The organism is Streptomyces sp. KMM 9044, from assembly GCF_024701375.2.
Lineage (GTDB): Bacteria > Actinomycetota > Actinomycetes > Streptomycetales > Streptomycetaceae > Streptomyces.
Map to the genome: position 1 here is coordinate 2,070,332 of NZ_CP113910.1, position 57,671 is coordinate 2,128,002.

The window sequence follows — 57,671 nt, forward strand, 5'->3', positions numbered from 1 at the left end:
CTGGGCCTCGAGGATCCGCTCGACCTCGCCCGCGCCCTTCTGGATGACCCCGTTCAGGGCACCCCCGCCGACCGCGCTGCTCTCTCCGGCCATGAGCCCGATGACGAGAGGCTTCGCGGCGTCGATCGTGGTGGTCGAGATGGCGTCCGCGATGTACGAGATCGCCGGGCCGGCATGCGTGTCGTCTTTGAGGATGTTCTCCAGCGTCTTCCTGAAGTCAGTGATCTGGTGGTTGATGAACTGTCTCAGGAATTCGCTGTCGAGGACCGTGACGGCCACGTCATCACCCTTCCGTCACCGGCAGTCGTCAGCGGCTTCCGATGCGGATGTCGCCCCACCGCTGCGACAGGTTCTGCTCCGTGTAGCGGTAGTTGGAGGAGATGTCGGTGAGCAGGCCGGAGTGGTTGGCCAGCAGGTTCTTGATGTTCTCGACAGCGTTGTCCCACTTCGCCTGGACCTCGCTGTACACGTCCCGGTCGTCACCGATCCAGCTGTTCCTGAGCTCGGTTAGCTCCATCTCGAGGTTGGCCAGGATGCTCATGATCGCCTGCGACTGGCCGACCATGTCGTCCGCCGCGCCTTCGGCGTGGTTGTAGTCGACGTAGATGTAACCGTCGGAGAAGTCCATCGGAATTCCTCGATTCGCCGCGGGAACCGCGGGTTACGGAAGATGTGCGCGGCACGGCCTGTGGGCGGGACCGTGACGCCGGGCAGTGACGGCCGTGGGCGTGTGCGGGGCGTTGCCGCGGGGTGGTGGAGCGGCGCGGGCAGGCGCCGCCGGACGCACGCGCCGACGCCCGCGGCGGGACGGCCGGCCGCGTCGGCCGCGTCGGCCGGGGACGTCAGTTGCTGTGGGTGTTGGTGCCGTTGAGCTCGTCGAACACGGCCGTGGAGCGCGAGTACTCCTGGTCGATGATGTCGCTCGACGAGCCCTGCACCAGGCCGTGCTCCGTGAGGGTGGAGTTGAGCTCGTCGACCATCCGGTCGAGGTTGATCAGGATGGTGTCGACGTGGCTGTCCCACTGCTCGAGGAGCGACTTGTACTTGCCGCCGTCCGCACCGCCGTAATGGGCGGCGAGGGTGTGCGAGGTCGACTGGACGTCCTGCTGACAGCGCTGGACACCGGTGAAGGCCTGTTCCAGCGCCATGATCCCGTTGCGGGTCGCCTGCTCTTCGGACTGCTGCATGGCCATGAGAGAACTCCCTTTCGGTGAATTTCACCGACCTGTGGATCCCATGTCACCCCGCGGGCAGACAGGGTGCCCCTGCACACACCAGGCGGTTCGCCGGGTCATGGGAGTGGCCAAATGCTATGCGCGCCGCAAGTTGTTTGGCAATTGCCGTCAGGACGTCCAGGGGACCCCCATATCCCTGTTTCCGGCGCTCTATTGAGCACGGATGGAGAATTCGCGGCGCTCACCTGAGCGGCGGCGCGACGCCGGCCGGACAGATCGGGCATCACCTCCTTCCGTACGGCACCGCCGGTCGCCCGCATTAACGCGAGGTGACCGTCGCGAATCCAAGATTTCCCCTGCAGGATGATTTACCCCGGGCCGGACCGCTCCCGCTGGTCCCCGCTCGTCCCCTCCGCGCGCGGGCAGCGCAGCGTCACCCGGGCCTCGCCCGAGGAGGCCGCCTCGGGGGTGAGGTCGGGGCCGCTGGGCAGCATGGCCAGCATCGGGGACGGCATGGTCCGCTCCTCGACGCCCTCGTAGCCCAGCGCCCTGACGCCCTCCTGGGAGAGCAGCCGGTACTTCACACCCGTGTCCGTCACCAGGTACGTGGTGTCGCCCAGGGCGCTGCCGCTCGCACTCAACGCCCTTACCAGCGCGCCCTTCCCGGCCCGTACCGCGATGGAGTCGACCTTCAGGCAGGCCGGTACGACCTCGGCGGCGGGCGGCTGGACGGGCTCGGGCAGCGCGTTCTCGGGCAGCACGGACGCGCCGACCCGGACGCCGCCGTCCGCGGAGTCGACGGCCGCGCAGGCGGCGGAGCCGGCGCCGACCACGACCGCCTTCGGCGGGGTCTCGGGCAGCTTCGCCGCGTTCACCGCGGCGCTCGCGGAGCCCGGGGCGAGATGCCCGGCCAGTGCGTCCGCCCCGAGTGTCGCCACGGTCGCGGCGCCGCCGTACGCCTTCTCCCGGGTCAGCGGGTCGCCCAGCAGGAGGGTCGCGCCGGTGGCGGTGAGCGGCACCAGGCCCTCCTTGGCGAGCAGGTGGTAGCGGGGGGCCGAGCCGGGCACTTCGACCCGGAACAGCTGCCCCACCCTGGTGGCGCGCCCGGCCAGTTCGGGCCCCTCCTCGCCCCGGCCCGGTACGTCGGCCGGGGACAGGTCGGGCCCCTGCGGGAAGGAGTCGAGGAAGGCGGCGGAGACGGGGCGCGGGGCGACACTTCCGTAGCCGAGGGCCTCGGCCGCGTTCGCCCGCTCGTCCAGCCGGAGCCGGCTGCCCTGCCACAGCAGGTAGGCGGAGTCGTCCGGTCCGGTGACCAGCAGGCCGTCCCGCTCGCCCAGTTGCCGTGCGCCGGGGGCGTTGTGCGGTGTGTCGGTGCCCAGGGCGAGGGTCGTGGTGGCCGTCACGACACCGGTCGACCTCGGGCGGACCCCCGAGCAGACCAGCCACGGCGTACGGTCCAGGTCGCCGGTGGACGGCAGTGCCTCGGGACCGTCGGGTATGCCGATGGGGGTGCCGTGCGGTGTGCCGGCCAGCGAGGACGTGCCGACCGTGGTGACGCCGAGGTCGCCGCCGGCGATCAGGCGGGCCGACGCGTAGTTGCGGACCGGGCGCAGCCGCCCGTCGAGGTACAGGTAGCGCGCGCCGGTCTGCTTGTCGACGACCAGGTTCTCGCCGGAGCGCCAGGAGTTGTTGCCGCCGGGCTGGATGAGGCCGAAGACGAAGGCGCCGGCGCACACCAGCACGGCGATGACCACGCCGATCGCGGCGCCGCGGTTGGTCCGGCCCAGGGGGCTCTCCGGGTCGTCGGGCTCGGCCCGCAGCATGGCCGATGCCAGCCTCCCCATGACGAAGAGGTGCGCCTGTACCTGGTCCCGTTTGCTGTGCATGCTCGCCGTTCTCCCGGGTTCAGCCGTTGATGCCGCGGAGCAGGCCGTAGACGCCCATGGACCAGAGCGTCAGCGGCAGGATGCTGATGGCGGCAAGTGAGTGCAGCAGTTCGGCCGCGCGCCCCCAGTAAGGGACGAGCCGCCGGCCGGGGACGGTCCACGAGGCGATGGCGAGGACGGCCGCGAGGCCCATCAGGCCGGCCGTGAGGGTCAGCCGGTCCGTCGGGCCGAGGGAGCGGGCGAAGACGGCCAGCAGCAGGACCACGCCCCAGGCGCCGGCGGTGGTCAGCGCGAGACGCTGCCAGACGTTGCCGAGCCCCCTGCTGTGCAGCAGCAACAGGAGCGAGAGGGCGACCACGGTGAGGATCTCGGCGAGGCCGGGGTCGGCGGCGAGCGCCACCAGGCAGGGCAGGCAGACGAGGCCGACGGCGCCGTAGAAGGCGGTCATCCAGTCGTCGGCCAGCATGGACCGCGCCTCGACGTCGGAGGCGGGGTACGGGTCGATGCCCTGCTGCAGTTGCTGGACGTTGGTGGGCAGCGGTGACATCCGCATGCCGGAGAGCCGGAACGACAGCGAGGGGACGAACCCGCCGAACAGGACGACCACGACGGCGACCACCCCGGCAGCCTGGTCCGGCGCCAGGTTCAGGGTGATCAGGGTGGCGCCGAGCGCTCCGGCCGCGGCGACGCAGGCCACGCCGATGAACAGCGCCGGGTGCACGCCGACCGCCGCGAGGGCGAGCACCGCTCCCGCGCCGCCGGCCGCCGACGCCGCCAGCAGGCGTGCGCCCAGGACGGCTTCGCCGTCGGCTCCGCCCAGGTCGCCGCCGGGCAGCAGCCAGCCGGCCAGGGCGAAGTAGGGACCGACCATGAGGCCGAGCGCCGAACCGGCTCCGGCGTCGCCGACGGCCCGGGTCGCGGAGCCGGCGCCGGCGAGCAGCAGCAGTCCGGCGGCGCCGGCGGCGACGGCCCGGATCCAGCCCTCGGTTCCCGGCAGGGCGAGCAGCACCATGCCGAGGGTGAGGGCGGCCACGGCCAGGCCGCGCAGGAGCCGCCGGCCGGCCTCGGGGCTCCAGCCGTGCGGGCGTTGCTGCATGGTGCCCGAGATGCCGTCGACCAGGTCATCGAGGTGCACTTCGGGCAACGCCTCGGTGCGGGGGCGGAGACAAAGCTCCTCACCGTCCCGCAGACCGAGGGAGTCCAAGGTACTCTCTGGGTCGAGCGGTGGGCCGCCGAGGCGTTGCAGTACCCAACCGCCGTGCTCCAGGCCTGCTTCCTCCAGGTCGTCCCCTCCGTAACCGATCACTGTGGGCAGCAGATCGGCGACGGGGACGTCGGAGGGCACGGCCAGGTCGACGGTCCTGGCCGGAGCACGTACGGTGACGCGGCACAGGCTTGCCGCCTGGATGTCAGTCATGGGCAGTGTCCGTCATGGGTTCGGGTTCACGCTTTCTGGCGGGCCACGGGTTGCGCGGTGGCTGGAAGGTGGCAGCGGCACACCGGTCGGTCGCTCGATCGCGACAGGACGTCGGACGGGGCACGCGCCGACGAGTTTGACGGCAGGCCGGGCCTTTTCGCAACACCGGTCAAGAATTCAGCGTCCAGGAACCCTGCGGTAATTTTCCCGCAGTCATGGCGCGGGACTGTGACGCATTGCGCTCCGACGTTTCGTCTCTCCCGCGCCCCGTCGGACTTCGTGGCGGACTTCGCGGCGGACTCCGAGGTGGACTTCACGGAGGGCTTTTTCCGGCGGGCGCGTGCGGGCGGACACCGGACAATCCCGTGCTGTTACCGCGGAATTGTTCCGAGATCATTGAGGAGGCCATTCGTTGAGCGTGATCCTGTTCCGCAGGCCGGCGCGCCGCAGAGGACCGGAATTGCCTTCGGGGGAGCTGAGTCTCCAGGAACCGCCGACCCTTCCGGAAGTCGTGCCGGACAGTTCCGCGGTATGGACATACTTGCCGATGGCACTGATGTCGGTCTCCATGATGCTGATGTTCATGCGGCCCGGCATGAGCCGGTCCAGCGGCGGATTCATCTACATCGCGCTCGGCGTGATGGTGATCGCGTCCGCCGGCATGATGCTCGGTCAGGTCATGCGGCGCAACGGCGAGCGCAAGCAGCGGATGAAGGGCGAGCGCCGCGACTACCTGCGCTATCTGCGCCAGACCCGGCGCAAGGTGCGGGCGTCCGTCGTCGACCAGCAGCGTGCCCTGGCCTGGCGCCACCCCGAGCCCGACGCGCTGTCGTCGCTGGTGCGCAGCACCCGGCTGTGGGAACGGCGGGCGTCCGACGAGGACTTCGCGGAGGTCCGGATGGGCGTCGGCGACCAGCGCCTCGCGATGAAGCTGACGCCGCTGTCGACGAAGCCCGTGGAGGACCTGGAGCCGCTGTCCGCGCACGCGCTGCGCAGCTTCACCCGCGCCTACTCGACGGTGCGGGACCAGCCCGTCGCGATCTACCTGCGGGCCTGGTCGAAGGTGCTGCTGCGGGGCGAGGAGGAGCACGTGCGGGCTCTGGCGCGTTCCCTGCTCGCGCAGTTGGCGGTGTTCCACTCCCCCGACGACCTGTGGATCGTGCTGGGTGTCTCGGACGAGCGGCGCTCCGGGTGGGAGTGGGCGAAGTGGCTCCCGCACAGCCTGCACCGGCACGAGGAGGACGGCGCCGGGCCGACCCGCATGATCGCCTCCGCGTTCAACGAGCTGGAGGGCCTGCTCGGCGCCGAGTTCCACGAGCGGCCCGGCGCCGACCCGGACGCGGTGCCGGGGCGTGAGGAGCCGTACACGGTGATCGTGGTCGACGGGTGCACGGTGCCCGCGGGCCACCGGTTCGACGGGCACGGGTTCCGCAACGCGGTGGTGCTCGACCTGTCCGGGGCCCTGGCCTGGAAGCCCGGACGGACCACGCTGCGGCTCGAGGTGGAGGAGAACGGCGTCGCGCTGGTGCGCACCGACCGGGACCGCAAGGAGCAGTCGACGGTGCTCGGCAGGCCCGACCGGCTGGGGCCGGTCGGGGCGCGTGCGCTGGCCCGGCTGCTCGCGCCGTACCGGATGAGCATGGGCGGCGACGACGCGAAGCCGTTCTCCGGCGACGTCGAGCTGACCTCGCTGCTGAACATCCCCGATCTGCACCGGCACGAGCCGGCCACGCTGTGGGAGCGGTACACGGGCAGTGCCCGGCTGCGGGTGCCGATCGCGGTCAGCGGTGAGGGCCGGCCGGTGGAGCTGGACATCAAGGAGTCCGCGCAGGGCGGTACGGGTCCGCACGGCATGCTCATCGGCGCCACCGGTTCCGGCAAGAGCGAGCTGCTGCGCACCCTCGTGCTGTCGCTGGCGCTGACGAACTCGTCCGAGACGCTGAACTTCGTCCTCGTCGACTTCAAGGGCGGTGCCACCTTCCTCGGCCTGGACGAGCTTCCGCACACCTCCGCGGTCATCACCAACCTCGCGGACGAGGTGTCGCTGGTCGCCCGGATGCAGGACGCCCTGCACGGCGAGCTGATCCGCCGCCAGGAGCTGCTGAGGGCGGCCGGCAACTACACCTCCGCCCTGGAGTACGAGAAGGCGCGCCAGTCCGGGGTGCCGTTGCAGCCGCTGCCGAGCCTGTTCGTGGTGGTCGACGAGTTCAGCGAGCTGCTGTCCGCCCACCGTGACTTCATGGAACTGTTCGTGATGATCGGCCGCCTCGGGCGCAGCCTCGGGGTGCACCTGCTGCTGGCGTCGCAGCGGCTGGACGAGGGCCGTATGCACCAGTTGGAGAGCCATCTGTCCTACCGGATCGGTCTGCGGACCTTCTCCGCGATGGAGAGCCGGGGTGTGCTGGGGGTGCCGGACGCGTACGAGCTGCCCGCGCAGCCGGGTGCCGGTTTCCTCAAGAGCGGTGTCGACGCGCTGACCCGGTTCCGTGCCGCGTACGTCTCCGGCCCGTACCGGCGGCGGCGTGCCCTCGTGCAGGCGCAGGTGGCCCGTCAGGTGGTGCCGTGGACGGCTCAGTGGGTGGTGCCGCGCGCGCCCGCCGACCCGGATCCCGCGGGTGGGCCCGGCGAGGAGGAAGAGGCGGAGGGTCCCGAGGGGGAGGGCGGTGACGCGGGGAGCGGCGAGACGCTGCTGTCGGTGGCGCTGGACCGGCTGCGCGGTTCGGGGCCGCCCGCCCATCAGGTGTGGCTGCCGCCGCTGGACGCGCCGGCCACCCTGGACCAGGTCCTGCCTCCGCTGGCGCCTGACGCGCGCCACGGCCTGACGACGGCCGACTGGCCGCTGCGGGGCCGGCTCACCGTGCCGGTGGGTGTGGTGGACCGGCCGTTCGACCAGCTGCGCGATCTGCTGACCGTGGACCTGTCGGCGGCCGGCGGTCATGTGGCCATCGCCGGTGGCCCGCAGAGTGGCAAGAGCACCCTGCTGCGGACGCTCATCACCGGGCTGGCGCTCACCCACACTCCGCGCGAAGTGCAGTTCTACTGCCTGGACTTCGGCGGCGGCACGCTCGCGGCGCTGGACGGGCTGCCGCACATGAGCGGGGTGGCCGCGCGCGTGGACACCGAGCGGGTGGGCCGGACGATCTCCGAGGTGAGCACGCTGCTCGGCAGGCGGGAGCGGTTCTTCCTGGAGCACGGCATCGACTCCATGCCCACGTACCGCAAGCGGCGGGCGGCGGGTGAGTTCCCGGACGAGCCCCACGGGGACGTCTTCCTGGTCATCGACGGCTGGTCGACCGTGCGCCAGGACTTCGACCGGCACCTTCCCACCTTCAACGCGCTGGCCGCCCGCGGGCTCAACTACGGCGTCCACCTGCTGATCACCACCGCCCGCTGGGTCGAGCTGTCGTCCTCGGTGCGCGACCAGACCGGTACGCGGCTGGAGCTGCGGATGGGTGACCCGATGGACTCGCAGATCGACTCCCGCAAGGCGGCGACGATTCCGCGCAGCCCGGGACGGGGCCTGACCTCCGACAAGCTGCACTACCTGTCGGCGCTGCCGCGCGTCGACGGGGTCGAGGACGCCGACGACCTCGCCGACGGGGTCGCGGGCCTGGTCTCGGCGATCAGCGAGAACTGGCCGGGGCCGACCGCGCCCCGGGTACGGATGCTGCCGGCCTCGCTGCCCGTCGAGGAGCTGCCCGAGCCACAGGGCGCTCAGGGCCTGCGCATCGCCATCGGCCTGGACGAGAACGAACTCGCGCCGGTGTGGCACGACTTCACCGAGAACCCGCACATGATCGTGGTGGGTGACAGCGAGTCCGGCAAGACGAACCTGCTGCGGGTGATCGCCCGGGGCATCACCGAGCGGTACACCCCCTCCGAGGCCCGCATCATGACGGTGGACTACCGGCGGGAGCTGGTGGAGAGCGTCCCGGAGCCCTACCGGCTCGGCCACGCGGTCTCCACGGACATGCTGAAGGACCTCGTGGACGGGGCGGCCAGGGCGGTACGGCAGCGGGTGCCCGGCGAGGACATCGCGCCGTCGCGGATGCGGCTGTGCGACTGGTGGCAGGGGCCGCGGCTGTTCGTCCTGGTCGACGACTACGACATGGTCGGCAGCGGACCCATGTCGCAGCCGTTCGCCCCGCTGCTGGACCATCTCGCGCTCGGCCACGAGGTCGGCCTGCACCTGATCGTGGCGCGCTCCTCCGCGGGCGCCGGGCGCGGCCTCAACGAGTCGCTGCTGCGCCGGCTGCAGGAGGTCAACACGCCCGGCCTGCTGATGTCCTGCCCGCCCAGCGAGGGCTACCTCTTCGGCAGTGTGAAGGGCCGCGAACTGATTCCCGGCCGCGCGGTGCGCATAGCCCGCCGCAAGACCGTCCAGATCCAGACCGCCCTGGTGGAGAACCCCAGCTGATGCTCCCTTCCCACCCCGCGCTCCACCCCGCGCTCCACCCCACCGCCGGCCGGGCCCCGGCCCGGCCGGCGGCCGGGCACGCGGGGCACGCGGGGCACGCCGGGCACGCCGGGCACGCCGGGCACGCCGGGCACGCGGGGCGCGGGAGCGGAACGGGCGGGGCCGTACCGGCTCCGGCGACAAGCCCGTGTGTCGTGGTCCGCACGGCCTGCGGCCGTCCGGCCCCGCAGGCGGACTCGCCGCTCCGGGGCCGCCGAAGGCATCGGGGCGCACACCGCCCCGGCACCGTCACGGCGCGGCCGGGCACCCCGGCCCGGCCGCCCGCCGGGCTCCCGGCCCTCCCGCCCCGGGCCGAGGCCCTGAGCGGGACGGAGGCCGCCGGGACACCGGCCGAGGACACCCACACCCGCGCCGCCGGGCGGCCGTACCCGGGGAGGGGGCCCCTCCGACTTTCGCGGCACCGGTCGCGTTTCCCCGCGCACCGGCCCTTCCCGTACCCGGCCACCGCCCGGCCGGGTGTCGCCGGGCCGGCGGCCTGCGTCGAGGCCGGGGGCGGGGCGGGGAGCACCGGGGCGGCGGTGGCGAGCCACCACGTCATCAGCCGTGCTGTCCCCGGGCTGCCGTCGTGCCCGGGGACGGGTTCGCGGCTCCGGGTGTGCCGGATGCGCCGGATGCGCCGGATGCGCCGGATGCGCCGGATGCGCTTCGACGTCCGCCCGCCCGCCCCGGCCGTCGTCCCTTCGGGCCCCGGCTCCCGGCCCGCTGTCGAAAGCGGTGCCGGGTGCGGGCTACCGGCCCGTGGGGGTGTTCCGGGTGCGGGGGCCCGGCGGGGTCCAGTTGCGGGCCCGGCCCCGGGGGACGACCGCGGCGGCGGCTGCGAGGAGGAGGACGAGCGCAAGGCCCGCCGCGGCGATGGTCAGGGAGCGCCGGTGGGGGGTCGGGTCGGCCGGGGCGGGCATGTGGGCCGGGACCGGCGCGGCCGGGGACGCCGTGTTCTGGTCCGGGACGACGGTCAGGGCGGCGTACGGGTCGAGCCGGGGTGTGTCCGACGGGTAGGCGGCGGCGAGGAGCTGCCGGGAGACCTCGTGTGCGGTCAGCTCGGGCCGGTAGGCGCGGACGAGGGCGGCGGCACCCGCGGTGCCCGCCGCGGCCAGCGAGGCGCCGGAGCCGATGTAGTGGCCCGTGCCTTCGGGCCCGACGCTGACCATGCCGCTGCCGGGTGCGGCCAGGTCGGGTTCGTGGGCGGGCGGGGCGTTCTTCTGCCGTACGCCGCCCGCCCCGAAGTCCACGACGGCCAGCACGTCCGGCACGGCGGCCGGCCAGTACGGCCCCTCGGGCATCTCCCCGTCGGGTCCGCGTTCCTCGCGGGTCACGGCGTCCGGGGCGGCGGGGGCGACGACCAGGGCGTCGCGCCGGGTGGCGTGGGCGACGGCCTCGGTCAGCTCGGCCCGTCCGGTGCGCAGCGCCTGGCCGACGTAGATGACCTTCGCGCCGCGGTCCGCGGCCTCGCGGATGCCGAGCGCGGCACGTTCCACCGAGGGGACACCGCGGTCGTCGGTGCCCTGCAGGGCGAGGATCCGGGCCTCGGGGGCGACGCCGGTGATGCCGCTGCCCGTCCGGGGCGCGGCGGCGATGAGGCCGGCGGCGAAGGTGCCGTGGCCCACGCAGTCCTCGCCGGCGCCGTCGACGGCCGTCACCCGCCCGGACAGGCCGGGGACGCCGGGGGCGACGCCGGTGTCGACCACCGCGACGGTCACCCCGCCGCCGCGGGTGATCCGCTGGGCCCGCGGCAGCCCGAGTGCGGTCTGCGACCACGCCGCCATGGTGGCCGTCTCGCCCGACTCCCCGGTGCAGGGATTGCCCTCGCCGAGCCGGACGGGCAGCGGGGGCAGCAGGGTGGTCCCCGGATCGTCGCCGGAGGTCGCCGACGGGGCTCCGGACGCGTGGGGCGCGGCCGGTGCGGCGAGGGCGGTCCCCCAGGTGACCGGCAGGACGACGGCGACGGCGACGGCCGGCGCGAGACGCGCACACCGGTATTTCATGACATTCCACATGAAGCGCATGATATGCACATGACATGCTTGGGCGCACGCCGCGTCCACGGCCTGATCCACCGGACAGGCCCCGGGCACGGCGAGTCGAAGTCGCGGCAACACAAGGAGGTTCGAGGCGCGTGGCACGGCACATACTCACGGTCGACCCGGAGCGGTCGGACGGCTACCGGACGATCGGTGAGGCACTGGCCCAGGCGCGCACCGGGGCGGTGATCCGGGTGCGTCCCGGCCGCTACGCCGAGAACCTCGTCATCCGCAACCGGGTGACGATCGTCGGCGAGGGCGAGCCCGCCACGGTGGAACTCTGCCCACGGAGCGGCACCGCCGTCAGCCTCATGGCCGACGCCGTGATGCTCAGCGGTCTCACGATCCGGGGCCGCGACAAGGAGGCGGCGGTCGTCGACGTGCCGGCAGGCCAGGCCGCCCTCGACGGCTGCACGGTGACCGGCGCGGGCTGGACGGCGCTGCTGGTGCGCGGCAAGGGCTCGCTGGCCGCCCGCGGCTGCCGGATCGGCAACCCGGGCGGCGCGGGGCTCGTCGACTCCTCGGAGAACGAAAGCATCGTCGAGGACTGTGTGTTCGAGAACTTCGGCACGTCCGCGGTGGTCATCGGCGAGACGGCCTCGCCTCTGGTGCGCGACTGCCGCATCCGGGGCGCGCGGGCCAACGGCGTCCTCGCCAGTGGTGAGGCCAGGGGCACCGTGGAGGGCTGCGACATCTCCGGCACCGACAAGCCGGCCATCGCTCTGGAGGGTCACAGCTCGACCCGGGTGCTGCGGTGCACCGTCCACCACACCTCGGTGGGCCTGCTGGTGTCGAGCATGTCCCGGCCGGAGATCGAGGAGACGACCTTCGAATCCATCGCGCAGAGCGCCGTCGTCGTCTCCGGCGGTGCCGACCCGCTGCTGGCCCGGTGCGTCACCCGGCGCACCAAGAACAGCGGACTGCTCGTGCTGGACCGCTCGCGCGGCACCATGGAGGGCTGCGCGTTCCACAGTTCCACGGAGGCCGCGATCCGTGTCGTCGAGGGCAGTGCCCCACTGCTGCGGGACACCGTGGTGAGCGACTGCGCCGACACCGGCGGGGCGGTACTCCTCGCGGACGACTCCACGGCCGAGTTCGACCGTCTGGAGGTGCGGGACGCGGCGGGCGTCGGCATCGCGGTGCGTTCCGCCGCCAACCCCCTGCTGCGCCGGGCCCGGGTGGTCGGGGCGGGCGGCCACGGCATCGAGATCACCGACGACGGCCGCGGCCGGCTGGAGCACTGCGAGGTCGAGTCCGCGGGCGGCTGCGGCCTGAGCATCGACGACGACGCCGACCCCGAGGTCAGCGACACCGTGCTGACCTCCGCCGCCCGCTCGGGTGTCGTCGTCGGCGAGCGCGGCCGGGGCCTCCTGCGGGACTGCGAGGTCAACGACAGCGCCGACGCGGGCATCACCGTGCGGGACGGCGCGGAGATCACCCTGGAGCGGGTCAGGGTGAGCGGTGCGAAGGCCCACGGCATCCAGGTGGCGCACGGCGGCCGGGCGGCGCTCATCGGCTGCGAGGTCGTCGGCAGCACGGGCGACGGCGTACGGATCGACAGCGCCGAGCCGGTGGACGTCACCCGGTGCGTGGTGCGCGACAACCGCGGCGCGGGCCTGCGCCAGAGCCGTGCGAGCGAGCGGCTCTCGGTCGACCTGCTGACCAGCGCGGACAACGGTCTCGCGGACAGTTGGGGCGAGAGCGCCGATCTGGGCGGCGGGGACGGCGGCACGGGCGGCTCCGGCAGGGAGTCGGGGCCGCAGAGTCCGCTGGCCGAACTGGAGGCGCTCATCGGACTGGACAACGTCAAGCACCAGGTGAACACGCTGGTCAACCTGAACCAGCTCGCGGAGCGCCGCCGCCGGCTCGGCATGCCGGTGCCGTCGATGAGCCGGCATCTGATCTTCGCCGGGCCGCCCGGCACCGGCAAGACCACCGTCGCCCGCCTCTACGGCGGCATCCTGGCGGACCTCGGCGTACTGCGCAGCGGGCACCTGGTGGAGGTCGCCCGCGCCGACCTCGTCGCCCAGATCATCGGCGGTACGGCCATCAAGACCACCGAGGCGTTCACCAGCGCGCTGGGCGGCGTGCTGTTCATCGACGAGGCCTACACCCTCACCCCGGAGGGCTCCTCCCACGACTTCGGCCGTGAAGCCGTCGACACCCTGCTGAAACTGATGGAGGACCACCGCGACGACGTGGTCGTGGTGGCGGCCGGATACTCCGAACAGATGGAGTCGTTCCTGTCCGCCAACCCGGGTCTCGCCTCCCGCTTCACCCGCACCATCGAGTTCGACAACTACGCGGTGGACGAGCTGGTGACCATCACCGAGTCCATGTGCGCCCAGCACCGGTTCGAGCTCGGACCGCTGACCCGTCAGGCCCTGTCCGTACGCTTCGAGGCGATGACGCGCGACGCCTCCTTCGGCAACGGCCGTGCGGCCCGCGGGGTGTTCGAGGACATGGTGGACCGGCAGGCGTTCCGCCTCGCGGCGATGGCGGACCCGGCCGAGAACGACCTGACGCTGCTGCTGCCGCAGGACGTCGGGGACGAGGAGGCGGCGACCGTCGGAGGCGACGGCGGCACGGGACGGACCGGGGACGACGCGGTCGACCCGATGGCCGAACTCGACGCCATGGTGGGCCTCGGCGCCGTGAAACGGGAGGTCACCGACCTGGTGAGCCTGCTGTCCAACGCCCGGCAGAGGATCGCGGCGGGGCTGCCCGCCCCCCGGATCAGCAACCACCTGGTCTTCAGCGGGCCGCCCGGCACCGGCAAGACCACCGTCGCCCGCCTCTACGCCAGGCTCCTGCACTCGCTGGGGGTGCTCCCCCGCGCCTCCCTGGTGGAGGTGGCGCGGGCGGACCTGGTGGGCCAGTACGTCGGCCACACCGCGGCCCGCACCAAGGAGGTCTTCACGGGCGCGCTGGGCGGCGTGCTGTTCATCGACGAGGCCTACACCCTCACCCCCGAGGGGTCCTCCCACGACTTCGGCCGCGAAGCCGTCGACACCCTGCTGAAACTGATGGAGGACCACCGCGACGAGATCGTGGTCGTGGTCGCCGGATACACCGAGGAGATGGAGCGCTTCCTCGCCTCGAACCCCGGTCTGACCTCGCGGTTCTCCAAGTACGTGCAGTTCGAGGACTACAGCACGGACGAGCTGGTCACCATCGTGTCCCGGCACGCGGCCTCCTCCGGGTACGAGTGCGCCGACGACACCCTCGCGGCGCTGCGCGCCCATGTGGACGCCATCCCGCGCGACCGGTCCTTCGGCAACGCCCGGCTCGCCCGGCAACTGCTGGAGTCCATGATGACCAGCCAGGCCCGCAGACTGGGCGGGCTCCGGTCGCCGAGCCTCGCCGACCTCACCACGCTGCTGCCCGAGGACCTGCCGCCCGCGCGGCGGCAGCAGGCCGCCCTGTGAGGCCGCGCCCGGCCGCGCGGTGAGGTGAGGGCGAACGCCCGCCGGAGGAACACACCGGCGGGCGTTCGCCCGTCTGTCGGACCCCTCACATCCCGCTCACACGGTGAACCGGACGACTTCCAGCCAGAGGTGCGGCTCCGTCGACCCGCCAAAGACCCACGGGTCGACCGTGTCGCACGCCAGGCCGCCCCAGCCGTGCCCGCCGACGCGGTGGTTCTGGCAGACGTGGCCCTCACCGACGTCGATGGTGAAGCCGCTGATGTTCGGCGCGCTCTGCCCGGAGCTTCCCAGGACCAGGTCGACGCCGTTGGCCGCGCTCTCCCACTTGGTCGTCCATCCGTCCTTCTGGATGAACTCGTTGGCGGACAGGCCCTTGGTCCCCGACACCGCGATGTTCAGGGCCGTGATGCCCTTGCCCTGGACACCCGCGACGGCTCCGTCGCACCGCGGGGTCTGCCAGCCGATGTCCTTGGCATAGGCCCGGTAGCAGATGTGCCGGCCCGGGTTCGCCGCGGCGAGACGCTGGACGGCGGCCCCGGCGGTGTTCCCCGGGAGCTTGGGCGGCGGGTTCTCCTCGGCCTCCGCCGTCTCCGCCTTCTCCGCCGTCTCCGCCTTCTCCGCCGTCTCCTTCTTCTCGACCGGCTCACGGGGCGGCGCCGACGTCAGCACCGGTACGGGTGCCTTGACGACGGGGGCCGGTTTGGCCGCGGGCTTCTCGGTCGACGGCTCCGGCGAGGGTTCGGCCGGGGCGTACGCGCCCTTCGGCACGTCCAGGGGCTCCTCGTCGAGCAGGGTGTCGGAACCTGCGGCCACCTCCACGCTGTCCTTCTTCGTCTTGCCGTCGTCCGTGGCCCAGATCAGCAGCGGCACGGCGAGCAGGACGGCGCCGGCGATACCGGCGGCGGCGAGCAGCGGTTTCTTCGGCTTGCCGGAGGGCGGTTCGCCCGCCCCGCCCGCGGCAGCCGCACCGGCTGCGCCCGCCGCGCCACCGGCTGCCGCCATGCCGCGAGCCGAACCCTCGGCCTCCGGGGCCGCCTGCGCGCGCGCCTGCGGCTGCGCGGCGAGCGCGGCGGCCGTGCCGGCGGTGGCCGTCGTGACCGCGGTCGTCGCGGTGGTGGTGGAGGTGGAGGAGGTGGAGGTGGGGTCGGCCGTCGTGGTCGGTTCCGCGGCCGTGGTGCCCGTGGTGCCCACTGCGGCGGACTGCGCGGGTGCCGCCTCGCTCTTGTTGCTCTCGTCGCCTTCGTTTCCCTCATGGGCGCCCGTACCGCTCGCCGGGGCGGCGGACGGCCGTACGGCGGGCGCCAGCATCGCGCCCGGGTCGGCCGCGGCCGGGCCCAGGGACACCGCCCGGCGGACGGACGAAGCGCCCGTGGCATGGGGTTCTCGCTCCGGCCCGTCCGGGGACGACCGGTTCTGGCTGCTTGTCATCATTCTCCTTGGACTGTGTACGTGATCGGTGGTGATCCCTGTCCGTGGGCCGACCGGGTGGAGTGGTTCCCCACGCGTCACCCGTCGCCCGTCGCTACCCGTCCTGGCCCACGGGCCCGGTGCAGCGTTCCGGCCAGCCCCGGCCCTCACCGACGCGGTCCTCCCTGGAGAGCGTCTCCTCGAGGTGCGCGAGCGCCTTCAGGTCCAGTCCGCTCAGTTCCTCCGACCCGTCCATGTAGGCGGTCGCGTTCCCGGGGAGCTCACGGAGCAGCACCACCGAGGGGCCTGCGGGCACGGTCCGTACCCCCAGCACCCGGAAACCGGTCCCCGGCACGAAGACGATCTCTTCGTTCGTCCGCGCGGATCCGGTGGGCCGGTCGGTCAGTTGCCGTACCTTGCGGCCTGTGACGGACCAGATCGCGTACCGTACGGCGGCCCCGGCGGGAAGCGCCGGGGTTCCGGCCAGCGTGCTGACCGGGCCGGGGTCCTGCAGCAGCGTGCCGACCCCGGGCTCGGGCCCGGCGGGGTCCCCGCCGCGCAGTGCCACTCCGCGGTAGGAGGGCAGCCGCCGCAGGGCGGATGCCAGGCATCCGGCGTAGGGCAGCAGGCGGCCCTCGCCGGAGTGCAGGTCCCGGATCAGCTCGCGATGGTGCAACGGCCCCTCCTCGGTGGTGAGGTAGGCGTGCGCCGCGACGAGGTCGATCCGCGCGGCCTCCAGCTCGTGGCCGCGCAGCGCGGGCATCCGGGTGAGCAGCCGGGAGACCGCGGCGGCGTGCGCTTCCCAGACCCCCGCCGCGAACTCCCGGAACGCGGCCCGCTCGGCGGCCCCGCTGACATGCCCGGGGACGAAGGGGAGGTGCGCGGTACGCGCTTGGCGGGGCGGGGGCTTCGGGGCGGCCGGGGCCGGCGCGGCAACCGGCATCGGGGCGGCCTGCGGGGGCGGGGTGCCCGGGATCCCGGTCCCGGGACCGGCTCCGGTCCCGGACGCCGGCGCGGCGGGGCCCGGCGACACCTCGGGAGCCGGCGCCGAAGCGGACGACGGCCGTGTCTCGGCCTGCGGCGCCCTGCGACCGGTTCCGGCGCCGCGCGACGCCTCGCCCGTGCCCGTTTCCGTGGCCGTGCCCTCGGCGTCGGTCCCCGGGGGTACGGCCCGGCTGCCGCCGGCCTGGGGCTCCGACGCCGCACGGGCCGTCCCACCGGAGGGAACAGCCGGCTCTCCCTCAGGCACCCGCCCCCCGGCCAGAACCTCGCCGTCCCCACCGGACCCCCTGCCCGGCACCGCACCGGCCACGGACGCCGCACACCCACCCGGCCCCACCCCGGCCCCGCCACCATCACGACCCCCACCCTCACCGGCACGTGAACCACCGGAGGGAACAGCCGGCTCTCCCTCAGGCACCCGCCCCCCGGCCAGAACCTCGCCGTCCCCACCGGACCCCTGCCCGGCACCGCACCGGCCACGGACGCCGCACACCCACCCGGCCCCACCCCGGCCCCGCCACCATCACGACCCCCACCCTCACCGGCACGTGAACCACCGGAGGGAACAGCCGGCTTGCTGTCGTTCCGTGTCGTTCCTTTCCCGGTGCCGCCGTTCGGGGCGGTTTCCGGCGTCGTCCGTCCAGGGGTGCCACCGGAACGCCCCGTGTCCTCACCCAACCGTGACCCTCCGTACGAGTGGGACGACTTGGCGGTGGAGCCGGGTGCGGGGCGGCCGAGCGGCCTGCCGCTCGCCGGAGCAACGGCCTGAGCGGCGGCCGCTCCGGCCGTTGCCACTTGGCCGGACGCCGGCCCGGTCCCGGGCCGGCGTCCGGCCTGCGAGGGTGCCGGCAAGGAGGTGAGCCGGAGGTTCGGCGGGGGCACCGCCGACGCGGCGGAGGCATGTTCCCCGGGCACGCCGGCCGGGGCCGTGCCGGGTCGGCGGGCCGCGGTACCGACGCCCGCGCGGCGTGCGGCGGTGACGTAGCGGATGCCCGGCACGCCGTGTTCGGCGGCCAGCCGGCGCAGTTCGCCGTCACCGCCCACGAGCCGGCCGCGCACCAGCAGGGTGGCCCGTGCCCGGGTGTCGGCGCCGAGGCCGCGCAGCAGCCGGGACAGCGCGGACAGCAGGGAGCCGTCCAACGGCTGGCCGGGCATGCCCAGTTCGATGGCGCACACCTCCGGGTCCACGGCCGGGCCCACCGGTCCGGGACGCGGGCCGTCCGGTGCCCACAGGGCGAGTCCGGCCCGGGTGACGGTGGCCTGCCAGCGGTCCGTCAGCCGTACGGTCCCCGGTTCGGTGCCACCGAGGATCCAGTCGGGCATGTGGGTGGCCACCGGCCGGGGAGCGGGCGTACGGCCCTCGGCGTCGGTGGGTCCGCAGACCACGGCGGACACGAACGGCTGCCAGCTCGGCCGGCCGTCCCGTCCCACCAGGGTCGGCCGGGGGCCCGTTCCGGGCGGTGCGTGGTCGGCGATCAGCGGCAGGCCGGTGAGCACCTCGATCTCGGCGCCCAGCAGGTCGGCAACGGACTGGCCGAGCCGCAGCAGGTCGCGTCGGCCGCCCGGCGCGAGCCGGACACGGGAGCGCTGGGCCACGGGCAGGGTCGCGAGCACGGCGGCCACCTCGTCGGCCGCGACGTCCTCCGCCTGCGGGGCACCGACCAGGACCGTGGGACGTTCGAAGTCGACGGGCACCGCGAAGCACAGGTCGTCGGGGGCCGGGCCGGGGGCCTCGGCCGGGCGGATCACCACGCCCGCCGGTATCCGGTCCACCACGCAGCCGCCGGTGGTGCGCACGGGCACCCGGCCCAGCGCCTCCTGCCATGCGGGAGCGGGGGCACGCGGGCCCAGTTTGCGGGGTGCCTCGCCGGGCGCGAACCGCCACCATCCGGGTCCGGGGCGGGCGGTGCCGTGGACGAAGAGCACGCCGCCGGGGGTGACCAGTACGGTCCCGTCCGGGGCGATGACCTCCAGTTCCCAGGCGTCGGCGATCCGGCGGGCGACGCTGGGCCGCTCGGGCCGGTCGTCCCCGGCGCCGGGCATGACGAGCCGGACCCGGTCGGTGCCCTGCGAACGAAGGGTGTCCAGCAGAACGCCGAGCCGCGCCCAGTGCTCGGCACCGGCGGGTCCGCCTCCGGCGGCGGAGCCGACGATCACCGTGACGACGTCCTCCTCCGTGCCGACGGCGCCCGCCACTTCGAGCAGGGTGTCCAGCGGGAAGGAGTCGTCGTCGACCGAGCGGACCAGCAGGACGCCGTCGACGTCCTCGACGGGCGGGGCACCGACGGCCCTCCGGTCTCCGGCGCCGCCGTGCGGCTCGGCGGCGGGGCGCCGGGTTCCGCGCCCCGCACCGGACCTGCCGCCGCGGCGCGGGACGACGGACGGCCAGCGGCTCACGCGTCCGTCCCCCGTACCGGGTGAACGGCCTCGGTCAGCACCCGCGCGGGCCGCTGCCGCGCACCGTTGTGCCGCTCTCCGGACGGCCCGCGCACGTCCGCTCCGTCCTCCGTGCCCGATCGGATCGCGTCACGTACGGCGTCGACGTCCAGCAGCATGCCCACCGCGGCCGAGGGGTTCAGATAGAGCGCGTGCCCCCCGGGGATCCGCGGCACGAGGTCGGCGACACCGACGAGTTCGAAGGCCAGGCGCCCCGCGGTGTGCAGGAACGCGGGCGAGGTGAACACCGGTACGACGGGGATTCCCTCCGGGGTCGCGGCGCTCAGCGGACCGCCGTCCGGTCCGGTCAGCACGGCGACCTCACGGCCCACGAGCGCGGCCGGCACCGCCTCGCCGGGCCCGTAGCCGGTCGAGGCGAGCTGGACGGCGTGGTCCACCTCGTCCTCCGGTTCGGGCCAGCCGAGGGCGAGGGGGGACGGCCGGTAGTCGGGGTTCTCCTCCCACTCGACGATCTCGCCGTCGAGGCCGGACCGCCAGCGGCCGGGCATCGCCCACCGCGGCGGCCTCTCCTGACCGGACCACATCGGATCGACGGCCCCCAGCCAGTGGTCCGGGGCGAGCCGGCCGGCCTCACGGATGTCGTCGGGCACGGGCGGAAGCTCCGCGCCCGCGCCCGCGCCCGTGCCCTCCGGTGCCGTCGGCTCGCTCACGGCGACGGCACTGCCGGTGCCCTGCTGGGTCATGGCTGTCCTCATTCGGTGGTTCGGGGCGACGAGACCGTCCGCGCCGTGTCGTCCGCGCCGTCGTGCCACAGCAGACGGCGGGCGGTCGCCGTGTCGGTGACGACCGAGGTGAGCAGGCCGGACTTCAGGACTGCGCGGATCGCCTCGGCGCCCCGCGCACCGCCCGAGACGCCGATCAGCTCGGGCACGGCACGGAGTTCGGCGGCGCTCACGCAGATCATGCGGGCGTTCAGCTCGGTGCGGATCACCTCGCCGGACGCGTCGAGGACGTGGCCGGCCACATCGGCGCACGCGCCGGACGCCCGGTACGTCTCGCGTTCCGCGTCGCCCAGGGCGTCGTACATCGTCGACAGGCCGGCGCCCCACGCGCCGATGCCGACGACGGCCCGGGTGATCCGGCCGAAGCGGTGCGCCGTTCCGGCGACGGCCGGCTGGCTCCTGAGGACCGTCGCGGTCGCGGCGTCCGGCAGGACGAAGGGAACGTAGAGGGGGAAGGCACCGCCGCCACCGGCCGCGGCGGTACGGCGCACCGCCGCGACCGCGGGATCGCGGGCGAGGTCCGGTCCGTGCACTCCGGTCAGCTGGACGACGTCGCACGGCGGCAGCCGGTTGACCGCCTCGCTGAGCGCGTCCACCTCGGGGCTGCCGTCCAGCCCGATGACGTCGCCCTCCTCGGCGGTCGCCGAGAGCAGTTGGGCCGCCGCCGTGCCGAGCCAGCGGCTGACCCGGTGCCGGCCCGCCGGGCCCGCCGGGCGCGCCGTGCCGCCCTCCGCGCCCTCGCCGTCCATCAGGTTGACCACGACGGCGTGCCGGAGTCCGAACCGTCCCGCCAGTGCCTGCCCGAGCGGGGCGTCGATCTCGGCCGGGACGGTGATGTCGATCCGCACGATGTCGTGGGCCACCGCCGCGTCGAGAAGGCGGGCCACCTTGAAGCGGCTGATGTCGAACTCCTTGGCGATCTCCACCTTCGACTGGTTGCCGAGGTAGAACCGCCGGGCGACGGAGGCGGCGAGGAGCCGGTCGAGCGGCGCGGAGGGGACCTCCGGCCCGCAGGGCCCGACCGGGCCGTCGCGCCGGTCACCGCGAGGTTCGCTCGACCGTTCGTCCGGCCGCTCGTCTCTCTGCAGTCTCATCGGCCGGTCCGGTCGGGGCCGAGCAGGAAGTCGTGGAGCTCCCGGGCGGTGCGCTCCCGCTCGCCCCGCTCCACGGCGGCGTTCCACTTCCGGGTCAGGCGCCGGTGCTCCGCCCATGCCCCGCGGCTGCGTTCGAGGTCGCGCCGGTACGTGATCAGTTCCATGGCGGCGAGATTCCACGAGTCCGGTCCGCAGACGGTGTCCTGTCGGATGCCGACCGCGCCCCGTTCGAGGGTGGTCGGGAAGTTGCTGCACACCAGGGGGCGATGGGCGTAGACACCGCAGCGGGCCTTGCCCGAGTCGATCTCCATCAGGGACACGCATCCGCCGGTCTCCGGCCTGCGCACGAGAGAGAGGTCGAGGGTCGGCCCCCCGGGGGCCGGGGGGAATCCCGTGCCGTCCTTGAGCAGGGTGATGAACTCCTCGGGGTGCAGCGCGGTTCCGGCGGCGACCCTGCGCATGTCGGCAGCGGTGACGCCCACCTTGTACCTCCGGCAGCAGTCGCCCGTGCAGGTGGCGCATCCGGCGGCATTGACTCCGCTTCCGTTCACGACGTCGCCTCCCCGGGCCAGGCCGTGCCCGCCTCGCGGGCGGCGTACGCCTCCAGGAGGTAGTGCTGGAAGTCGCGGATGCCGGGTTCGCCGTCGGCCGGCTTGGCGCCTTCGTACTCGGCGGCCAGGGCGTTCCACCGCTTGACGACCTCGAACCAGTGGTCGCGGTCCGCCGTCCAGTCGTTCCTGACCTCCGTCAGCGGCTTTTGGCCGAGGTCCTTCTCGGTCCACCGCCGGGGCCCGCCGGACGGCGTGGCACCGGTCTGCTCGGTATCCGCCGCCGGGGCCGGGGCGGTGCGGTCTCCCAGACGGGCGGGGTACGCCCGGCACGAGACGGGAGCAAGGTCGCCGAGTCCGCAGCGGCCGAGGCCACCGGAGGTGCGCGGCAGGAAGACGCAGCCGTGCGAGCCGTTCGCGAGGCGGAGGTCCACCCGGCGCCGACCGCCGGCCGTGAGGATTCCGGCCGGATCGTCGGCGGCCTCGGGCGCGGTCTGTGTGACATGCCGGGGCTCCAGGGCGAGGGCCCGGGCGGTGCGGGCGATGTCCGAGCCGGTGACGAAGCGCGCCCCGCGGGTACAGAGGTTCTCCGTCCGGGCAGCATGCCATTCGGCGCGTGTACGCGGCGCACCGCCAGTCGTCAACACGTCGCTCCTTCCATCGGGGCCTCGTCCCCCCGCGCGCGTGGCACGTACGCCACCCGCGGTCAACGGCGTCGGACTCGGCCAGACCTTGTCGCCGGCCGACCGGGGCGGCCGGCAGCCGGATGAGGCAAACGGGCCGGCTTCCAGGAGCAGACGCGGCGGAAGCGGGCGGCGCTGCGGAGGACCGGCACCGACGGGGCCGCCGGTGTCACTCACCTCCAGCGGCCCCGGCACACGAAAGGCCAGTGCGTCCGCGGCCCCACGGCCCACCAGGACTCCCACCGAACCAAACCCCCAACGGGTTCTGCGCAGCGCCCGGAGCGACCGCGCCCCGGACCGTCGGCGCGCACCAAAGCTCTTCGCCCTCGGGGTAGTTCACTCGTGCCAGGTAATCAATACATGGCGAAGAGAAGACGCCGGAGGGACTCCAAGGGGACGTTGTGGCGTGTGAGGTCACGGCAGGCCGGTCCCCCGAACGGCGAGAAGCCGACATTTCCACCACATGCGCGGGCGTCCTGTGCCACGGCGGGAGGAGTGATTCACAAGAGGAGTGGCCCATCCGGCTCCCCCGACGCCTCCGGCTCCACCCGGCTCCCCTCCCCTCACCGGTGCTTCAGGGAGACCTCATGCTGCGCGGCATCGACGTGAGCTCGCACCAGTCCTCGCCCTACGACACCGACGGTCTGTCCTTCGTCTTCGTCAAGGCGGCGTGACGCTCTCACCAGCGCACCCACGACCCCGTGGACACCAACGCCGCCGGTTTCCCCGACCACGCCGCCCTGGAGGAGTGGGCTCCCGCTCACCGGCCGGCGCTTCGGCTCAGCGGTCGGTGACGCGCATGTCGAACCAGGTCGTCTTGCCCCGGGGCAGGAGGTCGACGCCCCAGCGGTCGGCAAGGGCGTCGACGAGGAAGAGGCCACGTCCGCTGATGTCGAGTTCCTGAACCGGCATGAGGCAGGGCAGGCCGCGGGACGGGTCGCGGACCTCGACGCGGATCCAGCGGGGACGACGGCGCAGCCGGAGGCCGAAGACCCGGGCGCCGGTGTGGCGCACCGCGTTGCCGACGAGCTCGGAGACGAGGAGGACGGCGTCCTCGGTGATCGCCGCCCCGAGGCCCCAGTGGCGCAGGACCACGACCTGGGTGAGCCGGCGGGCGGCGGCCGCGGACTCCGGGCGGGACGGCAGCGGGACCTCCGCCTGTGACGGATCGCCGAACAACTCCAGTGCCCTTTGGGCGTGTTCGTCCTCGACCGTCGGCGACCAGCGCGACGCGGTCGCACGTCCGCCTCCCCGCGGCTGTTCCCTGCCCTCCAGCCCCGCCATGCCCCCCATCATGGATGTCCGGCGGGGCGTCCGGGGTCGTTCCGGCGGAATGCACCCCCCGCACGCCCCCACCACAGGGCAGCCCGGCGGCATATGCCTCTGGCACTTCGGAGGTGCCGACGGCCCACTCGGCCTGCGGAGACGGCTCGCTGCGCGGCAATCGACAGGCTCCCTCGACACGACAGGCTTAAGGGTGCGTTAAGGCTCCCATAAACCACCCCATCGAGGGATCCGGATCAGACGTCACGTCAATGACCATCCCCCGCAGGGGTGTTCACAGGAATCTTGCCTTGCCGGGGCCGTCCTCCACGAAGCTGCGCACCCCCCGCTCGCGGTCCTCGGTGGCGAACAGGCCGGCGAACCAGTTGCGTTCGACGGTGAGGCCGGTGTCGATGTCGGTCTCCAGACCGGTGTCGACCGCCTCCTTGGCCGCGCGCAGGGCGATCGCGGGGCCCTTCGCGAGTCTCGCGGCCCACGCGTGCGCCTGCTCGTAGACCTCGGCGGCGGGCACCACCCGGTCCACCAGACCCAGCGCCAACGCCTCGTCGGCCTTCACCTGACGGCCCGTGAAGATGAGGTCCTTGGCCCTGGACGGGCCGATGAGGCGGGCCAGGCGCTGGGTGCCGCCGGCCCCCGGGATCAGTCCGAGCAGGATCTCGGGCTGGCCCAGCCTGGCGCTCTCCCCGGCGATGCGGAAGTCCGCGCAGAGCGCGAGTTCGCAGCCTCCGCCGAGCGCGTAGCCGGCCACCGCGGCCACCACCGGCTTGGGAATGCGGGCCACTGCGGTAAAGGAGTCCTGCAGGGCGCGGGCGCGCAGGACCATCGCGGTGTGGTCCATCGCCTGCATCTCCTTGATGTCCGCGCCCGCCGCGAACACCTTCTCCCCTCCGTGGACCACCACGGCACGCACGTCGTCGCGGCGCGTGATCTCCTCTGCGAGCTCCTTCAGCCGGTCCTGCATGGCGGCGTCCAGCGCGTTCATGGGCGGGCGGTCCAGGCGGAGCGTGCCGACGCCCTCGGCTACTTCGAGATGTACGGTCATGGCAGCAGGTTAACGGCGACTAACGGCAGCCGGCCCGGTGCGGTCGATCACACCCGGCCAGGGGCCCGGAGGCCCCCGGCAGACACGGCACGGCGACCGATGCCGACGGCCCCGGTGCCGCACCCCGCACCGGGGCCGCTCGCGCGTTACGCCAGGCTGTCCCGCCAGGCCCGGTGCAGGTCCGCGAAGCGGCCTGTGCCCGCGACGAGTTCGGCCGGGGGACCGTCCTCCACGATGCGGCCGCGTTCCACCACCAGGACGCGGTCCGCGATCTCCACGGTGGACAGACGGTGGGCGATGACGACCGCCGTACGGCCCTTCAGCACCGTCGTCATCGCACGCTGCACCGCGCGCTCGCCGGGGATGTCCAGTGAGCTGGTCGCCTCGTCCAGGATCAGTACGGCGGGATCGGCCAGCAGCGCCCTTGCGAAGGCCACGAGTTGGCGCTGACCGGCCGAGATGCGGCCGCCGCGTTTGCGTACGTCGGTGTCGTAGCCGTCCGGGAGGGAGGAGATGAAGTCGTGCGCGCCGATCTCCTTCGCCGCCTGCTCGATCTCCGCGCGGCCGGCCTCCGGGCGGCCGAGGGCGATGTTGTCGGCGACCGTGCCCGAGAACAGGAACGCCTCCTGCGTCACCATGACCACCCCGCGCCGCAGCTCGGGCCCCGACAGGTCGCGCAGGTCGACGCCGCCGAGCAGGACCCGGCCGTCGGTGGGGTCGTAGAAGCGGGCGAGCAGCTTGGCCAGCGTCGACTTGCCGGCGCCGGTCGAGCCCACCACGGCGACGGTCTGCCCGGCGGGGAGGGTGAGGTCGAAGCGGGGCAGCACCTCGCCGCCGGTGCGGTACGCGAAGCGGACCCCGTCGAAGACGACCTCGCGGCCGGGGTGCTCCGACCGCAGTTCCGGCAGCTCACGGGGCGCCACCGGCTCCGGGACGGACGGGACCTGCGCCAGCAGACCGGCGATCTTCTCCAGCGAGGCCGCCGCCGACTGGTACGCGTTCAGGAACATGCCCAGCCGGTCGATCGGGTCGTACAGCCGCCGCAGGTACAGCACCGCCGCCGCCAGCACACCGAGCGCGAGTGTCCCCTCCGCCACCCGGTGGGCGCCCCACAGGACGGCCAGCGCGACCGTGGTGTTGGCGGTCACCCGGGAGCCGACGACATAGCGGGCCATCTCGAGGAGCGCGTCGCCGTTGGTCCGCTCGTGCCGCCGGTTCAGCTCCCGGAACGCGACGTCGTTGGCGGACTCGCGGCGGAAGGCGCGCACCGGGCGGATGCCGTTCATCGTCTCGACGAACTTCACGATCACCGCGGCGATCGCCGTGGACCGCTGCCGGTACACCTCGGAGACCCGCCGCCGGTACGACCGTATGAGTGCGTACAGCGGGACGAAGGACGCCACCGCCACCGCGCCGAGTCCGAGGTCAAGCCAGAGCAGCAGCACCGAGATGTAGACGCAGGACACGATGACCGTCACCAACTCCTGCAGGCCCTCCTCCAGCAGCTCCCGCAGCGACTCGACGTCCGTGGTGGAGCGGGAGATGAGCCGGCCCGAGGTGTAGCGCTCGTGGAAGTCGACGCTGAGTGCCTGCGCGTGCCGGAAGATGCGGCCGCGCAGATCCAGCAGCACGTCCTGGCTGACCCGGGCGGCGGTGGCGATGAACGCGTACTGCAGCACGCCGCCCGACGCCGCGCACAGCAGATAGCCCGCCGCCACCGCGATCAGCGGCCCGTGGTCGGCGGACCGGAACGCGGGTACGCCCCGGTCGATCGCGTACGCCACCAGCAGCGGGCCCGCCTGCACCGCCGCCTGCTGGAGCAGCAGCAGAAGCGCCGTCAGGGCGGCCCGGCCGGGCATCGGTGCCAGCAGGGAGCGCAGCAGGACCCCGCTGGCTCCCGGTGGGGTGGGCAGGACGTCCCGGTCGAAGGGGTCACCGGTCGCCGGGGCCGGCCGTGCCTCGTTCTTGCCGTTCTTGCCGTTCTTGCCGTTCTTGCCGTTCTTGCCGTTCTTGCCGTCCTCGTCACGGACGGGCGCGGTGGGGGCCGCCGTCATCGCTGCTCCTCCTTCTGTCCCACCGGGTCGCCGGCCATCAGGTGGGCGTACTCGGCGTTGGTGCGCAGCAGTTCGTGATGGGTGCCGACCGCCGTGATCCGGCCGCCGGAGAGCAGGGCGACGCGGTCGGCCAGCAGGACCGTGGACGGACGGTGCGCCACGATCAGGGCCGTGGTGTCCGCGAGCACCCGGCGCAGGGCCGCCTCGACCGCGGCCTCCGTGTGCACGTCGAGCGCGGACAGCGGGTCGTCCAGTACCAGGAAGTCGGGCTGCCCGACCACCGCGCGGGCCAGCGCGAGACGCTGCCGCTGCCCGCCGGACAGGCTCAGCCCCTGCTCGCCGACCTGGGTGTCGGTGCCCTGCGGCAGCGCGTGCACGAAGTCGGCCTGCGCCACGCCCAGCGCCCGCTCCAGCTCGTCCTTCCCGGCAGCGGCCCCGGCGCCCATCAGCACGTTCTCCCCCACCGCGGCCGAGAACAGGGCCGGCTCCTCGAACGCGACGGAGACCCTGCACCGCAACTCCTCGCGGGACAGCGCGGTGATGTCCGTGCCGTCGAGGGTGATCCGCCCCGAGGTCGCCTCGTGCAGCCGGGGGACCAGGGCGGTGAGCGTGGTCTTGCCGCTGCCGGTCGCGCCGACCAGGGCCATCGACTCGCCGGGACGGATGTGCAGGTCGACCCGGTCCAGGACGGGCGGGGACCCGGAAGGGGCGTCGGGGTAGCGGAAGGTGACGTCGTGGAAGCGCAGCCCGTCGTCGCCCGTGGAGGCGGCCGGCGTCCGTGCGCCGTGGGGGCCCGGCTCCTCCTCCTCGGTGTCCATCACCTCGAAGTACCGCTCGGTCGCGGTCGCCGCCTCCTGGCTCATCGCCAGCAGGAAGCCGATCGAGTCCACGGGCCAGCGCAGCGCCAGGGCCGTCGACAGGAACGCCACCAGGGTGCCCGCGGACAGGTCCCCGTCGGCCACCCGCATGGCCCCCAGCACCAGGGTCGTGCCGATGGCCAGCTCCGGGAGCGTCACGATGACGCTCATGATGGCGCCGAGCAGCCGGGCCTTGCGCAGCTCCGTCCCGCGCAGATCCTCGGACAGCTTCCGGAACACCCGGGCCTGGCTGCGATGCCGTCCGAACCCCTTGATGACACGGATGCCGAGCACGCTCTCCTCGACGACCGTCGTCAGATCGCCGACCTGGTCCTGTCCGAGCCGCGACGCCCTGGAGTACCGCTTCTCGAAGATCAGGCAGGTGACCACCACCGGCACGGCGGGAATCAGGACGACCAGTCCAAGAGCCCAGTCCTGGATCAGCATGATGATCACACCGACGAGGATCGTCACCCCGTTGACCAGAAGAAACGTCAGTGGGAAGGCCAGGAACATGCGCACCAGCATCAGATCCGTGGTCCCCCGGGACAGCAACTGCCCCGACGGCCACTGATCGTGGAACGCCACCGGCAGCCGCTGCAGGCGCCGGTACAGGCCCGCCCGCATCCCCGCCTCGACCCCCGCCAGCGGACGCGCCACCAGCCACCGCCGGAGCCCGAACAGCAGTGCCTCCGCGAGTCCGAGCAGCAGCAGGTACAGCGCGCCGAGCCACACACCCGCCGGATCCCGGTCGGCGATCGGGCCGTCCACCATCCACTTCAGGACCAACGGGATGACCAGGCCGATGCACGAGGCGAGGATCGCGACGACGGCGGCGGTCAGCAGCCGCGCCCGCACGGGCCGCACGTACGGCCACAGACGCAGCAACGTACGAACCGTGGAGGACGCTTCGCGCGTTTCGAGGGGTGGGGGCGGGGGTGGGAGTGTGGTGGCCATCAGCAGCGAGCCTACGGATCGTCACTGACCCTGCCCACCGAGTTTTGGCCGGACCATGCTCGGCCTTCGGACCTACGGCCTGCGGCTCGGGCCGGCCGTCCCCGGAGAACGCGGGAGTCGTATCACTCCATCAGCCGATCGGCTGATGCCTCCCCAGCGGGACGGCCGATGTGCGAGCCCCCCTCCCCCGGAAGGCTTGGTGCCGTGCCCGTCATCGAAGTCACCGATCTGCGCAAGTCCTACGGGGTCCGGCCCGTCGTGCACGGCCTCTCCTTCGCCGTCGAGGAGGGCGAGATCTTTCGAGTCCGGGCCCGGCTTCCGCGTCCTCGGCGAGGCGGCGAACGGCGTCGAGGCGACGGAGCGGGCCGCAGCCCTCGACCCCGACGCCGTCCTCATGGACCTGCGCATGCCGGGCGGTCCGGGCGTGGACGCCATCCGGGAGCCGGCCCGCCGGGGCGCGCGGGCCAAGGTGCTCGTCCTCACCCCCTACGACACCGACTCCGACACCCTGCCCGCGATCGGGGCGGACGCGACCGGCTACCTGCTGAAGGACGCGCCGCGCGAGGACCTGTTCACGGCCGTACGGGCGGCAGCCGAGGGCCGTACGGTCCTCTCCCCGGCCGTGGCCCCCGCCTGGTCTCCGCGGTCCGCGCGCCCACCGCCGAACCGCGGTCCGCGCCCCTGTCCGCACGGGAGCGCGAGGTCCTCGCCCTGGTCGCCCGGGGCACTTCCAACCGCGAGATCGCCCGCGGACTCTTCGTCAGGGAGGCGACCGTGAAGACCCGCCTCACCCACCTGTACGCCGAACTCGGCGTCAAGGACCGTGCCGCGGCCGTGGCGGCCGCCTACGACCGCGGCGTCCTCGGCTGAGACCGGCCCCCGGGCACGGGCCGCGCAACGGACCGGTGTCCGGCCGGGGGTGCGGCACGTCACCCGACCACGCGCAGCAGCAGCACCGTCCGTCCCGCGACCGTGATCGTCGTGTCCGCGAGGTGGGGCGTGGCCGGCGGGGACCCCTGGTCCTCCCGGCCGGTGTCGACGAGGACCTCGTAGCGCTCGGCCCATGGCGGACCCGGGAGGCGGACGTCCGCCGGTTCGTCGCCGGCGTGGAGGACGGCGAGGAAGCTGTCGTCGAGGACGCGCTCACCGTGCTCGTCCCGGTCCGGGATGTCCCGGCCGGAGAGGTACATGCCGAGGGTGACGGTGGGCGCGTACCAGTCCTCCTCGGTCATCTCCGTGCCCCGCGCGGTGAACCAGGCCAGGTCGCGCAGGCCTTCGGCACCGTGCGCGTGTCCGGAGTAGAAGGTGCGGCGGCGCAGCACCGGATGGCTGCGGCGCAGGGCGATCAGCCTGGACGTGAGGTCGAACAGGGCCTGCCAGCCCGGCCGGGCCAGCAGTTCCCAGTCCACCCAGCCGGTCTCGTTGTCCTGGCAGTAGGCGTTGTTGTTGCCGCGCTGGGTGCGCCCCATCTCGTCACCCGCGACCAGCATCGGCACACCCGTCGAGAGCAGCAGGGTGGCCAGCAGGTTGCGCAGTTGTCGCCGGCGCAGGGACAGGATGCCCGGGTCGTCGGTCTCGCCCTCGGCGCCGCAGTTCCAGGAGCGGTTGTCGTCGGTGCCGTCCCGGTTGCCCTCGCCGTTGGCCGCGTTGTGCTTGTGTTCGTACGACACGAGGTCACGCAGGGTGAACCCGTCGTGTGCGGTGACGAAGTTGACCGAGGCGTACGGGCGCCGCCCGCCCCAGTCGTACAGGTCGCTCGAACCGGAGAGCCGGTAGCCGATCTCCCGCAGGTCCGCGGCGCCGGGCCGCCAGAAGTCCCGTACGGCGTCGCGGTACCGGTCGTTCCACTCCGACCACAGCGGCGGGAACGCCCCCACCCGGTAGCCGCCGGGGCCCACGTCCCACGGCTCGGCGATCAGCTTCACCCCGCGCAGCACCGGATCCTGGGCGATCGCCGAGAGGAACGGGACGCGCATGTCGACGTCGTCCCCGTCCGCGGTGCGGGCCAGTGCCGCCGCCAGGTCGAAGCGGAAGCCGTCGACGCCCATCTCGGTCACCCAGTAGCGCAGCGAGTCCGTGATCAGGCGCAGTACGTGCGGCTGGACGACGTCCAGGGTGTTGCCGCAGCCGGTGTAGTCGGCGTACCGGCGGGCATCGGCCCGGAGCCGGTAGTGGCCACGGTTGTCGATGCCCTTCAGGGACAGGGTGGGGCCCAGTTCGTTCGCCTCGGCGGTGTGGTTGTAGACCACGTCGAGGACGACCTCGATACCCGCCGCGTGCAGCGCGCGCACCATCCGCTTGAACTCGCCGACCTGCTGTCCGCCCGTCCCGAAGGCCGCGTAGCCGGCGTGCGGGGCGAACCAGCCGACGGAGTTGTAGCCCCAGTGGTTGCGCAGCCCCCGCCGCAGCAGATGGTCCTCGTGCGCGAACTGGTGCACCGGCAGCAGTTCCACGGCCGTCACCCCGAGCCGCACCAGGTGGTCGATCGCGGCAGGATGGGCCAGCCCCGCGTACGTGCCGCGCAGTTCCCCGGGGATGCCCGGGTGCCGCTGCGTGAACCCCTTGACGTGCAGCTCGTACAGGACCGTGTCCGCCCACGGCGTCCCGGGCCGGCGGTCGTCGGACCAGTCGTCGTCGTCGTGGACGACGACCCCCTTCGGCACGTACGGAGCGGAGTCCCGGTCGTCGCGCACGGTGTCCGCGACCTGTTGGTCCGGCCAGGCCCGGACATGCCCGTACACCTGGGGCGGCAGGCCGGACGTGCCGTAGTCGCCGTCCACCGCGCGGGCGTACGGGTCGAGCAGCAGTTTCGCCGGGTTCCAGCGGGCACCGGTCCACGGGTCCCAGCGGCCGTGCACCCGGTAGCCGTAGCGCGTGCCGGGCAGGACGCCCGGCACGAAGCCGTGCCAGACCCCGTCCGTCAGCTCGGTGAGCCGGGCGCGGCTCTCCCCGCCGTGCCCGTCGAACAGGCACAGCTCGACGCCTTCGGCGCCCTGTGCCCACAACGCGAAGCCGGTCCCCGCCCCGTCCGGACCGGTCCGAAAGCGGGCTCCCAACGGGGCCGGCGGGCCGGGCCGCACGGGCACCGTCACCGGCGGCGGCGCGGTTGCCCGTACGCCGCTCACGGCGACGGCCGGGCGCCCGTCGCCGGTGACCCGGGCCCCGGGCGCCGCCTCCCGCCCGGCGACCGCCTCCTGCTCGGCTGCGCTGGACACCTGTCAGCCTCCCGCGGCTCGTCATGGGACGACGGCGGGCAGGGGGGTGCGGCGCCCAGTCCTCTGGGCGTTCCCCGGCTCCGGCCGCGGCTCCCCGGCGCGTCGTCCTCCCCTCAGTTCTGCCCAGAGCGTGCCGTGCACTCACGTCTCCCCGGGGAACGTCGGGGTGCGCCCCGGTGTTTCCCGGGGCGCACCCCGCGTCGCCCCCGGAGCGGGGGCGCGCACGCATGTCCCTGCGGGGTGCGGGGGCGGGGCCGGGCGAAGAGGGGTGCTTCCCCCGAGGGGAGGCATGGTCGTTTCCCCGCGGCGCACACCGTCGTTGGGTAGCGCGTGAGCCACGTACAAGGGCGCGCACTGCGCGCGAGGGCCGCACTGGCCGCCGTAGTGACATGGGCAGGACTGCTGGTCGGAGCCGTCGGCTGTACCTCGGACGGCCCCGTCGCGGGGGCGTCCGGCCCCCCGGGACCCGAAGAGGTGATCCGGGTCGTGCCCGCCGACGCCAGCAAGGAGGTGCGCCCCGGCCAGGTGCTGCGGGTGCGGGCGTCCGAGGGCCGGCTGAAGTCGGTCAGGGTCGTCCGGTCCCAGGACGCGCAGGAGTCCCCGGTCCCCGGCCGGATCTCCGCCGACGGGCGGAGCTGGAAGCCCGACGACGAACGGCTGGCGCTGGCCGCGAAGTACACGGTCGACGCCGTCGCCCTGGACGGCGACGGGCGCCGCTCGGCCCGTCACACCACCTTCACCACGTACGTCCCCGAGCAGCGCTTCATCGGCTATGTCGCCCCGGACGACCGTTCCGTCGTCGGCACGGGGATGATCGTCTCCCTGGCGTTCAACCGCGAGATCGCCGACCGCGCGGCGGTCGAACGCGCCGTCCGCGTCACCTCCCGTCCGGCCGTCGACATCCGCCCGCACTGGTTCGGCAGGGAACGCCTCGACTTCCGTCCCGAGAAGTACTGGAAGCCCGGCACCGAGGTCACCGTCGAACTGGACCTGCGGGACGTCGAGGGCGCGCCCGGTGTCTACGGGCTCCAGCACCGCACGTTCTCGTTCACCGTCGGGCGCGGTCAGGTCTCGGTGGTCGACGCGTCCCGGCACACGATGGAGGTGCGCCGGGACGGCGAGGTGCTCGCCACCGTGCCGGTCACGGCCGGAGCGCCCAGGACCCCCACGTACAACGGGAAGATGGTGATCACCGAGATGCTCGAGGTCACCCGGATGGACAGCCGCACGGTCGGCTTCGGCGGCGAGTACGACATCCCCGACGTCCCGCACGCCATCCGCCTGACCGACTCCGGCACCTTCCTGCACGGCAACTACTGGGCCGAGAACGACGTCTTCGGGGACACCAACGTCAGCCACGGGTGCATCGGTCTGCGGGATGTGAAGGGCGGCGGCGCGAGCACTCCCGCGGGCTGGTTCTTCGACCGCAGCCTCGTCGGCGACGTCGTCGAGGTGGTCAACAGCAAGGACCGGACGGTCGCCCCGGACAACGGCCTCGGCGGCTGGAACACGAGCTGGGAGAAGTGGGCGAAGGGCAGCGCCGTGAAGTGACCCCCCGACGTGCCCCCGGCACGTCTCCCGCACGGTCCCCGACGCAACCCCGGCACGGCCTCGGCGTGGCCCTGGCGCGGCCCCTGGGTGACGTGCTGGGGCCACACTCTTTGCGCGGACGGCCGAAAGGGCGCTCCGGTTGTGCGCCTCAGAAGGTGAAAGCCGGAACGGAACGGTGACACACCAGCCGCGTCCAACCCTCCTGGCCTGCGGTTGCTATGCGCCGAAGCGCGAGAGGCGTGCGGGGGCGCGGGTCGGGCCAGGCCCGCCGAAAGGGCGCTCCGGTTGTGCGCCTCAGAAGGTGAAAGCCGGAACGGAACGGTGACACACCAGCCGCGTCCAACCCTCCTGGCCTGCGGTTGCTATGCGCCGAAGCGCGAGAGGCGTGCGGGGGCGCGGGTCGGGCCAGGCCCGCCGAGGGGAGAAACAAGTGAACGCGGGGCCGATATCGGGGCGTCGGTCGGCGCGCGCGGGCGCGGCGGCGGGAAGCTCGCCGCACTGGCACCCGGGGTGATGCTCGCGGTCGCCGCCTGCGGCGGCGGGAGTACCGGCTCGGGCGCCGGGTCCGGCTCGCAGGACGACAGGCCCAAGGACCCCACCGCGGCGGTGAGCAAGCAGCCCGAGGCGGTCATCGGCATAGCGCCCGAGGACGGCGCCGAGTCGGTGAGGACCAGCGGAGCACTCAAGGTCGACGCGGCCGGGGGAAGACTGACCGAGGTCGTCGTCAAGAACCCGGACGGCGAGAGGGTCGACGGGGAGATATCCGGCGACGGCGCCCGCCGGAGGCCGTCGACCCACCTGGCTGCCTCCGCCAAGTACACCGTGCACGCGGTCGCCGAGGACTCCGCCGGCCGCACCGCCGCCGAGGACTCCAGTTTCACCCCGCCGACCCCCGAGAACACCTTCGTCGGGACCTTCACCCCCGAGGGCGGTTCCAAGGTCGGCGTCGGAATGCCGTTCTCGCTCCGCTTCACCCGGGGCATCACCAACCCCGGGGACGTCGAGAAGGCCATCACCGTCAGGACCGAGCCGGCCGTCGAGGTCGGGGGCCACCGGTTCGGCAACGACCGCCTCGACTTCCGGCCCGAGAAGTACGGGAAGGCCGGCACCGAGGTCACCGCCGGCCTCAACCTCGACGGCGTCGAGGGCCGCCCCGGTGTCTACGGCGAGCAGGCCAAGTCCGTCTCCTTCGCCATCGGCCGCAGCCAGGTCTCCGTCGTCGACGCCAAGAAGCTCACCATGAAGGTCGAGCGGGACGGCAAGGTCATCAAGACGATCCCGGTCACCACCGGTGCCCCGGCGCCGCGACCTGGAACGGCCGGATGGTCATCAGCGAGCGGCGCGTGGTCACCCGGATGAACGGCGAGACGGTCGGGTTCGGCGGCGAGTACGACATCGAGGACGTCCCGCACGCCATGCGCCTGAGCACGTCGGGCGGGGACCTTCATCCACGGCAACTACTGGGGCGGCGGCGCCTGCGGCAACGACGCCGCCAGCCACGGCTGCATCGGCCTGCGCGACACCCGTGGCGGCTGGGACAAGAAGGCCCCGGGTTCCTGGTCCTTCGAGAACTCCGTGATCGGTGACGTGGTCGTCGTGAACAACTCCAACGACGCCACCATCGCCCCGGACAACGGACTCAACGGCTGGAACATGTCCTGGGAGGAGTGGAAGGCGTAGCAGCGGGCCCCCCGGCCGTCCCGCGCCCTCCGGCCGAAGCCTTCCCACGAAGAATTAAGGAAGGGCCGAAGTGCCTGGTGGCGGCCGGTGTGTGCGGACCGGCCGCCCCGGCGCGTCGCCTCCCGGACACCTCACGTTCGTCCGCCACCCCTGGACTGCAGCCAGCGCACGGCGAGAAAGAGGTGGCACGGTGAAGGACCCGCGAATCTCCGCGATCGGCAAGGGGCTGAGGCGTCGGGGGAGGCTGATGGCGCAGGCCGTCAGCCCGCCGCGCCGCCGCCTCGACGCGGTGCCGGCCCCCCGGCCCGGGGCGGCCCCGTACGCCGCCCCGCCCGCGCCACGTCTGGTGGAGTCACCGGTGTTCGTGCTGTCCTCGGTGCGCTCCGGATCGACGCTGCTGCGCGTCCTGCTGAACAGCCACAGCCGTATACGCGCCCCGCACGAGATGCACCTGCGCACCCTGCACGTCCAGTTGTCCCGGTCCTTCAGCGTGGACGCCATGCGGGCCCTGCAGCTGGACCGGGAAGAACTCGAGCACCTCCTGTGGGACCGGGTGCTGCACCTGGAACTGACCCGCAGCGGCAAGGACGTCATCGTCGACAAGACCCCGCCCAACACCCTCGTCTGGCCCCGGCTGCACCGATGCTGGCCCGGCGCACGCCGCATCGTCCTGCTGCGCCACCCGGGAGCGGTCGTCGCCTCCCTGACCGCCCGCCGCACCGACCCGGACCACGCGGCCATCCGCGCCGAGGTCCTCGGCTACGCAGAGAAGCTGGAGGAGGCGCGGCACGCCCCCGGCGCCCACGTGATCTCCTACGAGGAGCTCACCACCGCACCGGAGCGGGTGACCCGGGGCGTGTGCGACTACCTCGGCGTGCCCTGGGAGCCCGGCATGCTCGACTACGGCAGTAAGGACCACGGGGCCTTCCGCCCTCAGCTGGGCGACTGGTCCGACACCATCAGATCCGGCCGCATCCACACCGCCCGCCCGGCCGCCCCGGACACCGAACTCCCTCCCCGCCTGCGCGAACTGGCCCGCGCCTGGGGCTACACCGAGGGCCCCTAGGAGGTCCTGTCCGGAGTTTCCCGTCGTCGCCCGAAGGGCGGCCCTGCGGTGTCTGGTGCGCGCATCGGTGTGCGGCCGGACCGCCCTCGTACCGGACGTACCCGGGTGATCCGGCCGTGCGGCGAGGTGCCGTGCCGGACGCCACACCTGCGGCTCGGCCGAAGCCCACCGCGGAGTCGGTACCGCTCACCCCCGCCCAGCGCGCCGAGCTGATCCGCGAGGCGGACGCCACCAAGACGGACACCCCCGAGGACCTCGGTCTGGGGCGGTGCAGGACGCCTGGGCCGGCATCAACGTCGGCGCGCTGGGCGGGGGTGAGCGGTTGCGGTGGCGGTGGCGGTGGCGGTGGCGGTGGCGGCACCACCTTCGAGAACACCACCGACGTGTCCATCCCGGACAACGGCGCGGCCGTCACCTCGTCGGTCACCGTGACCGGGCAGGCGGGCAACGCTCCCTCCGGCCTCCGGGACCGGTCGACATCGTGCACACCTGGCGCGGTGACCTCGTCGTCGACCTGCTGGCCCCGGACAGGACGGCGTACCGCCTCAAGAGCCGCAGCTCCGGCGACTCCGCGGACAACGTCAACGAGACCTACACGGTCCACGCCTCCTCCGAAACCGCCAACGGCATCTGGCGGCTGAGGGTGCAGGACCAGGCCGCCCGGGACACCGGCCACATCAACAGCCGGGGACCCACCTTCCCGTAGGCCGCCGCAGGCAGCACACGGAACGGGGCGCCGCCCCGGAGGCCGGACCTCCGGGGCGGCGCCCCCCCGTCGACGGCTCCGGGCGCCGCCCTACTCTTGGGTCCCATGTCTTCGGCGGACTTCACCTACGACCACGTCGGCGCGACCCGTGAGCCGGGTTTCTGCCCTCCCGGATTCCATCCCCTGCACGTCCGCACCCGCCTCGGCGAGGGCGAGGCGGTCTTCCGCCAGGGCGCGCAGGCGGTCCTGTCCTGGGAACTGCACCGGGCCCTGGGGGTCGGGTTCGACACCGGCGCCGACCGTGCGACGCCCGGTGCCGACGTCACCGTCACGCTCGCCGGAGTGGTCCGGGCACCCTGCCGGGTGGTCTGGACGGTGGAGGAACACCGCAGAGCCGGCTGGGCGTACGGCACCCTGCCCGGTCATCCGGAGTGCGGTGAGGAGGCCTTCGTCGTGGACCGCACCGGTGACGGGACGGTGTGGCTGACCGTCTCGGCGTTCAGCAGGCCGGCCAGGTGGTACGCGCGGGCGGCCGGCCCGGCCGGCCGTGGCCTGCAGCAGGCCTGGGCCCGCCGCTGCGGCACGGTGCTGCGCCGCCTCGCGACGAAGGGCCTCGGGGAGTCCTGAGGACTCCCCGAGGCCCTTCGTCCCCATCCGTTCACTCGCCGCGCCTCACCTCATCAGCAGCCCCGCCGCCCCCAGGACCTCCTCCGAGGGGACCGCGACCAGGCCCAGTTCCGTGCCCTGCGCCAGCAGCCGGTGGCTGGGCAGGATACGGACCGTGTAGCCGAACGGTCCGGTGCGGTCCAGGGCGAGCGGGCCCTCGTACACCCAGCGGCCCTCCAGGTCGGCGGCGCCCACCGGCTTCAGCGGTACGGGGGTCGCGTCGGCGATGCGGTCCTCCTCGTCCACCCGCCCGGAGACGGCCTGGACCTCGACGTCGTCCGGGCCGAGGTCGCCGAGGCCCACGCGCACCCGCAGCCCGAGCGTGGTGCCGAGTTCCGCGGTGCCCGGTGTCTCCGACGTCTCGACGTGGTCGACGCTCACCCCGTGCCAGGCGGCGCGCACCCGGGACTTCCACCGGGCGAGGTCCCGCGCGGCGTCCGGATCCATCGCGCGGTGGCTGCCGGCGGCGGGCGCGTACAGGCGCTCGACGTACTCGCGGACCATCCGGCCGGCCAGCACCTTCGGGCCGAGCAGGCTCAGGGTGCGCCGGACCATCTCCAGCCACCGGTCCGGCAGCCCGCTCCCACCCCGCTCGTAGAAGCGCGGGGTGATCCGCTGCTCCAGCAGGTCGTAGAGCGCGGCGGCCTCTACGGCGTCGCGCCGGTCCGGGTCGTCCCCCACCGCCGAAAGCGTGGAGGTGCCCCCGTCCACCCCGTCCGCGGTGGGAATGGCCCAGCCGAAGTCGGGCTGGAACCACTCGTCCCACCAGCCGTCCAGCACCGAGAGGTTGAGACAGCCGTTGAGCGCGGCCTTCATGCCGCTGGTGCCGCACGCCTCCAGCGGACGCAGGGGGTTGTTCAGCCAGATGTCGCAGCCCGGGTAGAGCTTCTGCGCCATCGCCATGCCGTAGTCGGGCAGGAACACGATCCGGTGCCGGACGCGCGGGTCGTCGGCGAACCGGACCAGCTCCTGGATGAGCCGCTTGCCGCCCTCGTCCGCCGGGTGAGCCTTGCCCGCGACCACGATCTGCACCGGCCGCTCGGGGTGCAGCAGCAGGTTCGTCAGCCTGCCCTGGTCCTGCAGCATCAGCGTCAGCCGCTTGTACGAGGGGACCCGCCGGGCGAACCCGATGGTCAGCACGTCCGGGTCGAGCACCCGGTCGATCCAGCCCAGCTCCGCCGTCCCGGCGCCGCGCTGCCGCCAGGAGGCGCGCAGCCGCTCCCGCACCTCCATCACCAGCAGGGCGCGCAGGGACCGGCGCAGCTCCCAGATGTCCTCGTCCGGGATGTCGGCGACCGAGTCCCAGCGGTCCGATCCGCCGACGGCCAGCGCCTCCTCGGCCCGCTCTGCGCCGATCTGCCGGGCGCCGAGCCGGAACACCTCGGGGGCGACCCAGGTGGGCGCGTGCACCCCGTTGGTGACGGAGGTGATGGGCACCTCCTCGGGGTCGAACCCGGGCCACAGCCCGGCGAACATCCCGCGGCTGACACTGCCGTGCAGCAGGGACACGCCGTTGGCGCGCTGGGCGAGGCGCAGGCCCATCACGGCCATGTTGAACAGACCGGGCTCGCCGCCGGGGTACGTCTCCCTGCCGAGCCTGAGGACACGGTCGACGTCGATGCCCGGCAGTTCGGTGTCGGGGCCGAAGTGGCGGGCGACCAGATCGCGGTCGAAGCGGTCGATGCCGGCCGGTACGGGGGTGTGCGTGGTGAACACGGTCCCGGCCCGGACGGCCTCCAGGGCGGCGTCGAACTCCATCCCCTCGGAGCCCAGTTCGGCGATGCGCTCCAGACCGAGGAAACCGGCGTGGCCCTCGTTGGTGTGGAACACCTCGGGCGGTGCGTGCCCGGTGAGCCCGCAGTACGCGCGCACCGCCCGGACTCCTCCTATGCCGAGCAGCATCTCCTGGAGCAGCCGGTGCTCGCTGCCGCCGCCGTAGAGCCGGTCGGTGACGCCGCGGGCGCCGGGGTCGTTCTCCTCGACGTCGGAGTCGAGCAGGAGCAGCGGGACCCTGCCCACCTGGGCCAGCCAGATCCGGGCGCGCAGCGACCGGCCGCCGGGCAGGGCGAGGCTCACCAGGGCGTGCCTGCCGTCGGGTTCCTCGAGCTGGACGAGGGGCAGCTCGTTGGGGTCGAGGACGGGGTAGTGCTCCTGCTGCCAGCCGTCCCGGGACAGGGTCTGGCGGAAGTAGCCGTGCCGGTAGAGCAGGCCGACGCCGATCAGCGGGACGCCGAGGTCGCTGGCGGCCTTGAGGTGGTCGCCGGCGAGGATGCCGAGCCCGCCGGAGTACTGCGGCAGGGCGGCCGTGATGCCGAACTCCGGAGAGAAGTAGGCGATGGAGGCGGGCAGTTGGTCGCTATGCGGCCGGGTGCCGGACTGGGTCTGGTACCAGCGGTCGCCGGTCATGTACGAGTGCAGGTCGTCCGCGGCCGCGTCGAGGCGGTCCAGGAACGCGCGGTCGCCGGCCAGCTCGGCGAGCCGCTCGGGCCCCACGCCGCCCAGCAGCCGTACGGGGTCGCGGCCGCAGGCGGCCCAGCCTTCGGGGTCGACGGACTGGAAGAGGTCGCCGGTCGGAGTGTGCCAGGACCAGCGCAGATTGCGGGCCAGGTCACTGAGGGGCTGGAGGGGGTCGGGGAGAACGGGTCGGACGGTGAATCGACGGATCGCCTTCAAATTCCACCTCGGCGCGAGTCGCGGTGCGGAGGGACGGCACTGTGCGTCCGGTCGTCCCGTACGACACTACCGGCGGAAACGGCATCCACGGCGGAAGTCGGACAACCCGGCACCGGCGTACCCTCACCCAAACGATTCGCCGCGCGGCGGACATGGCCGGTTCCCCACCTGTAGGCGTCCTTGCGGGGCTTCGTTCCGCACGAGACGCTGCCACGGTGGCGTGCCGGCCGCGCCGGGTGCACCCCGGCCCGCGGCGCCGTACGCCGAGCCGAGGAGGAGAACTCCGGCCATGGCGCTGAACACCACCCTCCGCGCCTCCATCGCGTCCGGCGTCAGCTGCACGGTCGCCGCGGGCGACGAGGGCGGGCCGGCCGCGCTGTACTCGCCGGCGGGGGCCGGACAGGCGATCACGAGGGGCGCGACCGGTCGGCAGGACAAGAAACCGGCCTTTTCGAACCACGGCTCGGCCGTGGGTCTGTTCGCCCCCCGGGGCCGCCATCACGTCGGCGGCCACCGCGAGCGACACCGGGCGGGTCACCGCCTCGGGCACGTCGATGGCGTCCCCGCACGCGGCGGGCGCCGCGGCACCGCATCTCGCCGGGCACCCGCGGGCGACTCCGGCTCAGGTGACGAAAGGCCTGGTCAAGGAGGCGGCGGCCGGGAAGGTCGGCGGCTGCGGACTCGGGTCGCCGAACCGGCTGCCGCGGACGCCGACGCCCTGGTGCGGCGTTCCCGGGCCCCGCGCCCCAACCGCCGACGGCGTCGGCGGGGGAACGGGCGACGGCGTGGGAGCGGGTCCGCCGAGAGCCGGCTCCGCCCCGCACGGCGAGGCCGGTCTTGTGTGTCGACATACGCGCGAGTAGTTAACAAAGTGCCGGATTGCTCACCCGAACAGAGTGGGAAGGCTCCTGCGGTACACCCCTCAGGAGCGCCGCCGTGCACCACGGGACATGACGGGGCATCACGGTACGTCACTCAGGATCGCGCAGGATCGCGCAAGACCACGCAGGACCCACCTCCCCACAGTCATCCGTCCACCCACGTTGACGCGGACAGGAGCGGTCATGCCCGCCAAGCACCCTTCGTCATCCCCTTCATCGCAGCCCGACACCGTAAGGACACCCTCGGCGCCCGGTTCCGGGACACCGGCGCGGCCGGGCCCCGGAACGGCCCCGAAGCCCGGCCCGCCACGGCCGTCCGCGAAGCGCGGTTCCGGAGCGTCTCCGGTGCGGCCGGGCGACGGGGGCACAGCTCCGTCGCCCTCCCCGACGCCGGTGCCGACGCCCGAGCCGTCCTCCCCCGGCTCCCCCGGCTCCACCGCCCCCGCCACCTCCGTGGGCCGTATCCCCGTCCTCGACGTCCGGCCGAAGGTCCGCGAGGGGCGCCGGCCGGCGAAGGCGGTCGTCGGGGAGTCGTTCGAGGTGTCGGCGACCGTGTTCCGCGAGGGGCACGACGCGGTGGCCGCCAGTGTCGTCCTGACCGACCCCGGGGGCCGGCGGGGGCCGTTCACGCCGATGCGGGAGCTGGCACCCGGCACCGACCGGTGGGGGGCGACCGTCACCGCAGGGGGGACGGGGCACTGGACGTACACCGTGGAGGCGTGGAGCGATCCGGTCGCCACCTGGCGGCACCACGCGCGGATCAAGATTCCGGCGGGTATGGACACCGGTCTGGTGCTGGAGGAGGGCGCCCGGCTGTACGAGAAGGCGGCGGCCGGGGTCCCGGAACCGGACCGCCGTGCCGTGCTCCTCGCCGCCGTGGACGCGCTGCGCGACGAGCGGCGTCCGGCGTCGTCCCGGCTGGCGGCGGGGTTGACGCCGGAGGTGGACGCGGTGCTGGCCCGCCACCCGCTGCGGGAGCTGGTCACCGGCAGTGAGCCACTGCCGCTGCTGGTGGAGCGCGAGCGCGCCCTGTTCGGCTCCTGGTACGAGTTCTTCCCCCGCTCCGAGGGCACCGCGGACGAACCGCACGGCACCTTCCGCACCGCAGCCCGCCGGCTGCCCGCGATCGCCGCGATGGGCTTCGACGTCGTCTACCTCCCCCCGATCCATCCCATCGGCACCACCTTCCGCAAGGGCCCCGACAACACCCTCGACGCCGGCCCCGGGGACGTCGGTGTCCCCTGGGCCATCGGCTCCCCCGAGGGCGGCCACGACAGCGTCCACCCCCGGCTGGGCACCCTCGAGGACTTCACCTGGTTCGTCGGACAGGCGGCCCGCCACGGACTCGAGATCGCCCTGGACTTCGCCCTCCAGTGCTCCCCGACCACCCCTGGGTCCACAAACACCCCCAGTGGTTCCACCACCGCCCCGACGGCACCATCGCCCACGCGGAGAACCCGCCGAAGAAGTACCAGGACATCTACCCGGTCGCCTTCGACGCGGACATGGACGGCCTGATCACCGAAACCTGCCGGGTGCTGCGGCACTGGATGGCAGCAGGGGTGCGGATCTTCCGCGTCGACAACCCGCACACCAAACCGGTGGTGTTCTGGGAACGGGTCATCGCCGACGTCAACCGCACCGACCCCGACGTCATCTTCCTGGCCGAGGCCTTCACCCGCCCCGCGATGATGCACACCCTCGCCGCCATCGGCTTCCAGCAGTCCTACACCTACTTCACCTGGCGCACCACCAAACAGGAACTGACCGACTACCTCACCGAACTCTCGCAGGACGCCGCCTCCTACATGCGGCCCAACTTCTTCACCAACACCCCCGACATCCTGCACGCCTACCTCCAGCACGGCGGCCGGCCCGCCTTCGAGGCCCGCGCCGTCCTCGCCGCCACCCTCTCCCCCGCCTGGGGCATCTACAGCGGCTACGAACTCTGCGAGAACACCCCCCTGCACGACGGCAGCGAGGAATACCTCCACTCCGAGAAGTACCAGCTCACCCCCCGCGACTGGGACACCGCCGAACAGACGGGCCGCACCATCACCCCCCTCATCACCCGCCTCAACACCATCCGGCGGGAGCACCCCTCACTGCGGGCGCTGCGAAACCTCCGCTTCCACCACACCGACAACGACGCGGTCATCGCGTACAGCAAACGCAGAGGACCGGATGCCGTGCTGGTGGTCGTCAATCTCGACCCCCACCACACCCAGGAGGCCACGGTCTCGTTGGACATGCCGCAACTCGGCCTGGACTGGCACGAGTCGGTACCGGTGCGCGACGAGCTCACCGGCGAGACCCATCACTGGGGCAGGGCCAACTACGTACGCCTGGAGCCGGGGCGGGCTCCCGCGCATGTCCTGCACGTCCAGCGACCGCCCGCCGCACAGCGAACCGGAGGGTCAGGAGCGTCATGACTGTCAACGAACCCGTACCGGACACCTTCGAGGACACCCCGGCGCAGGACCGCGACCCGGACTGGTTCAAACGAGCCGTCTTCTACGAGGTCCTCGTCCGCTCCTTCCAGGACAGCAACGGCGACGGCATCGGCGACCTGAAGGGGCTGACCGCCAAGCTCGACTATCTGCAGTGGCTCGGCGTCGACTGCCTCTGGCTGCCTCCCTTCTTCAAGTCGCCGCTGCGCGACGGCGGTTACGACGTCGCCGACTACACCGCCGTCCTGCCCGACTTCGGCGACCTCGCCGACTTCGTGGAGTTCGTGGACGCCGCCCACCAGCGGGGCATGCGCGTGATCATCGACTTCGTCATGAACCACACCAGCGACCAGCACCCGTGGTTCCAGGAGTCCCGCCGGAACCCGGACGGCCCCTACGGCGACTACTACGTGTGGGCGGAAGACGACAGACAGTACCAGGACGCGCGGATCATCTTCGTCGACACCGAGGCCTCCAACTGGACGTACGACCAGGTCCGCGGACAGTACTACTGGCACCGCTTCTTCTCGCACCAGCCGGACCTCAACTACGACAACCCGGCCGTGCAGGAAGAGATGATCTCCGCGCTGAAATTCTGGCTGGACCTGGGCATCGACGGTTTCCGGCTGGACGCGGTGCCGTACCTCTACCAGGAGGAAGGCACCAACTGCGAGAACCTGCCGGCCACACACACCTTCCTCAGGCAGGTACGCAAGGAGATCGACGCCCACTATCCGGACACCGTGGTCCTCGCCGAGGCGAACCAATGGCCGGAAGACGTGGTCGACTACTTCGGCGACTACGCCGTCGGCGGCGACGAATGCCACATGGCCTTCCACTTCCCGCTCATGCCCCGCATCTTCATGGCCGTACGCCGCGAGTCCCGCCACCCCGTCTCCGAGATCCTCGCCAAGACCCCCGCCATCCCCTCCGGCTGCCAGTGGGGCATCTTCCTGCGCAACCACGACGAGCTGACCCTGGAAATGGTCACCGACGAGGAACGCGACTACATGTGGGCCGAGTACGCCAAGGACCCCCGCATGCGCGCCAACATCGGCATCCGCCGCCGCCTCGCCCCGCTCCTGGACAACGACCGCAACCAGATCGAACTCTTCAACGCCCTGCTGCTGTCCCTGCCCGGCTCGCCGATCCTCTACTACGGCGACGAGATCGGCATGGGCGACAACATCTGGCTCGGCGACCGCGACGCCGTCCGCACCCCCATGCAGTGGACCCCCGACCGCAACGCCGGCTTCTCCTCCTGCGACCCCGGCCGCCTGTTCCTGCCCACCATCATGGACCCGGTCTACGGCTACCAGGTCACCAACGTCGAGGCATCCATGGCGTCGCCGTCCTCACTGCTGCACTGGACCCGCCGGATGATCGAGATCCGCAAGCAGAACCCCGCCTTCGGCCTCGGCACCTACACCGAACTCCCCTCCTCCAACCCCGCCGTCCTCGCCTTCCTCCGGGAGTACGAGGACGACCTGGTCCTCTGCGTCAACAACTTCTCCCGCTTCGCACAGCCCACCGAACTCGACCTGAGCGCCTTCGAGGGCCGCCATCCGGTCGAACTGTCCGGCGGGGTGCGCTTCCCGGCCGTGGGAGCACTGCCGTATCTGCTCACCCTCGGAGGGCACGGCTTCTACTGGTTCCGGCTGCGCGGGGACACCGCGTAGCACGCAGGGAACCCGGGGTGGGGCGGTTTCTCCTGCCCCGCCCGGGGCACGCATCAGTAACACCCCGACGATTCCGGGGAAAGGACGCGACTGAAATGTCGGAAGCCGTCATACGTACGGTCGCACCCCCGCCCGGCCTCCTTGTGTCGCTGGATCCACTGCTCAGGGAATGGCTGCCCCGACAGCGCTGGTTCGCGGGCAAGGGGCGGCCGGTCACCGGGTTCACCCTGATCGCGGCCACCGAGCTGCTGCCGCCCACCGCCCGGCTTGGCCTGTACCACCTGCTCGTCCGCGCCCACCAGCCCGACCCGTCCGTCCCACCCGGTTCGCCCGTCCCCGACGGCGGCACCGCCCACCCCGGTGACTGCTACCAGCTGCTGATCGGTGTGCGCGAGGCGCTGCCGCCCCGGCTGGCGAGCGCGCTGATCGGGCACGTGGGCGAGGGCCCGCTCGCCGGACGGACGGTCTACGAGGCCCTGCACGACACCCGGCCCGCCGAACTGCTCCTGGAGGCCCTGCGCACCCGGGCCCGGATCGGCGTCCTGCGCTTCGAGCGGGACCCGGGGCAGGAGATCCGGTCCGGTCTGGCGCCGCGCCTGATGACGGTCGAGCAGTCGAACTCGTCCGTCGTCTACGGGGACGAGTTCGTCCTGAAGCTGCTGCGCCGGATCGTGCCCGGGGTCAACCCCGATCTGGAGCTGCCGCTGGCGCTGGCCCGCGAGGGCTGCCCGCAGGTGCCGCCGCCCACGGCGTGGCTGGTCGCGGACCCCGACCCGGCCGTCCCCGGCGAACCGCATGTGCTGGGCGTGCTCCAGCCGTTCGTGCAGGGTGCGACGGACGGGTGGGAGCTGGCGCTGCGGGAGCTGGCCAAGGGGGAGGACTTCGTCGCCGAGGCGCGCGCGCTGGGGCGGGCCACCGCCGAGGTGCACACCGCGCTGGCCCGCGCGCTGCCCACGGTCACCCTGGGCCGCAGCCGGCTGCGGATCATGGTCGCCGGCATGGCCGAGCGGCTGGCGGCGGCCGTCCGGGCGGTGCCCGCGCTGCGGCCGTACGCGGCCGGTCTCGGCTCGGCGTACACCGCGCTGGACGGCCTGGCCGCCGAGGGGCGGACCTGGACCGCCCAGCGGGTGCACGGCGATCTGCATCTGGGCCAGTGCCTGCGGTCCCCGGCAGGGAACCCCTCTCCCGCTTTCGGCGGCGGGGGAGAGTGGTCGCTGATCGACTTCGAGGGGGAACCGGCCCGGCCGCTCGCCGAGCGGCGGATGCCGCAGCCCGTGGTCCGGGACGTGGCCGGCATGCTGCGGTCCTTCGACTACGCGGCCCGCTCCGCGGACCCGCCGCGGCCGGACTGGTCCGAGCACTGCAGGGCGGCCTACTGCTCCGGCTACGCGGAGGCGTCGGGCAGGGACCCGCGCACCGATCCCGTGATGCTGCGTGCGTACGAGACGGACAAGGCCGTCTACGAGGTGCTGTACGAGGCCCGGCACCGGCCTCAGTGGCTCCCGGTCCCGATGGCGGCGGTGCGCAGACTCGCCGGCACCGACCAGATCTGACCCGCCCGCCCTTCTCTCAGGAGGCCCCGTCCGTGACCCCCCGTCCCGAGTCCAGCGGTTCGCATCCGGAGCAGCCTGCCGAACAACGGCCCGCCGAGCCGCCGGCGTCCGCGCGGGGGAAGAAGCCCGCGGCAGCCGAGGAGACGTCCGGGAAGGGCGGCGCGAAGAAGGGCGCCGGGAAGAAGAGCACGGCGAAGAAGGGCGCTTCGAAGAAGGGCAGGGCGAAGAAGGCCAGGGCCGTGCGGGTGCCGGCCTCCGGCACCGACCCGGAGGCCGGCCGGCTCGCCCCGCCGGAGGCGGAGCTCGCGGTCTCCCCCGCTCTGGGCACCGCCGACCGGGAGCGGCTGCTGGACGGCACACACCACGCCCCGCACACGGTGCTGGGCGGGCATCCGGTGCCGGGCGGGGTCGCCTTCCGGGTCTTCAAGCCGTATGCCCTGGCCGTGACCGTGGTCTCCGGGGGCCTCACCGTCGAGCTGCACGACGACGGGAGCGGGTTCTTCTCGGCACTGCTGCCGCTGCGGGAGGTCCCGGCGTACCGGCTGCTCGTGGCCTACGAGGGGACGGTGCGGGAGGTCGAGGACGCGTACCGGCTGTTGCCCTCGCTCGGCGAACTCGATCTGCACCTGATCGGCGAGGGGCGGCACGAGGAGCTGTGGACGGCGCTCGGCGCGCACCCCATGACCCACCAGGGCGTCGTCGGCACCCGGTTCGCCGTGTGGGCGCCGAACGCGCGCGGGGTACGGGTGGCGGGCGGCTTCAACTTCTGGGACGGTACCGGGCACCCCATGCGGTCACTGGGCTCGTCCGGGGTGTGGGAGCTGTTCCTGCCGGGGGTCGGCGAGGGTGAGCTGTACAAGTTCGACATCACCCGGCCCGACGGTTCGAGGACCCTGCGCGCCGACCCGATGGCACGGCGTACGGAGGTCCCCCCGGCCACCTCGTCGATCGTCACGTCGTCGCGGTACGCGTGGGGGGATGCCGAGTGGCTGGAGCGCCGTGCCCAAGCGCCCGCGCACGAGGCGCCGCTCTCGGTGTACGAGGTCCACCTGCCCTCCTGGCGACCAGGCCTGACGTACCGTCAACTGGCGGACCAACTCCCCGCGTACGTGAAGGACCTGGGGTTCACGCACGTGGAGTTGATGCCGGTCGCCGAGCATCCCTTCGGCGGCTCCTGGGGCTATCAGGTCACCGGTTTCTACGCGCCCACGGCCCGTCTCGGCACCCCGGACGACTTCAGGTACCTGGTCGACGCCCTGCACCGGGCGGGGATCGGGGTGCTGACAGACTGGGTGCCGGCGCACTTCCCGCGTGACGAGTGGGCGCTGGCCGAGTTCGACGGCCGGCCCCTGTACGAGCACGCGGACCCGCTGCGGGCGGCCCATCCCGACTGGGGGACCCTGGAGTTCGACTTCGGGCGACGCGAGGTGCGCAACTTCCTGGTGGCCAACGCCGTGTACTGGTGCGAGGAGTTCCACATCGACGGGCTGCGCGTGGACGCCGTCGCCTCGATGCTGTACCTCGACTACTCGCGCGAGCCCGGACAGTGGCAGCCGAACGAGCGCGGCGGCCGGGAGAACCTGGACGCGGTGGCCTTCCTCCAGGAGATGAACGCGACGGTGTACCGCAGGGTGCCCGGCGTGGTGACGGTCGCGGAGGAGTCCACGGCCTGGGACGGCGTCACCCGGGCCACCCATCACGAGGGCCCGAGCGGTTTCGGCGGGCTCGGCTTCGGGCTGAAGTGGAACATGGGCTGGATGCACGACTCGCTGGAGTACATGAGCCACGAGCCGGTGCACCGCAGGTACCACCACCACGGGATGACGTTCTCGATGGTGTACGCCTACAGCGAGAACTACGTGCTGCCGATCTCGCACGACGAGGTCGTGCACGGCAAGCGGTCACTGGTCTCGAAGATGCCCGGCGACTGGTGGCAGCAGCGCGCCGGCCTGCGCGCCTACCTCGGCTTCATGTGGGCCCACCCCGGCAAGCAACTGCTGTTCATGGGACAGGAGTTCGCACAGGGCGCCGAGTGGTCCGAGCAGCACGGCCCGGACTGGTGGCTGCTGGACCCGGCGTACGGCGCCGAGGCCGACCACCGCGGGGTGCGCGACCTGGTGCGCGACCTGAACACCGTGTACGGGCACACCCCGGCGCTGTGGCAGCGGGACACCGAACCTGCCGGGTTCCGGTGGGTGGCCGGGGACGCGGCCGAGGACAACGTGCTCGCGTTCCTGCGGTACGACCGGGACGGCACCCCGCTGCTCGCGGTGTCCCACTTCGCCCCCGTGGTCCGGCACGACTACCTCGTCGGCGTCCCGGACGACGTGCCCGCCTGGCACGAGGTCCTGAACACCGACGCGGGCCGTTACGGCGGCGGGGACGTCGCCAACCCGGGCCCGGTCAAGCCGGAGCCGCAGGGGCGGCACGGCTTCCCGGCGAGCGTCCGGCTGGCCCTGCCGCCCCTGGCCACGGTCTGGCTGCGCCCGGCCTGACCGGTCCGGCCGTCGCCGGACCCTCCTGTCATGCCAGCGTGTCCGCCAGCGGTTTCGGCAGCGGCCCGGTGTGCAGGACGCCGAGCCGCTGGGTGGCGCGGGTCAGCGCCACGTACAGGTCGCTGGTGCCGTAGCGCCCCGGTTCGACCACGAGGACGGAGTCGAACTCCAGGCCCTTGGCCTGCCGCGGGTCGAGCAGCACGACCTCCTGCGTCAGGTCGGGCTCGGCGCCCGCCGTCGCCCCGTCGAGGCGGGCGGCCAGGGCGCGGTGCAGGTCGCGCGGGGCGATGACGGCGAGCCGGCCGCCCTGGGGCCCGCCGAAATCCGCGACGGCCTTGGCGACGGCACCGGGCAGGTCGTCGATGGCGCGGGCCCAGGGGCGCACGCCGGTGGAGCGGACCGAGCCGGGCGGCTCGAAGCCGGGGTGTTCGGCACGGACCACGGCCGCCGCGACGTCCATGATCTCGGCCGGGGTGCGGTAGTTGACGCCGAGCCGGGTGTGCTCCCAGCGGTCCTCCACGTACGGGGCGAGGATGTCCGCCCAGGAGCCGACCCCGGCCGCCTCCGCGGTCTGCGCCGGGTCGCCGACCAGGGTCATCGAGCGGGTCGGGCTGCGCCGCATCAGCAGCCGCCAGGCCATCGGCGACAGTTCCTGCGCCTCGTCGACGATGATGTGCCCGAACGCCCAGGTGCGGTCGGCGGCGGCCCGTTCGGCGGCGCTGCGGTGGTCCTCCTCCTCGTGCCGCTCGGCGAAGCGTTCGGCGTCGATGATGTCGTGCGCGGACAGCACCTCGGAGGATTCGGGGTCGTCGTCCTCCTTGTCGTCGAACTCGAAGGTCCGCGAGGCGTACGCCACGTCCAGGACGCCCTGGGCGTACGCGATCCGCGTCCGCCGCTCCCGGTCGGCCCGCTCGCGCACCCACCGTTCGTCCTCGCCGAGGAGTTCGGCGGCCTCGTCGAGCAGTGGCACGTCGGCGACGGTCCAGTGCCGGGTCACCGGGCGGCGTATCGCGGCGGCGTCCTGGGCCGGGAGGAAGTCCTCGGGTGCGGCGAGGAAGTCGGCGATCAGCCGCTGCGGGGTGATCCGGGGCCACAACTGGTCGACGGCGGACCACACGTCGGGGTTCTCGGCGAGTTCGTCGCGGATCTGGGTGATGTCGCTGGGGTCGAGCAGGTTGGTGCCGTCGTACGGGTCGGTGCCGATGCGTTCGGCGACCATGTCGGTGAGCGCGTTGAGGATGTGGCCCTCGAAGTACTCGCGGGACGCGTTGTGCGGCAGCTTGGCGGCACGGGTGCGTGCGCGGGCGACCCGCACCAGGCCGTCGTCCAGCATCAGGATCTCGCGGTCGTGCTCGATGGTGATCACCGGGTCGGGCAGCGCCTGCCGGCTGCGGACGACCTCGGTCAGGACGTCCGCCATATCGGCCCGGCCCTTCACCGCGGCGGCCTCGGGCGTGTCCGCCCGGGTGGCCTTCACGCCGGGGAACAGCTCGCCGACGGTCGCGAGGAGCACGCCGGTCTCGCCCAGGCTGGGCAGCACCTCGCCGATGTAGCCGAGGAACGCCGGGTTGGGGCCGACGATCAGCACGGCGCGGCGGGCCAGCAGCTCGCGGTGCTCGTAGAGGAGGTAGGCGGCGCGGTGCAGGGCGACGGCGGTCTTGCCGGTGCCCGGACCGCCCTCGACCACCAGGACACCGCGGTGCGGGGCACGGATGATGCGGTCCTGGTCCGCCTGGATGGTGCGGACGATGTCGCCCATGCGGCCCGTGCGCGCGGAGTCGAGCGCGGCGAGCAGCACGGCGTCGCCGGTCGGGTCCTCGTGGCCGGTACGGGTCTCGTCGCCGAGGTCGAGGATCTCGTCGTGCAGGGCGGTGACCGTGCGCCCCTCGGAGGTGATGTGCCGCCGGCGCCTCAGCCCCATCGGGGTGTGGCCGGTGGCCAGGTAGAAGGGGCGGGCGACGTCGGCGCGCCAGTCGACGAGGACGGGGGTGCGCTCGGCGTCGTCGGCGCGCAGGCCGATCCGGCCGATGTGGTGGGTGTCGCCCGAGGAGAGGTCGATCCGGCCGAAACACAGCGAACCGTCCACCGCGTTCAGCGCCGCGAGCAGCCCGGACCGCTCGGCGACGAGGACGTCCCGCTCCAGCCTGGCCTGCATGGGCGTGTTGCCCTGCCCGAGCGCGTCCGTGAGGGACACCTCGGTGTCACCGCGCAGGGCGTCCACGCGTGCGTACAGTCCGTCGATGAATTCCTGTTCCTGCCGGAATTCACGGTCCGGATATTCACTGTTTGACAATTCTGCCCCCACCCGGATACAATGTGTTCAATAAACTTCTGCGCAACTCGGTTCCACTGAAGTCGCGAGTCAACGAATATACGCAGAGGAAACCCCCCGGGCGCAATTACCCGCACGAACGCCGGCGTCGACAGCGCCTTGTACGCGTGGGTGGTGTCCGGGTTGGCGTCCACGTTCAGCTGGACGACCTTCGGCCGCCCGCTCTCCTCGGCGGCCGGCGCGCCCAGCACCGGTGCCATCTGCCGGCACGGCGAGCACCAGTCGGCGGTGAACTCCACCAGCACCGGCAGCGACGATTCGATCACCTCCGCCGCGAAGTCCGCGTCGGTCACTTCCCTCACGTCTTTCGCCCCGCTCACCTGTGCCCTCCCCGTTCGCGCACCGGTTCCGGGCCTCCCGAAACCGCGGCGTCGGCCGCCGGTTCGTCGCGTGCCCTCTCCGCCCGTGCCCTCTCCGCCCGTGCCAACTGCTCCCCGACGCTCGCCCGTACGGCCCGCAGCTCGCCGATGAGCGCGTCGAGTTCGCCCAGCTCGCGCCGGTAGACCGCGAGCGAGGCGGAGCACGCGTCGCCCTTCGGGTGTCCGGCCCGCAGACACCCCACGAAGGGCCGGGTCTCCTCCCGCTCGAACCCGAAGTCCTGCAGCGTCCGGATCTGCCGCAGCAGCTTCAGGTCGCTCTCCTCGTGCGTCCGGTGGTTGTTGCCCGTACGCCGTGCGGGCAGCGGTCCCCGTGATTCGTGGTACCGCAGCGTCCGCGTGGTGGTCCCGGCGCGTGCGGCCGGCCCGCCGATTCGCATACCGGTGAACGCAAGCCCTGACGTCGGCGTCAGGGCAAGACGGGACGGAACGGAAGAGGGCCGATCGGTCGGGCTCACGGGGGAGGTAGTCCGGCCACCCGGCGGCGGGGGGGAGCACTGGGGCGCCGGCCCCTGTGCGGCAGGCAGCGGCCTGTGGGCCAGGCCGTGGCGAGTTCCTTCTCGCCGCCCGGTGCGGGGGGGGGCCGGCAGGGCCGTCGTTGCCGTGCTCGTCGAGCAGGGTGGCCTCGCCGAAGGGGAGGCTGCCGGAGAGGACCTGTCCGACCCGCTCCTCGTCGATCTCCTTGGTCCAGGTGCCGATCAGCACCGTGGCGACCGCGTTTCCCGCGAAGTTGGTCGGGGCGCGGGCCTCGCTCATCAGGCGGTCGATGCCGACGATGAGACCGGTGCCGTCCACCAGGGCCGGCTTGTGCGACTGCAGACCACCGGCCGGCGTCGCGAGGCCGGGACCGGAGACACCGGCGGCACCCTTGGAGGCGGACCAGCAGGAAGAGCAGCAGCGGGATCTGCTCGCCGATCGACATCGGCGTACCCAGGGCGTCGGCGATGAACAGCGAGGCCATGGTCATGCAGATCATGGTGCCGTCGAGGTTGAAGGAGTAGCCGGTGGGGACGGTGATGCCGACGACCGGCCTGCTGACGCCCAGGTGCTCCCTCTTCGCGATGAGCCGCGGCAGCGCCGACTCGGACGAGGAAGTGGACAGGATCAGCAGGAACTCACGGCCCGGGTACTTGAACAGCGACCAGACGTCCAGCCCCGCGACGATCCGCACCAGCGCGCCGAGCACCACGAAGGTGAAGAGCACACAGGTGATGCAGAAGCCGAGCATCAGCACCGCGAGGCTCTTCAGCGCGTCCACGCCCGAGGCTCCGGTGACGGCGGCCATGGCACCGAAGGCACCGACCGGGGCAGCCCACATGATCATGGCGAGGACCCGGAAGACCAGCCGCTGGATGTGCTCGATGCCGCGCAGGACCGGCTGGCCGGCCCTGCCCATGGCCTGCAGCGCGAACCCGCACAGCAGGGCGACCAGCAGGGTCTGCAGGACCTCGCCCTGGGTGAAGGCGGACACGATCGTGGTGGGGATGATGCCGAGCAGGAAGTCGGTGGTGGACTTGGCCTCCGCGTCGACCTGGGCCTGGCCCGTCTCCTTGACCGCGTCGGTGACCGCGAGCCCTGTTCCCGGGTCCAGGATGTTGCCGACGACCAGGCCGGTGCCGAGCGCGACCAGCGACATCACCAGGAAGTAGCCCATGGCGATACCGCCGGCGGCGCCCTTGGCGGCCTTTCGCACGGAGCCGATGCCCAGCACGATGGTGCAGAAGATGATCGGCGAGATCATCATCTTGATCAGGTTCACGAACCCGGTGCCGATCGGCTTCAGCCCGACCGCGAAGCCGGGTGCCGACAGACCGACGGCGATACCGAGGGCGACCGCGATGATCACCGCGATGTGGAGATAGTGCGTGCGGTCCCGCTTCGCTCGGGGAGCGGCAGGTGCCGTATCGGCTGTGCTGGTCACGGCGGCCTCCTTGACGACGTCGTCGGCATCACCGGCGTGCGGCTCACGTCCGGGGGATGGGAGTGGGGGTCGGGGGTGGGGACTGCCGTGACTATGTCCTGCCTTGTGAGCCCGGTCACCCTTACGTTCATTGAGTTCGCGCCCGCACGGGGATGCACACTGACGGGATGCGCATCGCCCTTCCGAAACCCCGCAGCCTCGCGGCCCAGCTCTTCGCCATGCAGGCGGTGCTGATAGCGGTGCTCGTGGTGGGCTACGCGTTGTTCAGCTACGTCGGCGACCGCAGCCAGGCGGAGGAGGCGGCGGGCCGCCAGGCCACGGCGGTGGCCCTGTCCGTCGCGGACTCGCCCTCGGTGCGGGAGTCGACCCGCACGGCCGACCCCTCGGCGACGCTCCAGCCGTACGCGCTGGCGGTGGTGCGTGACACCGACATCGGCTTCGTCACGATCATGAACCCGCGGGGCATCCGCTGGACCCATCCCGACCCGGACCAGATCGGCCTGTCGTTCCGCGGCCACACCGCCGCCGCCCTCGAGGGTCACACCTTCACCGAGACGTACACCGGCACCCTCGGCCCGTCCGTCCGCGCGGTCACCCCGATCCTGGACGGCGACCGGATCGTCGGCCTGGTCAGCGCGGGGATCCAGGTCGAGGAGATCAGCCAGCGCGCGCAGGGCCAGCTGACCGCCCTGCTCACGGCCGCGGCCGCCGCCCTGGGGCTCGGCGCGGTCGGCACGTACGTGATCAACGCCCGGCTGCGCCGACACACCCACGGGATGAACGCCTCCGAGCTCAGCCGTATGCACGACTACCATCAGGCCGCGCTGCACGCCGTGCGCGAGGGGCTTCTGATGCTGGACGGGCAGTACAGGGTGGCGTTGCTCAACGACGGCGGCCGGGAGCTGCTGGGCGTGGGGCCGAAGGAGGACGTGGTGGGCAGGTCGGTCGCTGAACTCAGTCTTCCGGCACCGTTGACGGGCGCGCTGCTCGCCTCTGCGCCCCGGGTCGACGAGGTGCACCTGACGGCGGACCGGGTGCTGGTGGTGAACACCTCGCCGGTGTCCGGCGGTGAGCGGCGCGGAACCGTGGTGACCCTGCGCGACGTGACCGAGCTCCAGTCGCTGATGGGTGAACTGGACTCGGAGCGCTGCTTCACGCAGGCGCTGCGCTCGCAGGCGCACGAGGCGGCGAACCGGCTGCACACCGTCGTCTCGCTGATCGAGCTGGGCCGGGCCGAGGATGCGGTGGACTTCGCGACCGCCGAGCTGGAACTGGCCCAGGCGCTCACCGACCAGGTGGTGGCGGCGGTGGGCGAACCGGTCCTCGCGGCGCTGCTGCTGGGCAAGACCGCCCAGGCCAACGAGCGGGGTGTGGAGCTGGTGGTCACCCCGGACAGCCGGCTGGACGACGGGCTGCTGCCGGACACCCTGCCGGCCCGGGACCTGGTCACCATCCTGGGCAACCTGATCGACAACGCGGTGGACGCCGCGCTGGGCGGCATGAATCCCCGGGTGACGGCCACCGCCTTCACCGACGCCGGCGCGGAGCTGATCCTGCGGGTGTCCGACACCGGTCCGGGCGTGGACCCGGACCACACCGAGGCCGTCTTCCAGCGGGGCTTCACGACCAAGCCGTCCGGGCCGGACGGCCGGGGGCTGGGCCTGGCGCTGGTACGGCAGGCGGTGAGCCGCCACGGCGGCACGCTGACGGTGACGTCGGCACAGGACGGCGGCGCCCGCTTCGAGGCACGCCTCCCGCTGCGGGCTCCGACGGCCGGCGCCGGCACCGGCCGTGCCTCCGGAGTCACGGCATGACCGGCGCGCGGCCCATCCGTGTCCTGGTGGTGGAGGACGACCCCGTCGCCGCCGACGCCCACGTGATGTACGTCGGCCGGGTTCCGGGGTTCGTCGCCGTCGGCAAGGCGGAGACGGGTGCCGTGGCACGCCGGGTGCTGGAGCGCGCCCCCGTCGACCTGCTCCTCCTCGACCTGCACCTGCCCGACGTGCACGGGCTCCAGCTGGCCCGTTCCCTCCGGGCTGCCGGGCACCACGCGGACGTCGTCGCGGTGACCTCGGCGCGGGACCTGGCAGTGGTGCGCGAGGGCGTGTCCCTCGGCGTCGTCCAGTACGTGCTGAAACCGTTCACCTTCGCGACGCTGCGGGACCGTCTGGTGCGGTACGCCGAGTTCCGGGCGTCGGTGGGCGAGGCCGGCGGCCAGGACGAGGTGGACCGCGCGCTGGCCGCCCTGCGCGCTCCCGGACCGGCCGCCCTGCCCAAGGGCCTGAGCGCGCCCACCCTGGAACGCGTGACCCTGGCCCTGCGCGACGCCGACGAGGGTCTGACGGCCAGCGGCGTCGCGGAGGCCGTCGGCATCTCCCGCATCACGGCCCGCCGCTACCTGGAACACCTGGTCGACGCGGGCCGCGCGGCCCGCCGCCCCCAGTACGGCACCGTGGGCCGGCCGGAGCTGCAGTACCGGTGGATGGCGTCCCCCTCCTGAGCCGAGGGCAGGAGGAAACCGGAACGTGCGGCCCGCGCGCCCGCGCGGCCCGGTGTCCGTGGTGGCGGTGCTGCGCATGGGGTTCGTCGACCGGGTGGTCGGCTGCGGGGCGTAGGAGGCCACCACCGAGGTCACCCGGTTGGCCGTACGCCGCGCCGGCCGTCCCGCGGCGGGGCTCCGCGCCACCGCGAAGAGGGCGGGGCACGGGCGCGGCAGGGCCGGCAGTCCGTCGGCCCTGCCGCGCCCGTGGTGAGCGGGAACTCGCCCGGATGCCGCGTGCCTCCACCGGCCCGGTGGCGCCGTGCCACGCCCCGCACCGGGCGTTCACCCGCAAGGAGGCGGTACCGCCCGATCGGGCCGCTGGGGAGGCGGCGACGGCCGTCCGGACGAGGGCGGGCGAGAACGACGGTCGGCCGCGCAGGCGGAGGCCGACCGTGAGAACGAGGGCCCCCCAGGCCTGCCGCACCCTCAGGAGGCGTTCCCCATGAACCCAGCATCGCCGGCCACGGCCGCGGAACCGGGCGCAACCGGCGCCCCCGGCTCCGCCTCCCGAAGAGAAACCGGTCCATGTCCTCCGGTTTTCCGGATCAGCGCCGGGCTCAGCTGCGACGGCGGCTCGGTCGCCCTGCGGCGGCGATGCAGCCCAGCATCGAGGAGATCGCGCTCGGCGGTCTGCCCGGCCTGCCGAAGATCGCGGTCCCCTGGCCGCTGATCGACTTCGAGTGCGGTCCGGTCGGCGGCGCCGACACGTTCATCGAGTGGTTCTTCACGGGTGAGCGCGGCGAGATCGACCCGTTCGTGCTGGTGATCGAGGGGGTCGATCCCCCACGAGGCCATCAAGCAGGAGGGGTGCTGGAGCGGCTTCGGCGACGATCCGGAGACCGGCCAGCCCATCACGACGAGCGAGTGGATCGACCGGCTGGCGCCCAGGGCACTGGCGGTGGCCGCCATCGACACCTGTGCCACGTACGGCGGTATCCACGCGATGGCCGGCCACCCGACCGGCGTCATGGGCGTGCCCGACTATCCCGACTGGGACTGGAAGTCCCATGCGGGGATCCCGATCGTGTGCGTTTCCGGCTGAGAACATGGCGTACGGCGTGAAGCCGCACCTCGGCGAGTGGATCATCCACCTCGTCGAGTCCGCCGAGTACATGGTCGACCACAACATCTTCCAGGAGAACCCGGTGGGGGTCGGCTCCTGCGAGAAGACGGTCCGCGAGACCAACCGCATCTCGGGGCTCCCGGACCGTCGCCGGCAGCACACCGGCCGCAACGAGCGTGTCGTGGTGCACTCTGCTGTGCCGGGTCCAGGCCCGAGTACAGCGGCACGGTGGCGGCGTCCTCGCCCTCCAGCACGGTGCCGGGATCCCCGTCGGCTCCGAGCGCCGCGACGACCTCGGCCCGGCGCCGCGCTT

Annotated in this window: 31 protein-coding genes and 10 pseudogenes (2 of these 41 running past the window's edge); 17 read left to right on the plus strand and 24 right to left on the minus strand. The window is 73.0% G+C overall.

Annotation, left to right across the window (positions count from 1 at the left end; translation table 11 throughout):
* From HUV60_RS09180 to eccD, 5 genes are all read right to left on the minus strand, one after another.
* Window positions 1–279, minus strand: partial view of a type VII secretion system-associated protein gene (locus HUV60_RS09180; protein ID WP_257847884.1) — the 5' portion only. 165 nt of this gene lie to the left of the window's left edge; 279 of the gene's 444 nt are visible here — the first part of the coding sequence; it begins with the start codon at window positions 277–279; its stop codon lies off the left edge, out of view.
* Window positions 280–307: 28 nt separating this feature from the next.
* Window positions 308–628, minus strand: coding sequence for a WXG100 family type VII secretion target (locus tag HUV60_RS09185; RefSeq protein WP_257847883.1), 321 nt, complete (start codon window positions 626–628; stop codon window positions 308–310).
* Between the two features lie 214 nt (window positions 629–842).
* A complete protein-coding gene (locus tag HUV60_RS09190) occupies window positions 843–1,193 on the minus strand; it encodes a hypothetical protein (protein WP_257847882.1) in 351 nt (116 codons plus the stop codon).
* 350 nt (window positions 1,194–1,543) lie between these two features.
* Window positions 1,544–3,061, minus strand: coding sequence for a type VII secretion protein EccB (gene eccB / locus HUV60_RS09195; protein ID WP_257847881.1), 1,518 nt, complete (start codon window positions 3,059–3,061; stop codon window positions 1,544–1,546).
* 19 nt (window positions 3,062–3,080) lie between these two features.
* The gene (gene eccD, locus HUV60_RS09200; protein ID WP_257847880.1) at window positions 3,081–4,478 is read right to left on the minus strand and encodes a type VII secretion integral membrane protein EccD; all 1,398 of its coding nucleotides are present in this window, start codon (window positions 4,476–4,478) and stop codon (window positions 3,081–3,083) included.
* Window positions 4,479–4,896: 418 nt separating this feature from the next.
* Here eccD and eccCa point away from each other — a divergent pair, with 418 nt between their 5' ends.
* Entirely contained in the window at window positions 4,897–8,895 is a 3,999-nt protein-coding gene (gene eccCa / locus HUV60_RS09205; protein WP_257850114.1) for a type VII secretion protein EccCa, read from the plus strand.
* A gap of 788 nt (window positions 8,896–9,683) precedes the next feature.
* Here the strand turns inward: eccCa and HUV60_RS09210 are convergent.
* Window positions 9,684–10,949, minus strand: coding sequence for a S8 family serine peptidase (locus HUV60_RS09210; RefSeq protein WP_257847879.1), 1,266 nt, complete (start codon window positions 10,947–10,949; stop codon window positions 9,684–9,686).
* A gap of 119 nt (window positions 10,950–11,068) precedes the next feature.
* On the opposite strand from HUV60_RS09210, the gene HUV60_RS09215 reads away from it, so the two are divergent.
* A complete protein-coding gene (locus HUV60_RS09215) occupies window positions 11,069–14,401 on the plus strand; it encodes a right-handed parallel beta-helix repeat-containing protein (RefSeq protein ID WP_257847878.1) in 3,333 nt (1,110 codons plus the stop codon).
* A 96-nt stretch (window positions 14,402–14,497) separates the two neighbouring features.
* Here the strand turns inward: HUV60_RS09215 and HUV60_RS09220 are convergent, their stop codons facing one another.
* From HUV60_RS09220 to HUV60_RS09250, 7 genes are all read right to left on the minus strand, one after another.
* Entirely contained in the window at window positions 14,498–15,829 is a 1,332-nt protein-coding gene (locus HUV60_RS09220) for a hypothetical protein (RefSeq protein ID WP_257847877.1), read from the minus strand.
* A 94-nt stretch (window positions 15,830–15,923) separates the two neighbouring features.
* A complete protein-coding gene (locus HUV60_RS09225) occupies window positions 15,924–16,571 on the minus strand; it encodes a hypothetical protein (RefSeq protein WP_269441158.1) in 648 nt (215 codons plus the stop codon).
* The gene (locus HUV60_RS09230) at window positions 16,466–19,207 is read right to left on the minus strand and encodes a hypothetical protein (RefSeq protein WP_269441159.1); all 2,742 of its coding nucleotides are present in this window, start codon (window positions 19,205–19,207) and stop codon (window positions 16,466–16,468) included. Before HUV60_RS09230 ends, HUV60_RS09225 begins: the two co-directional genes overlap by 106 nt.
* On the minus strand, window positions 19,204–19,950 hold the full coding sequence (locus tag HUV60_RS09235) for a type VII secretion system-associated protein (protein ID WP_257847875.1): 747 nt from the start codon (window positions 19,948–19,950) through the stop codon (window positions 19,204–19,206). The genes HUV60_RS09230 and HUV60_RS09235 overlap by 4 nt, the downstream gene beginning before the upstream one ends.
* Before the next feature lie 8 nt (window positions 19,951–19,958).
* Window positions 19,959–21,083 carry a sugar-binding transcriptional regulator gene (locus HUV60_RS09240; RefSeq protein WP_257847874.1) on the minus strand — a complete coding sequence of 375 codons (1,125 nt, stop codon included), beginning with the start codon at window positions 21,081–21,083 and terminating at the stop codon, window positions 19,959–19,961.
* Window positions 21,080–21,634, minus strand: coding sequence for a YkgJ family cysteine cluster protein (locus HUV60_RS09245; RefSeq protein WP_257847873.1), 555 nt, complete (start codon window positions 21,632–21,634; stop codon window positions 21,080–21,082). Before HUV60_RS09245 ends, HUV60_RS09240 begins: the two co-directional genes overlap by 4 nt.
* Window positions 21,631–22,275 carry a hypothetical protein gene (locus HUV60_RS09250; protein ID WP_257847872.1) on the minus strand — a complete coding sequence of 215 codons (645 nt, stop codon included), beginning with the start codon at window positions 22,273–22,275 and terminating at the stop codon, window positions 21,631–21,633. Before HUV60_RS09250 ends, HUV60_RS09245 begins: the two co-directional genes overlap by 4 nt.
* A gap of 626 nt (window positions 22,276–22,901) precedes the next feature.
* On the opposite strand from HUV60_RS09250, the pseudogene HUV60_RS09255 reads away from it, so the two are divergent.
* A pseudogene (locus HUV60_RS09255) lies at window positions 22,902–22,982 on the plus strand (muramidase); the annotation flags it as partial.
* Window positions 22,983–23,094: 112 nt separating this feature from the next.
* Here HUV60_RS09255 and HUV60_RS09260 read toward each other — a convergent pair.
* From HUV60_RS09260 to HUV60_RS09275, 4 genes are all read right to left on the minus strand, one after another.
* Window positions 23,095–23,598 carry an ATP-binding protein gene (locus HUV60_RS09260; RefSeq protein WP_257847871.1) on the minus strand — a complete coding sequence of 168 codons (504 nt, stop codon included), beginning with the start codon at window positions 23,596–23,598 and terminating at the stop codon, window positions 23,095–23,097.
* A gap of 274 nt (window positions 23,599–23,872) precedes the next feature.
* Window positions 23,873–24,640: an enoyl-CoA hydratase/isomerase family protein gene (locus HUV60_RS09265; RefSeq protein ID WP_257847870.1), complete on the minus strand. Its 768-nt coding sequence runs from the start codon at window positions 24,638–24,640 to the stop codon at window positions 23,873–23,875.
* A gap of 146 nt (window positions 24,641–24,786) precedes the next feature.
* Window positions 24,787–26,694 carry an ABC transporter ATP-binding protein gene (locus HUV60_RS09270; RefSeq protein ID WP_257847869.1) on the minus strand — a complete coding sequence of 636 codons (1,908 nt, stop codon included), beginning with the start codon at window positions 26,692–26,694 and terminating at the stop codon, window positions 24,787–24,789.
* A complete protein-coding gene (locus HUV60_RS09275) occupies window positions 26,691–28,508 on the minus strand; it encodes an ABC transporter ATP-binding protein (protein ID WP_257847868.1) in 1,818 nt (605 codons plus the stop codon). Before HUV60_RS09275 ends, HUV60_RS09270 begins: the two co-directional genes overlap by 4 nt.
* 298 nt (window positions 28,509–28,806) lie before the next feature.
* Between HUV60_RS09275 and HUV60_RS09280 the strand changes: the two are divergent.
* Window positions 28,807–29,378, plus strand: a pseudogene (locus tag HUV60_RS09280) (response regulator); the annotation flags it as partial.
* A gap of 59 nt (window positions 29,379–29,437) precedes the next feature.
* Here HUV60_RS09280 and glgX read toward each other — a convergent pair.
* Window positions 29,438–31,723 (minus strand): glycogen debranching protein GlgX, encoded by a 2,286-nt coding sequence (glgX, locus tag HUV60_RS09285; protein ID WP_257847867.1) that lies wholly within the window; start codon window positions 31,721–31,723, stop codon window positions 29,438–29,440.
* Between the two features lie 330 nt (window positions 31,724–32,053).
* Here glgX and HUV60_RS09290 point away from each other — a divergent pair, with 330 nt between their 5' ends.
* The 5 genes and pseudogenes from HUV60_RS09290 (at window position 32,054) to HUV60_RS09310 (ending at window position 37,353) form a co-directional block, all read left to right on the plus strand.
* Complete coding sequence (locus tag HUV60_RS09290) at window positions 32,054–33,274, plus strand: L,D-transpeptidase (RefSeq protein ID WP_257847866.1); 1,221 nt, start codon at window positions 32,054–32,056, stop codon at window positions 33,272–33,274.
* A 513-nt stretch (window positions 33,275–33,787) separates the two neighbouring features.
* Window positions 33,788–34,954: pseudogene (locus HUV60_RS09295) on the plus strand (L,D-transpeptidase).
* Between the two features lie 190 nt (window positions 34,955–35,144).
* On the plus strand, window positions 35,145–36,020 hold the full coding sequence (locus HUV60_RS09300; RefSeq protein WP_257847865.1) for a sulfotransferase family protein: 876 nt from the start codon (window positions 35,145–35,147) through the stop codon (window positions 36,018–36,020).
* Between the two features lie 265 nt (window positions 36,021–36,285).
* Window positions 36,286–36,726 (plus strand): annotated as a pseudogene (locus HUV60_RS09305) (proprotein convertase P-domain-containing protein); the annotation flags it as partial.
* A gap of 105 nt (window positions 36,727–36,831) precedes the next feature.
* Entirely contained in the window at window positions 36,832–37,353 is a 522-nt protein-coding gene (locus HUV60_RS09310) for a DUF1990 domain-containing protein (protein ID WP_257847864.1), read from the plus strand.
* 45 nt (window positions 37,354–37,398) lie between these two features.
* Here the strand turns inward: HUV60_RS09310 and HUV60_RS09315 are convergent, their stop codons facing one another.
* Entirely contained in the window at window positions 37,399–40,065 is a 2,667-nt protein-coding gene (locus tag HUV60_RS09315; RefSeq protein ID WP_257847863.1) for a glycosyltransferase family 1 protein, read from the minus strand.
* Between the two features lie 295 nt (window positions 40,066–40,360).
* Between HUV60_RS09315 and HUV60_RS09320 the strand changes: the two are divergent.
* From HUV60_RS09320 to glgB, 5 genes and pseudogenes are all read left to right on the plus strand, one after another.
* Window positions 40,361–40,778, plus strand: a pseudogene (locus HUV60_RS09320) (S8 family serine peptidase); the annotation flags it as partial.
* Between the two features lie 351 nt (window positions 40,779–41,129).
* Window positions 41,130–43,378, plus strand: a pseudogene (locus HUV60_RS09325) (alpha-1,4-glucan--maltose-1-phosphate maltosyltransferase).
* On the plus strand, window positions 43,375–45,075 hold the full coding sequence (gene treS / locus HUV60_RS09330) for a maltose alpha-D-glucosyltransferase (protein WP_257847861.1): 1,701 nt from the start codon (window positions 43,375–43,377) through the stop codon (window positions 45,073–45,075). Before HUV60_RS09325 ends, treS begins: the two are co-directional and overlap by 4 nt.
* 95 nt (window positions 45,076–45,170) lie before the next feature.
* Complete coding sequence (locus HUV60_RS09335; RefSeq protein WP_257847860.1) at window positions 45,171–46,628, plus strand: maltokinase N-terminal cap-like domain-containing protein; 1,458 nt, start codon at window positions 45,171–45,173, stop codon at window positions 46,626–46,628.
* Window positions 46,629–46,660: 32 nt separating this feature from the next.
* Window positions 46,661–49,123 (plus strand): 1,4-alpha-glucan branching enzyme, encoded by a 2,463-nt coding sequence (gene glgB / locus HUV60_RS09340; protein WP_257847859.1) that lies wholly within the window; start codon window positions 46,661–46,663, stop codon window positions 49,121–49,123.
* 28 nt (window positions 49,124–49,151) lie between these two features.
* Here the strand turns inward: glgB and HUV60_RS09345 are convergent, their stop codons facing one another.
* From HUV60_RS09345 to HUV60_RS09355, 4 genes and pseudogenes are all read right to left on the minus strand, one after another.
* Entirely contained in the window at window positions 49,152–51,434 is a 2,283-nt protein-coding gene (locus HUV60_RS09345) for a HelD family protein (RefSeq protein WP_257850113.1), read from the minus strand.
* 107 nt (window positions 51,435–51,541) lie between these two features.
* A pseudogene (locus tag HUV60_RS33865) lies at window positions 51,542–51,775 on the minus strand (thioredoxin family protein); the annotation flags it as partial.
* Window positions 51,772–52,212 (minus strand): MerR family transcriptional regulator, encoded by a 441-nt coding sequence (locus HUV60_RS09350; protein ID WP_257847858.1) that lies wholly within the window; start codon window positions 52,210–52,212, stop codon window positions 51,772–51,774. The pseudogene HUV60_RS33865 and the gene HUV60_RS09350, both read right to left, overlap by 4 nt.
* Before the next feature lie 161 nt (window positions 52,213–52,373).
* Window positions 52,374–53,753 (minus strand): annotated as a pseudogene (locus HUV60_RS09355) (cation:dicarboxylate symporter family transporter); the annotation flags it as partial.
* Between the two features lie 167 nt (window positions 53,754–53,920).
* On the opposite strand from HUV60_RS09355, the gene HUV60_RS09360 reads away from it, so the two are divergent.
* The 3 genes and pseudogenes from HUV60_RS09360 to HUV60_RS09370 all read left to right on the plus strand — a co-directional run.
* The gene (locus HUV60_RS09360; RefSeq protein WP_257847857.1) at window positions 53,921–55,567 is read left to right on the plus strand and encodes a sensor histidine kinase; all 1,647 of its coding nucleotides are present in this window, start codon (window positions 53,921–53,923) and stop codon (window positions 55,565–55,567) included.
* Complete coding sequence (locus tag HUV60_RS09365; RefSeq protein WP_257847856.1) at window positions 55,564–56,253, plus strand: response regulator; 690 nt, start codon at window positions 55,564–55,566, stop codon at window positions 56,251–56,253. The genes HUV60_RS09360 and HUV60_RS09365 overlap by 4 nt, the downstream gene beginning before the upstream one ends.
* A gap of 484 nt (window positions 56,254–56,737) precedes the next feature.
* Window positions 56,738–57,334: pseudogene (locus HUV60_RS09370) on the plus strand (hydrogenase expression protein HypE); the annotation flags it as partial.
* Between the two features lie 175 nt (window positions 57,335–57,509).
* Here the strand turns inward: HUV60_RS09370 and HUV60_RS09375 are convergent.
* Window positions 57,510–57,671 (minus strand): annotated as a pseudogene (locus HUV60_RS09375) (DUF6400 family protein); its annotated part runs 34 nt beyond the window's last position; the annotation flags it as partial.

Bases quoted from the DNA above. Each gene is read 5' to 3' on its own strand.
- HUV60_RS09185 (WP_257847883.1), bottom strand. From the start codon at position 628: ATGGACTTCTCCGACGGTTACATCTACGTCGACTACAACCACGCCGAA.
- HUV60_RS09190 (WP_257847882.1), bottom strand. From the start codon at position 1,193: ATGGCCATGCAGCAGTCCGAAGAGCAGGCGACCCGCAACGGGATCATG.
- eccB (WP_257847881.1), bottom strand. From the start codon at position 3,061: ATGCACAGCAAACGGGACCAGGTACAGGCGCACCTCTTCGTCATGGGG.
- eccD (WP_257847880.1), bottom strand. From the start codon at position 4,478: ATGACTGACATCCAGGCGGCAAGCCTGTGCCGCGTCACCGTACGTGCT.
- HUV60_RS09210 (WP_257847879.1), bottom strand. From the start codon at position 10,949: ATGTGGAATGTCATGAAATACCGGTGTGCGCGTCTCGCGCCGGCCGTC.
- HUV60_RS09220 (WP_257847877.1), bottom strand. From the start codon at position 15,829: ATGACAAGCAGCCAGAACCGGTCGTCCCCGGACGGGCCGGAGCGAGAA.
- HUV60_RS09225 (WP_269441158.1), bottom strand. From the start codon at position 16,571: ATGCCCGCGCTGCGCGGCCACGAGCTGGAGGCCGCGCGGATCGACCTC.
- HUV60_RS09235 (WP_257847875.1), bottom strand. From the start codon at position 19,950: ATGACCCAGCAGGGCACCGGCAGTGCCGTCGCCGTGAGCGAGCCGACG.
- HUV60_RS09240 (WP_257847874.1), bottom strand. From the start codon at position 21,083: ATGAGACTGCAGAGAGACGAGCGGCCGGACGAACGGTCGAGCGAACCT.
- HUV60_RS09260 (WP_257847871.1), bottom strand. From the start codon at position 23,598: ATGGCGGGGCTGGAGGGCAGGGAACAGCCGCGGGGAGGCGGACGTGCG.
- HUV60_RS09265 (WP_257847870.1), bottom strand. From the start codon at position 24,640: ATGACCGTACATCTCGAAGTAGCCGAGGGCGTCGGCACGCTCCGCCTG.
- HUV60_RS09270 (WP_257847869.1), bottom strand. From the start codon at position 26,694: ATGACGGCGGCCCCCACCGCGCCCGTCCGTGACGAGGACGGCAAGAAC.
- HUV60_RS09275 (WP_257847868.1), bottom strand. From the start codon at position 28,508: ATGGCCACCACACTCCCACCCCCGCCCCCACCCCTCGAAACGCGCGAA.
- HUV60_RS09310 (WP_257847864.1), top strand. From the start codon at position 36,832: ATGTCTTCGGCGGACTTCACCTACGACCACGTCGGCGCGACCCGTGAG.
- treS (WP_257847861.1), top strand. From the start codon at position 43,375: ATGACTGTCAACGAACCCGTACCGGACACCTTCGAGGACACCCCGGCG.
- HUV60_RS09335 (WP_257847860.1), top strand. From the start codon at position 45,171: ATGTCGGAAGCCGTCATACGTACGGTCGCACCCCCGCCCGGCCTCCTT.
- HUV60_RS09350 (WP_257847858.1), bottom strand. From the start codon at position 52,212: ATGCGAATCGGCGGGCCGGCCGCACGCGCCGGGACCACCACGCGGACG.
- HUV60_RS09360 (WP_257847857.1), top strand. From the start codon at position 53,921: ATGCGCATCGCCCTTCCGAAACCCCGCAGCCTCGCGGCCCAGCTCTTC.
- HUV60_RS09365 (WP_257847856.1), top strand. From the start codon at position 55,564: ATGACCGGCGCGCGGCCCATCCGTGTCCTGGTGGTGGAGGACGACCCC.